Raw genomic sequence first — 57671 nt, 5'->3', positions numbered from 1 at the left:
GGGCACCACCACCGGCCACCTCCTGCGCCACCTCGCCCGCCACCTCCGCCACCGCGTCGCGCGCACCCAGCCGCGCCCGCGGCCACGCCAGCACCACGTCCGCGCCGACGTGCCGCGAGCCCAGCGCGAGCAGCGCCGCCCCGTGGGCGCGGCCGGTGACGACGGTGAGCAGCGGCACCGACGCCTCGGCGTACGCGTACACCAGCTGCGCGGCGGCCGCGGTGGGGGAGCCCGGGTCGTCCTCGCCGGCGGGCACGAACCCGGCGGTGTCCACCAGCGTGAGCACCGGCACCCCGAACGCGTCGCAGAACCGCACGAACCGGGCGGCCTTCGCCGCGGCCGCGGCGTCCAGCGACCCGCCGGCCACGGCCGGGTCGGTGGCGACCACGCCCAGGCTGCGCCCGTCGAGCCGGGTGAACCCCGTGAGCACCCCGCCGGCGTGCCGCGCGTGCAGCTCCAGCGGCGCGTCCTCGTCGTCGGCCAGGTGCGCCAGCACCTCGCGCACGTCGTACGGCGCGGCCGGGTCCACCGGCAGCAGGGCCTCCAGCTCGTCGTCGGGCTCCTCGCCGGCGACGGGCTCGACGGGCAGGCGCGGCGGCGTGGCCAGGTTGCTGCTGGGCAGGTGGCCGAGCAGCTCGCGCACGAACGCCCCCGCCTCGGCGCCGCCGGCGGCGACGTGCGCCGCGCGGCCCGTCGCGCTCGCGTGCAGCTGCGCACCGCCCAGCCCGGCCGCGTCCCGCTCCCGGCCGGTCACGACGGCCGCGGCGGCCGGGTCCGCCAGCGCCGAGCGCGCCCCGGCGGTGGCGACGACCACGTCGGCCAGCGGCAGCAGCAGGGCCCGCTCGGCGTCGGCCGCGCCGGTGACGACCGCCACCTGCGGCACCACCCCGGACAGCGCGACCGCCCCGCGCACCAGCTCCCCGAAGCCCCGGGCCGTCCCCGCCCCGGTGGCGTCGTGCACCGTCACCACGGGCCGGCCGGTGCGGGCGGCCAGCGCCCGCGCGCGCAGCTCCGCGTCCACGGCCGCGGGCTCGGGGACGGCCCCCGGCGCCTGCGCGATCGCGCACACCCCGCGCCCGGCCACGGTGCCGCACCCGGTGAGCACGCCGGGCGGCCCGCCGGCCGCGGGGTCGCTGAGCGGGGCGAAGGAGCCGGGGTCGAACAGCGCGGCGAGGACCGCGACGGCCTCGCCGCCGGGCGGGCCGCCGTTCACGCCCGCACCGCCGGGTGGAAGCGCAGCGACTGACCGGGACGCACCTGCGCGGCCAGGTCGGCGTCCGCGTCGCGCACCACGCCCACCACCGGGTACCCGCCGGTGACCGGGTGGTCCGGGCCGAACAGCACCGGCTCACCGCTGGGCGGCACCTGCAGGGCGCCGAGCACGACCCCCTCGGGCGCCAGCTCCGCCGTCGTCGAGCGCTCCAGCGGCGGCTGCCCGGCGGGCCGGGCCAGGCGCGCGCCGACCCGGTCGCACTGCGCGGTCACCGTCCAGGTCCCGGCGAACAGCGCACCGGGGTCGGTGAACCGGTCCGCGCGCGGTCCGAGCCGCACCCGCAGGTCCACCGTGCCGGCCGCGGGGGCGGCCACCGGGGCGGTGCGCAGCCGGGGCAGCTGCTCCGGTTCCGGTCCCACCGGCAGCACGTCGCCCGCGGCGAGGGGGTCGGGGCCGAGACCGGCGAGGGTGTCGCGGCTGCGCGAGCCCAGCACCGGCGGCACCGCCACGCCCCCGCGCACCGCCACGTACGCGCGCAGGCCCGCGGTGGCCGTCCCCAGCCGCAGCGCGCTCCCGGCGGGCAGCACCAGCGCGCTGGACCACCCCGCCGGCGCCCCGTCCACGCTCACCGGCGTCGCGGCACCGGTGACCGCCAGCACGAGGTCGGTGCGCGCGCGCACCACGAGGCCGCCCAGCAGCACCTCCAGGGCGGCGTGGCCCGCGGGGTTGCCGACGAGGCGGTTGGCCAGGCCGAGGGAGCGCCGGTCGGCGACGCCGGCCGCACCGACGCCCCAGCGGAACGCGCCGGGACGGCCGAGGTCCTGCACCGTGGTCAGCGGCCCCGGCGCCACCACCTCCAGCGTCCCGGCCCCCTGCGCCGCCGCGCCGCTCACCCGGCCACCTGCGCGAACCGCACCCGGGTGCCGGGGCGCAGCAGCGCCGGCGGGTCCGCCGCCGGGTCCCACAGCGTCAGCGCGGTCGTGCCGATCAGCCGCCAGCCGCCGGGGGAGCGGCGCGGGTAGACGGCGCTCCACCCGTCCGCGAGCGCGACCGCCCCGGCGGGCACGGCCGTGCGCGGCTGCGCGCGGCGCGGGACGGCCAGGCGCGCACCGGGGCCGCGCAGGTACCCGAACCCGGGGGCGAAGCCGACGAACGCGCACGTCCACGTCGCGCCGGTGTGCCGGGCGACGACCTCGGCGGGGCCCACGCCCAGCAGTCCGGCCACCTCCTCGAGGTCCTCGCCGTCGTAGCGCACCGGGACCGTCACCACGTCCCCGTCCCCGTCCCCGTCCCCGTCGTCGGTGGTACCGGCGCCGTCACCCGTCGGCAGCGCCTCCCACCGCCGCAGCACCTGCCGGGCCACCTCGTCGCGGTCCGCGCCGGGCCGCAGGGTCACCAGGGCGGTGCGGGCCGCCGGCAGGACGTCCTCGACCCCGGCGGGCGCGTCCTGCTCCAGCTCGCGCGCGAAGGCCGTCAGGGCCGCGGGGTCGGCGGGCTCCAGCAGCCAGGCGCGGTCCCCGGCGGGCAGCAGCCGCGCGGCGCCGCTCACGCCGGTGCGGTCGGCGCGGCACGGACCGGGCCCACGGCGACGGTGCGGGCGGCACGGGCGAGCGCGCAGGCGCCGGTGCTCCGGAGGAGCCGGCGCACCGCCGGTCCGTACGACCTGCCGATGGTTCTGACCACTGACCGACCTCGGTTCCGGGCGCGTGCCGGGACGCGCGACGACGGGCGGACGACCGATGGTAAGCGGGCAGCGCGACGGAACGCAGGAGGTTCATCACCGAACGTCGCGACAGCGCCCCGGAGGAGTGGAATCCCCCTCGGACGGGGGCATCCGGGCGCCGATCCACCGTTCGCCGGGGCACCCGACTGCCCTAGCATCGTCCCGCCGCAGTCGGGGGGCTGGGCGCACCGGTCGCGTTCTCCGGTGCCGGGGGGAGCGCCGGGCCGTGGAGCCCGCGCAGTGAAGGGCTCGCACATGGTCAGCACCACAGCACCCGCGCCGACGGCGGGTGGTCCGTTCCACAGGTTCCCCGACACGGGGCCCGACGTCCTGGTCCGCCGCCGCGCGGCCGACTTCGACCGCCCGGCGCCCGGCAGGTTCACCCAGCCGGCGTGGGCCCGCCCGGTGAACCGCGCGCTGCGGGGCGCCTCGACGGTCCTGTGCGCCGACACCGACGAGCGGGTCGTCGCCCTCACCTACGACGACGGTCCCGACCCGGAGCAGACGCCGGCGCTGCTGGACGTGCTCGCCGAGCGCTCGGTCCGCGCCACGTTCTTCGTGCTGGTCGAGCGCGCCGAGGCCCACCCCGGCATCGTGCGCCGCGCGCTCGACGAGGGGCACGAGGTGGAGCTGCACGGCATCGACCACACCCGCCTGAGCGCGCTGGGCACCCGCGAGGCGGTCGCCCGCGTCCGCGAGGGCAAGGACCGCCTCGAACAGGTCACCGGCCGGCCCGTGCGGTTCTTCCGTCCCCCCTACGGGGCGCAGACGCTGCCGCAGGTCCTGGGTTTCCGCTCCCTCGGCCTGGAGGTCGTCCTGTGGTCCGGCTGGGCGCAGGACTGGGTCCACGACGAGGTGCCGGCCGTGGCCGGCCGCATCGTGCGCCCCTTCAGCCCCGGCGCGGTGATCCTCCTGCACGACACCCGCGGCGACCCGGACGTCGGCGACCCCGCCGAGCTGCCGCGGTTCTCCCGCGCCGAGGCGCTCTCGCACGCGCTGGACCTGCTGCCCGCGGACGTCGCCGCAGCACCCTGGAGCTACGCGACGCTCGGGCAGCTGCTCGCCGGCCGCCCCGCCGTGCGCGCGGTGTGGGCCGAGAAGCCCTCCCGGCGGTGGTCCCGGTGAGCGCGGAGACCGACGCCGTGCCCGTGCGGATCTCCGTCGTCATCGCCACGTACCAGGCGGCGCACACCCTCGTCGAGCAGTTCGCCGCGCTCGCCCGCCAGGAGTCCCGCCTGACCTGGGAGGTGCTGGTCTGCGACAACGGCTCGACGGACGGCACCCGCGAACTGGTCGAGGCCTGGACCGGCCGCCTGCCGCGGCTGCGCTGGGTCGACGCCTCCGCGCGCCGGGGCGCCGGCGCCGCGCGCAACGCCGGCGCACGGCTGGCGCGGGGCGAGTGGCTGGTGTTCTGCGACGCGGACGACGTCGTCGCACCCGGCTGGCTGGACGCCGTGGCGCGCGCCCTGGCGGAGCACTCCTTCGTGGCGGGCCGCTTCGGCACGGACGAGCTGAACGACCCGTGGACGCTCGCCGCGCGCAGCCTGCAGCAGCAGGACGGCCTGCAGAACTCGCCGTTCCCGCCGCACCTGCCGCACGCCGGTGCGGGGAACATGGGGGTGCACCGCTCCGCGTTCCTGGCCGTCGGCGGGTTCGACCCCGGCGCGCTGCACCTGGAGGACACCGACCTCAGCTGGCGGCTGCAGCTCGCCGGCCACCCGCTGGTGTTCGTCCCCGAGGCCGTGGTGCACGTGCGGCTGCGCTCCACGTTCCGGAACCTGTACCGGCAGGGTTTCGACTACGGCGCCGCCGAGGCGTGGCTGGAGCAGCGGTACCGCGACGTCCCGCCGGACCCGGCGGACGTGCCGCCGCCCGGACCAGGTGGTGGGTCCGGGGCGGCGACGATGCTGCGCAAGCTCGCGGCCGTGCGCGACCGCGGCAGCCTGGGGCACTTCCTGTGGCAGATGGGCTGGCACGTCGGGCACCGGCGCAAGCCGCACGTGGCGCCGGCTCCGCTGCGGCCCGTGAGCCCGTCCCTGCCCACGTCCTGAGGGGGACCGTCCGTGGACCTGAACGCCGACGTCGGTGAGAGCTTCGGGCGCTGGACCCTCGGTGACGACGAGGCGCTGCTGGACGTCGTCACCAGCGCCAACGTGGCGTGCGGGTTCCACGCGGGCGATCCCACCGTGCTGCGGCGCACCTGCGAGCTGGCGGCCGCGCGCGGCGTGGCCGTCGGCGCCCAGGTGGGGTACCGGGACCTGGCGGGTTTCGGGCGCCGGTTCGTCGACGTCGCCCCCGCGGAGCTGACGGACGACGTGCTCTACCAGATCGGCGCCCTCCAGGCCCTCGCCCGCGTCGCCGGCACCCGCGTCACGTACCTCAAGCCCCACGGCGCCCTCTACAACGCGCTCGTGCACCACGAGGCGCAGGCCGCCGCCGTCGTCGAGGCCGTGCGCCGCTACGACCCCGCGCTGGCCGTGCTGGGCCTGCCGGGGTCGCGGTTCCTGGACCTGGCGGGTCGGGCGGGGCTGCGGACCGTGGCCGAGGCGTTCGCCGACCGCGCCTACACGCCCGCCGGCACCCTCGTGCCCCGCACCGAGCCCGGCGCCGTCCTGCACGACGCCGACGAGATCGCCCGCCGCTGCGCGCGCTTGGCCACCGAGGGGCGGGTGCGGGCCGTCGACGGCAGCGACGTGGAGGTGGCCGCGGCGTCGATCTGCGTGCACGGCGACACCCCCGGTGCGGTCGGCATCGCCCGGCGGGTGCGCGCGGCGCTGGAGGGGGCCGGCGCGCCGCTCGCGCCGTTCGCCTGAACCGGCTGCTCGCCGCCGCCCGCGCTGGCCGTCACCCGCGGCCGCCGGCCCCCACCGGCCCCGCCGCCGCGACCGCCCCGGCCCGCTCGACGCCCACCGGGGCCGCCGGCACGTTCAGCAGCCGGTCCAGCAGGAAGCCGACCGCGCCGATGAGCACGACGGTGGCGGCCAGGCGCGGGTAGTCGAGCTGGTCGCGCGCGTTGAGGACCGCGTACCCCAGGCCGGAGTCGACGCCCAGCATCTCCGCGGGCACCAGCACCACCCACCCGATCCCCAGGGCCAGGCGCAGCGAGCTCAGCACGTGCGGGCGCAGCGCCGGCAGCACCACCGTGCCCAGGACCTCGGCGCGGGAGGCGCCCAGGGACCGCGCCACCGCGAGCAGGGCGGGGTCCACCGTGCGCACGGCGTGGGCGGTGCCCAGGGCCACCGGCCACAGCGCCGCGACGGCGACGAGGGCCGTGACGGGGGCGTCGCCGACACCCAGGAGCACCACCGCCAGCGGCGCCCACGCCAGCGGGGAGGTCATCCGCAGCACCGCCACCACCGGCGCCGTCGCGTGCTCCAGGCGGCGCCGCGAGCCCAGCAGCAGGCCGAGCAGCACGCCCGCCGCTCCCGCCAGGGCCAGGCCCAGCAGCAGCCGGCGCAGGCTCGCCGCGACGTCCAGCGCCGTGGAGCGCCGCCCGAGCAGCTCCAGGAGCGCGGTGGCCGTCGACCACGGCCCCGTCCGGGACAGCACGGGGTCGCCGGCGGCGAGCACGTCGCACACCAGCCACCACGCGCCGACCGTGGCGGCCAGCGCCGCGGTCCGCGGCCACCACCGGCCCGCGGCGCTCACGGCGCGATCACCTCCGTGCGCTGCGCCGAGGTGCCGAAGCCCGCCAGCCCGGCGCTCCCGCCCAGGGCCCGCAGCACCGGCCCGTCGTCGACCAGGTCGGCGTGCACGGCCGCGGGGTCCAGCCCGGCCAGCCACGCCGTGTCGCCGACCACGTCCGTCGTCCCCATCGCCCGCACCAGCTCGGCGGTGTACGACGGGTGCGGGTACGGCTGGAAGCCGATCCGCTGCTGGTGCCAGTCCGGGTGCTGCACCGCCCCGCTGCGCAGGTGCTCCTCGCCCGGTTCGCCGGAGAAGGTGCGCAGCAGCGCGGGCAGGGGCTGCGGCAGGTACCCGCCCTCCGAGAGCAGCCGCGCACCGCGCGCGCCGTCGGCGCGCAGGCTGCGCTGGGCCGCGACCAGGCCGCGCACCGCGGCGTCGGCGGCCTCGGGCCGCTCGTCCAGCAGCCGCTGGTGCACCACCGTCACGCAGCAGGCGTGGTCCTTCCAGACGTCCCCGGTGAAGCGCAGCACCCGCCCGACGCCCTGCACCTCCACCGCCGCGTTGAAGGGCTCGGCCACGGTGAACCCGGCGACCTCGCCCGCGGCCAGCGCCGGCGGCATGTCCGAGGGGGCCATCAGCACCAGCTTCACGGTGCCCTCCGCCGCGGACGCCTCGCCCCGCAGCACCGGGCGCAGCCCCGCGGCCCGCAGGACCTGCTGCACGACGACGTTGTGGACCGACCACCAGAACGGCACCGCCACCGTGCGCCCGGCCAGGTCCGCGACGTCGCCGACGTCCGGGGCGACCGTCAGCGCCGAGCCGTTGACGTGGTTCCACATCAGCACCCGCACCGGCACCTGCGCGGCGTGGCGCAGCTGCACGGCCAGGGGCATGAGCATGTGGACGACGTCGACGGCGCCCGCCTGCAGGGCCTCCGCCAGGTCCGGCCAGGAGCGGAACATCACCGGCCGCGGGGCCGTCAGGCCCTGGCTGGCCAGCTCGCCGTCGGCGTGGGCGACGAGCAGGGGAGCGGCGTCGGTGATCGGCAGGTACCCGGTGCGCAGCGGCCCGCCGGGGACGGCGGTGGTGCCCGCGGCCACCGCGCGGCCGGGCGCCCTGGTCGCCAGCTCGGCGGCGAACGGCGCGGCGAGCAGCGCCGTGGCCGCACCGGCGCGCAGCAGCTGCCGGCGTCCCGTCGCGCGCGGCGCGGGGGCCGCGGCGGCGCTCGCCCCCGTGGGCGCGGCACCGGTGAGGTCCTGCGCGTCGGCGCGGAGGTGAGCGCCGCCGGGGAAGCGCTCGAGCAGCACCCGCCGGGCGCCGCCGTCGGCCAGGTCGCCCCGCTCGCGCACGCCGCTCGCCACCACCTCCAGGGGGCCGGGGCTGCCGCTGAGCAGCGCCACCCGGTCGCCGAGCAGCAGCGCCTCGTCCAGGTCGTGCGTCACCAGCACGATCGCGGTGCCCAGCCGCGAGCGCACCTCGCCCAGCCAGTCCTGCAGCTCGGCGCGGGTCACCGGGTCCAGGGCGCCGAACGGCTCGTCCAGCAGCAGCAGCGAGGGGCCGGTGACCACGGCGCGGGCGAGCGCGACGCGCTGCGCCTGGCCCCCGGACAGCTGCCCGGGCCGGCGGGCGGCGAGCTCGGTGATGCCCAGTTCCCCCAGCACCCGCGCCACCCGCTCGCCGGTGCCGGGGCGCCCGGCGGGCCAGCGCCCGCCGTTGCGGCGGTACTCCAGCCCCAGCGCCACGTTGCCGGCGACCGTGCGCCAGGGCAGCAGGTGGGCCTGCTGGGCGACGAGCGCGGTGCGGCCCGGGCCGTCGTCCGGGCGCCGGACGGTGCCGGTGTCGGGGGCGCGCAGCCCGGCGAGCACCTGCAGCAGCGTGGACTTGCCCGCGCCCGAGGGGCCGACGACCGCCAGCAGCTCACCGGGGCCGACGTCCAGGTCCACCCCGCGCAGCACCTCCCGCTCGCCGAAGCGGACGCCCACGCCGGACAGGACGGTGCTGCCGGGGGAGGTCACGGCCCGATCATGCGGGAGGGCGGGGCCCCGCGGCCACCCCGGGGCGCCGCCCCGGGGGTGCGGTGCCGGGGGTGCGGTGCCGGGGTGCGGTGCCGGGGTGCGGTGCCGGTCAGCGCCGGCGCCGCCGTCCGCGCGCCGTCCACCCCAGGTACGCCGTCAGCGAGCCGACCGCCGCGGCGCCCAGGGCGGCCACCTTCGTCTCGTGCGGCTTCAGCCGGTCCGGGTCCGTGGAGGCCAGCAGCGCCAGCGCCTCGATGCCCGCGGCCGTCACCAGCGCCACCACCAGCCGGTTGCCGATGCGCTCCACCCGCTCCACCAGCGGGTCCAGCTCGTCGGTGCGCACCGAGACCGACACCCCGTCGCGGTCCAGCACGTCCAGCAGCCGCCCGAGCTGCCCGGGCAGCTCCACGCCCAGCGCCGCCGCGTCCAGGCCCGCCTGGCGCAGCCGCCGCGCGATGGCCACCGGGTCCACGTGCCCCATCACCAGCCGGCGCGCGTAGGGGCCCAGGACGGTGCCGATCTGGAAACCGGGGTCCAGCGTGGAGCCGAGGCCCTCCGTCATCACGATCATCTTCACGACCAGCGCGAGGTTGCGCGGCAGCGCCAGGTGGTGCCGGCGCAGGATCTCCAGCACGTCGCGCACGATGTCGCCGATGCGGACCTTGCCCAGCGGCAGGCCCTCGTAGCGGCTGAGCAGGTACGCGGCGTCCGCGGTGAGCCGGCCGCGGTCCACGCGCTGCTTGGTGATGCCGATGTCGGCGAAGGCCGCCGCGATGCGCGCGGGGTCGCGCCGCTCGAAGGCCGCCAGCAGCGCCGCCAGGTGCCGGCGGGTGCGCTCGTCGACCTCCCCGACCATGCCGTAGTCGAGCAGGCCGATGCGGCCGCCGGGCTCGATGAGGAAGTTGCCCGGGTGCGGGTCGGCGTGGAAGAAGCCGTGCTCGAAGACCATGTCGGCCATCAGCCGGGTGGCCCGCGCCGCCAGCGCGCTGCGGTCGACACCCGCCTCGTCCAGGGACCGCAGGTCGCTGATCTTCGTGCCCCGCAGCCGTTCGAGGGTGATGACGCGCGAGGTGGTGGTGTCCCAGTGCACCTGGGGGACGTGGATGTCGGGGTCCCCGCGGAAGTTGCGGGCGAAGCGCTCGGCGTTCTGCGCCTCCTGCAGGTAGTCCAGCTCCGCGCGCAGGGTGTCGGCGAAGTCGGTCGTCAGGCCCACCAGGTCGTAGTCGGCGGCCGCGGACCAGCGCTGCGCCGCGCGCGCCGCCAGGGCCCGCAGGATCTCCAGGTCCGCCTCCACCTCCTCCACCACGCCCGGCCGACGCACCTTGACGACGACCTCGGTGCCGTCGGTGAGCGTGGCCGCGTGGGCCTGCCCGATGGAGGCGCTGGCCAGCGGGACCGGGTCGAAGCGGCGGAAGACCTTCTCGGGGTCGGCGCCCAGCTCCTCGCGCACCGCGGCCCGCACCACCTCCAGCGGCACCGCCGAGGCGCGGTCCTGCAGCTTCTCCAGCTCCTGCTGGAAGGCGGGGCTCAGCAGGTCCGGGCGGGTGGACAGGATCTGCCCCAGCTTCACCGCCGTGGGGCCCAGCTCCTCCAGCACCAGCCGCACGTGCACGGCGACGCTGTGCGGTTCACCGCTGGGGGCGCGGGCGGCCGCGACGCGCTCGGGGCGCACCCAGCGCTCCAGGCCGAGGGCGTGGACGAAGTAGCCGAGCCCGTGCCGGTACAGGACACGGCTGATCTGCAGGTAGCGGTCCTGGTGGCGCACGGTCCCCATCCTGACCCCTGGGGAGCGAACGCGCGAAGGCCCGCCCCGCTGCGCGAGCGGGACGGGCCTGGCGGGTGCGGCGCCGGGTGGGCGCCGGAATCAGAACTTGCGGGCGATGATCGCCTGCTTGACCTCGGCGATCGCCTTGGTGACCTGGATGCCGCGCGGGCACGCCTCCGAGCAGTTGAAGGTCGTGCGGCAGCGCCACACGCCCTCCTTGTCGTTGAGGATCTCCAGGCGCAGGTCGGAACCGGCGTCGCGGCTGTCGAAGATGAACCGGTGCGCGTTGACGATGGCGGCCGGGCCGAAGTACTGCCCGTCGGTCCAGAACACCGGGCAGCTGGAGGTGCACGCGGCGCACAGGATGCACTTGGTGGTGTCGTCGAAGCGCTCGCGGTCCACCTGCGACTGGATGCGCTCGCGGGTCGGCTCGGCGCCCTTGGTGATGAGGAACGGCATGATCTCGCGGTAGGAGGCGAAGAACGGCTCCATGTCCACGAGGAGGTCCTTCTCCACCGGCAGGCCCTTGATGGGCTCGACGGTGATGGGCTTGTCGAGGTTGAGGTCCTTCAGCAGGACCTTGCACGCGAGCCGGTTCACGCCGTTGATGCGCATCGCGTCCGAGCCGCACACGCCGTGCGCGCACGAGCGGCGGAACGTCAGGGAGCCGTCCACCTCCCACTTCACCTTGTGCAGCGCGTCCAGCACGCGGTCCGTGCCGTACATGGTGAGGCGGTGCTCCTCCCACCGCGGCTCGGAGTCGCGCTCCGGGTCGTAGCGGCGGATCTTCAGCGTCACCTCGAAGCTGGGCACCTCGCCCGTGCCGCCGATGTTGCCGCCCTCGCGGGGCTTCGCGCCGCCGTCGCGCTCGGACGCGGCCTGGGCGGACTTGGCGGAACCGGCCTCGCCGCTGGTCTCGCGCGGAGTGGTCTCGAAGTCGGACATCAGTACTTGCGCTCCATCGGCTGGTAGCGCGTCTGGACGACGGGCTTGAAGTCCAGGCGCATCGTGGGCTGACCGTCGACGCCGGCCTCGCGGTACACCATCGTGTGCCGCATGAAGTTGACGTCGTCGCGGTTGGGGTAGTCCTCGCGGAAGTGACCGCCGCGGGACTCCTTGCGCTCCAGGGCGCCCAGGCACATCACCTCGGCGAGGTCCAGGAGGAAGCCGAGCTCCAGCGCCTCGAGCAGGTCCAGGTTGTAGCGCTTGCCCTTGTCCTGGACCGCGGCGCGCGCGTAGCGCTCCCGGAGCCGCTCGATGTCGGTGAGGGCCTGCTTGAGGGTGGCCTCGGTGCGGAACACCTGGGCGTTGGCGTCCATCGTCTCCTGCAGCTCCGAGCGGATCGCGGCGATCCGCTCGGAGCCGGCGGGGCGGTCGCGCAGCTCGGTCAGCTGCGCCACGACGGCGGCCTCGGGGGCCTCGGGCAGTGCGACCCACTGCGCCTTCGTCGCGTACTCCGCGGCGGCGATGCCGGCGCGGCGGCCGAAGACGTTGATGTCCAGCAGCGAGTTGGTGCCCAGGCGGTTGGAGCCGTGCACGGACACGCACGCCACCTCGCCCGCGGCGTACAGGCCCGGGACGACGTGGGTGTTGTCCGAGAGGACCTCGGACTCGACGTTCGTCGGCACGCCGCCCATCGCGTAGTGCGCGGTCGGGTACACCGGCACCGGCTCGGTGTACGGCTCGACGCCGAGGTAGGTGCGGGCGAACTCGGTGATGTCCGGCAGCTTGGCGTCGATGTGCGCCGGTTCCAGGTGGGTCAGGTCGAGCAGGACGTAGTCCTTGTTCGGCCCGGCGCCGCGGCCCTCGCGCACCTCGTTGGCCATCGAGCGGGCCACGATGTCGCGCGGCGCGAGGTCCTTGATGGTGGGCGCGTAGCGCTCCATGAACCGCTCGCCGTCGGCGTTGCGCAGGATGCCGCCCTCGCCGCGGGCGGCCTCGGACAGCAGGATGCCCAGGCCCGCCAGGCCGGTCGGGTGGAACTGGAAGAACTCCATGTCCTCCAGCGGGATGCCGCGCCGGTAGGCGATGCCCATGCCGTCGCCGGTGAGGGTGTGGGCGTTCGAGGTCGTCTTGTAGACCTTGCCCGCCCCGCCGGTGGCGAGGACGACCGACTTGGCCTGGAAGACGTGGATCTCACCGGTGGCGAGCTCGTACGCCACGACGCCCGCGACGCGCTTGTCGCCGGGCACGCCGATGGACGGCGGCGTCTCGGCCGCCGGCTGCCCGACGGCGCCCTCGATCTCGTCGCCGGTGCGCGCCTGGTCGGCCGGCACCATCAGCAGGTCGAGCACGTAGAACTCGTTGAAGAACTCCACCTCGTGCTTGACGCACTGCTGGTAGAGGGTCTGCAGGATCATGTGGCCGGTGCGGTCCGCGGCGAAGCAGGAGCGCCGCACCGGCGCCTTGCCGTGGTCGCGGGTGTGGCCGCCGAAGCGGCGCTGGTCGATCTTGCCCTCGGGCGTGCGGTTGAACGGCAGGCCCATCTTCTCGAGGTCCAGGACCGCGTCGATGGCCTCCTTGCACATCACCTCGGCCGCGTCCTGGTCGACGAGGTAGTCGCCGCCCTTGACGGTGTCGAAGGTGTGCCACTCCCAGTTGTCCTCCTCGACGTTCGCCAGGGCGGCGCACATGCCGCCCTGGGCCGCACCGGTGTGCGAGCGCGTCGGGTAGAGCTTGGTGAGCACGGCCGTGCGGGCCCGCTGGCCCGCCTCGAGCGCGGCGCGCATCCCCGCGCCGCCGGCGCCGACGATGACCACGTCGAACTGGTGCGTCTGCACAACTGCCTCCCTGAGTGCTGGTGGTGGCCGCTCAGCGGGCCGAGCAGAAGTCGAAGTTCCGCGTGGGGTCCGCGCAGGGGTCGAAGGTGAAGATGACCAGGGTGCCGACGACCAGGACGATCACCGTGGCCAGGTACAGCGCCATCTTCAGCCAGAAGCGCGTCGCGTCGCGTTCGGCGTAGTCGTTGATGACCGTGCGGACGCCGTTGGTGCCGTGCAGCTGCGCCAGCCACAGCATCAGCAGGTCCCAGGTCTGCCAGAACGGGCTGGACCACTTGCCGGCCACGAACGCCCAGTCGACCTGGTGGATGCCGTCGCCCTGGACGAGGTTGATGAACAGGTGGCCGAAGACGAGGACGATCAGCGCCAGGCCGGACATCCGCATGAACAGCCAGCCGTGCAGCTCCCAGTTCGGGCGCGTGGAGCGGCTGCGCTTGTACGGGGAGCGGGGGGTCTCCAGGGCGGGCGCGTAGCTGCCGCCGGGGGTCTGCTCGGGTGCGCTCATCGGGGCCGCCTCAGTGGGTGAAGACGTTGGTCAGGTGGCGGACGAGGAAGGGCACCATCAGCGCGAACCACACGACGACGACGCCCCAGAAGAGCTTGCGCTGGTGCTGCGTGCCCTTGTGCCAGAAGTCGACCAGGATGATCCGCACCCCGTTCAGGGCGTGGAACACCACGGCGCCCACCAGGCCGGCCTCGCCGAGGCCCATGACGGGGTTCTTGTACTGCTCGATCACCGCGTCGTACACCTCCGGGGACACCCGCACCGTGGCGGTGTCCAGGACGTGCACGAACAGGAAGAAGAAGATCAGGACGCCGGAGATGCGGTGCATCACCCAGGACCACATGCCCTCGCGTCCGCGGTACAGCGTGCCCGCGGGCTTGATCCCGCTCTTCTTCCCCTGCGACGGCGGGGTGAGGCTCGTGGCCACCGGCGTCCTCCTCGATTTCGTCCGACGCCGGTTCCTCCCGGGCTCCGGCGCACGGGTGGCGGCGTCCGACGTCCATCGTAGGCGCGCGGGGGTGGCCGATCGCGCTGCGGAGGTCGGTGCGGAGGTTTTGTGACGAAGGACTCACGGGGTGCGGGACCTCTGGCCCGAACAGGTGAGGCTCACCTCATCCTAGCCCGGCCGGTGGTCCCGGCCGGGCCGGATCGCGCCCCCGGCGCCGGGGGCGCCGGTAGGTTCGCCCCGTCGATCCGGACGAGGGGGAGGGGCCAGGCGTGCAGGAGCAGGACGGGACCGGCGGGGGCACGAGCACGACGGGCGGCGCGGGGGCGCCGCTGTGGTCGGTGGACGACCTCGAGGACGCGCAGATCGACCTGTCCGACTTCCACGCGGTCGTGCCCGCGGGCGGGGCCGGCACCCGGCTGTGGCCGCTCTCGCGCAGCCACCGGCCCAAGTTCCTGCTGGACCTCACCGGCCGCGGGCGCACCCTGCTGCAGTCCACCTGGGACCGCCTGCTGCCGCTGACCGAGGCGCAGCGCACGTGGGTGGTGACCGGGCGCGCGCACGCCGACGCCGTCGCCGCCCAGCTGCCGGAGCTGCCGGCGGAGAACATCCTGCGCGAGCCGTGCCAGCGCGACTCCGCCGCCGCGATCGGGCTGGCCGCCGCCGTCCTGGTGCGCCGCGACCCCGACGCCGTGCTCGGCTCCTTCGCCGCCGACCACAACATCTCCGGCCGCGACGACTTCGAGTCCTCCGTCGAGGAGGCCGTGGTCACCGCCCGCCGCGGCTTCGTGGTCACCATCGGCATCGCGCCCTCGCACCCGGCCACCGGCTTCGGCTACATCCGCCTGGGCAAGCGGCTGCGCCTGCAGGGGGCCCCCAACGCCCGCCGCGTCCTGCAGTTCAAGGAGAAGCCGGACGCGCGCACCGCCTCCGCCTACCTCTCCACCGGCGACTACCGCTGGAACGGCGGCATGTTCGTCTCCCGCGCCGACGTGCTGCTGGAGCTGCTGGCCGAGAACGTCCCCGCCCTGCACGCCGGCCTGCAGCGCATCGCCGACGCCTGGGACACCCCCCGCCGCGACGCGGTGCTGGCCGAGCAGTGGCCGGCCCTGCAGTCCATCGCCATCGACCACGCGGTGGCCGAGCCGGCCGCCGAGGCCGGGCGGGTGGCCGTCGTCCCGGCCACCTTCGGCTGGGACGACGTCGGCGACTTCTCCTCGCTGGCGGAGCTGCTGCCCGCCGAGGTCGACGAGCCGCGCGTGCTCGGCGACGCCGCCCTGGTGCTCACCGAGCAGGTCGCCGGCGGGCTCGTCGTGCCCGCCAACGGGCGCGTCGTGGCCCTGCTGGGCGTCGACGACCTCGTCGTGGTCGACACCCCCGACGCCCTGCTGGTCACCACGCGCGCCCGCGCCCAGGAGGTCAAGAAGCTCGTGGCCCGCGCCAAGGAGGCGGGCCTGGACTCCGTCGTGTGAGCGGCGGGCCGCGCGGGCGGGAGTAGCGTGGGCAGCCCATGAGCAGCGACACCGGGAACGACACCGCCACCGCCGCCGCCCGCCCGGCGGCGACCGTCGGAGCGACCCCGCAGCTGACCGCGGCGCTGGCGGCGGCGCACCTGCCCGCCGTGGTGGCGCTGCGCCGCGCCGTGCACGCCCACCCCGAGCTGGCGCGCGCCGAGCGCCGCACCACCACCGCCGTCGCCGAGCTGCTCACCGGTGCCGGCCTCGCGGTGCGCCTGCTGCCGGGCACGGGGCTGGTCGCCGAGGTCGGCCCCGAGGGCGGGCCCGCGGTCGCCGTGCGCGCCGACCTCGACGCGCTGCCGCTGGAGGAGACCACCGGCCTGCCGTACGCCTCCGCCGTGCCCGGCGTCGCGCACGCCTGCGGCCACGACGTGCACACCGCCGCCGTCGCCGGCGCCGGCCTGGTCCTGGCGGACCTGCACCGCGCCGGTGCGCTGGGCCACCGGGTGCGCCTGCTCTTCCAGCCGGCCGAGGAGGTCATGCCCGGCGGTGCGCTGGACCTCGTCGGCGCCGGGGTGCTGGAGGGGGTCGCCGCGCTGTACGGGCTGCACTGCGACCCGAGCCTGGACGTGGGCACCGTCGGGCTGAAGGCCGGCCCGATCACCTCAGCCTCCGACCACGTGACCGTGCGCCTGTCCGGCACCGGCGGGCACACCTCGCGACCGCACCTGGCCGGCGACCTCGTCTTCGCCCTCGGGCAGGTGGTCACCCAGCTGCCGGCGGTGCTGACCCGCCGCGTCGACCCCCGCTCGGGCGTGAACCTCACCTGGGGCGCCGTGCACGCCGGCGACGCCGCCAACGCGGTGCCCGCGGAGGGGTACGCGCAGGGCACGCTGCGGTGCATGGAGACCGAGGCGTGGCAGCACGCCGGGGAGCTCGTCGAGGACGTCGTGGCCGACCTGGTGCGCCCCTACGACGTGCGCGCCGAGGTCGTGCTGGTGCGCGGCGTGCCGCCGGTGGACAACGACGTGCGCGCCACCGCCGTGCTGGAGGAGGCCGCGCGCACGACGCTGGGCGCCGACGCCGTGCTGCCCACCCGGCAGTCGCTGGGCGGGGAGGACTTCGCCTGGTACCTGCACCACGTGCCCGGGGCGATGCTGCGCCTGGGCACCCACCCGCCGGGCGGTGCGCGCCACGACCTGCACCGCGGCGACTACGCCCCGGACGAGGGAGCGCTCGCGGTGGGGGTGCGGGTGCTGGCGGCCGCGGCGTCGGCTCCCCGCGCGCTGCTGCGCTGAGCCCCGCGCGCTGCTCCGTTGAGGGGTGTCCGAGGTCACGATCGGGCACGTTGCGCGCCGAGCGGACCTGAGCGCGGCAGGTTGCGCACTACGATGACCGGGCGCACGTCGATGTGGCTTCGACGTCCCGCGCCCCGACTGCCGGACGCTCGCGCCGGACGACCTGGAGGACCACCGTGAAGACCTTCTCCCGCCTCGCCCCGGCCGTGGCCGTCGGTGCCGCCGCCCTGCTCCTCGCCTCCTGCGGCGAGCGGCCCACCGAGACGGCGGCCGAGGGCGGCACCTCCGGCGGCGAGGCGTACGAGGCCTGCATGGTGCTCGACACCGGCGGCGTGGACGACCGCTCGTTCAACCAGTCGTCCTGGGCCGGAATGGAGGCCGCCGCGGCCGAGAACCCGGACATCGAGATCTCCTACGTGCCCTCGGCCGACGACACGCAGTACGTGCCCAACCTGCAGGCGCAGGTGCAGCAGGGCTGCGACACGATCATCGGCGTCGGCGGCCTGATGTCCGACGCCATGAAGGAGGTCGCCTCCGCCAACCCCGAGCAGTCGTTCGCCGAGATCGACTCCGCCTCCGAGCTGGAGAACGTCTACGGCCTGCAGTACAACACCGCCGAGGCCGCCTTCCTGGGCGGTTACCTCGCCGCCGGCATGACGAAGACGGGTGTCGTCGGCACCTGGGGCGGCCTGCCCATCCCGCCGGTCACCATCTTCATGGACGGCTTCTGGGAGGGCGTGCAGCACTACAACCAGCAGAACGGCACGAACGTGCGCGTCCTCGGCTGGGACGAGAACAACCCCGGCGGCGGCACCTTCGCCAACAGCTTCACCGACCAGGCCGCGGGGCGCTCCATCACGGAGACCCTCGCCGCCCAGGGCGCCGACATCATCATGCCGGTGGCCGGCCAGGCGGGCCTGGGCGCCGGTGCGGCCGCCGAGGCCGCCGGCGGGAACCTCAACCTCATCTGGGTGGACACCGACGGCTGCGAGAGCGCCGCGCAGTACTGCCAGTACTTCGTCTCCTCGGTGACGAAGAACCTCACCGACTCGGTGAAGGAGTACGTGCTGGCGGCCGCCGACGGCGAGGCCCCCACCGGTTCCTACGTCGGCACCCTGGAGAACCAGGGCGTGGGCCTGGCGCCCTTCAACCAGTTCGAGGACGACGTCCCCCAGGAGCTGAAGGACCAGCTGGAGACGGTGCGCCAGGGCATCATCGACGGCAGCATCGAGATCACCTCCCCGAACGCCATCACCGCCGGCTGAGCACCGGCCCGACGACAGCGAGCGGTTCAGCGGCGACGAGAGGGACGACGCGCACGTGGAGCTGGAACTCCGAGGCATCACCAAGCGCTTCGGGTCCCTCGTCGCCAACGACGGGATCGACCTGACGGTGCGCGAGGGCGAGATCCACGCCCTCCTGGGCGAGAACGGTGCCGGCAAGAGCACGTTGATGAACGTGCTGTACGGGCTGTACACGCCCGACGAGGGGCAGATCCTCGTCGACGGGGAACCGGTGGAGTTCTCCTCCCCGGGCGACGCGATGGCGGCGGGCATCGGCATGGTGCACCAGCACTTCATGCTGGTGCCCGGCTTCACCGCCGCGGAGAACATCGTCCTGGGCGCGGAGATGACCCGCGGCGGCGGTCTGCTGGACCGCCGCCGCGCACGGGCGCGCGTGGTGGAGACCTCCGAGCGGTTCGGCCTGGCCGTCCCGCCGGACGCCCCGGTGGGCGACCTCGCCGTGGGCGTGCAGCAGCGCGTGGAGATCCTCAAGGCCCTGCTGCGCGAGGCGAAGGTCCTCGTCCTCGACGAGCCCACGGCCGTGCTCACCCCCGCCGAGACCGACGACCTCATGCGGGTCATGCGCGAGCTGGCGGACGCGGGCACCTCCATCGTCTTCATCACGCACAAGCTGCGGGAGGTGAAGGCGGTCGCCGACCGCATCACCGTCATCCGCCGCGGCCGGGTGGTCGGCTCGGCCGAGCCCACCGCCTCGGCCGAGGAGCTGGCCGCCCTCATGGTCGGGCGCGACGTGCGCCTGGTCGTGGACAAGGCCCCCGCCACCCCCGGCGAGCCGGTGCTGGAGGTGACCGGCCTGCGACTGGCCGACCCCTCCGGCGCGGTCCTGCTCGACGACGTCAGCCTCACGGTGCGCGCGGGCGAGGTGCTGGCCGTCGCCGGCGTCGACGGCAACGGGCAGAGCGAGCTGACCCGCAGCGTCGTCGGCCTGCAGGAGGTGGACTCCGGCGCGGTGCGCCTGGCCGGGGAGGACGTCACCGGCCTGCCGGTGCGGCAGGTGCTGCAGCGCGGGGTCGGGTACGTGCCCGAGGACCGCCTGCACGACGGCCTCGTCGCGTCCTTCAGCATCGCCGAGAACCTCGTGCTCGACCTCGTCGACACCCCCGGGTTCTCCGCCGGCCCGTCCGTGGACCGCGCCGCGGTCGAGCGCAACGCGGCCGAGCGCATCGCGGAGTTCGACATCCGCACCCCCGGCGCGGACGCCGCGGTCTCCACCCTCTCCGGCGGCAACCAGCAGAAGGTCGTGCTGGCCCGGGAGATGTCCCGGCCGCTGAAGCTGCTCGTGGTCGCCCAGCCCACCCGCGGTGTCGACGTCGGCAGCCAGGAGTTCGTCCACCAGCGGATCGTCGCCGAGCGCGACCGCGGTGCCGCCGTCCTGCTCGTGTCCACCGAACTGGACGAGGTGCGCGCCCTCGCGGACCGCATCGTCGTCATGTACCGCGGCCGCATCGCCGGCGAGGTCGGCCCCGACGCCGACTCCGAGCAGCTGGGCCTGCTCATGGCTGGCGCGCAGCCGCAGGGAGGAACCCCGTGAGCACCGACGCCCCCGCGACGCCGGTCCAGCCGCCGGCGGGCACCCCGCGCCGCCGCCGGCCCAGCGCCGGCGGCGAGTGGCTCGTCACCGCCTTCGCCGTCCTCGGCGCCCTGATCGTCGGGGCGGTGCTCATCGCCGTGGGCGACGCGCGCACCCGCGCCGCGGCGGGGTACTTCTTCACCTACCCGTGGGACACGTTCTCCAACGCCTGGTACGCGGTGCGCGACGCCTACGTGGCCCTGCTGGAGGGCGCGGTCTACAGCCCGGCGCTGAGCGGCGCCGGTGCGCTGGGGCCCGTCTCCGAGACGCTGGTCAACGCCACCCCCCTCATCCTCGGCGGTCTCGCCGTGGCCCTGGCGTTCCGGGTGGGCCTGTTCAACATCGGCGCGCAGGGCCAGGTCATCCTGGGTGCGATCGCCGCGGCCTGGCTGGGGTTCACGTTCGACCTGCCCGTGGTGCTGCACCTGCTCGTCGCCCTGGTCGGCGGCGTCCTCGGCGGCGCCCTCTGGGGCGGGATCGTCGGCTGGCTGAAGGCGCGCACCGGCGCCCACGAGGTCATCACCACGATCATGCTCAACTACGTGGCGATCAACCTGCTGATCTTCCTGCTGGGCGTCCCCGGGTTCCAGCGCCCGCCCTACGGGCAGGCCATCTCCGAGCAGGTCGACGCCAGCGCCACCCTGCCGGCGCTGCTGGGCGGGTCGCTGCGCGTGCACGCCGGCCTGCTGCTGGCGCTGCTGGCGGCGCTGGGCGTGCACTGGCTGTTCGAGCGGGCCCGCCTCGGGTTCCGGCTGCGCGCCGTGGGCGCCAACGCCGACGCCGCGCGCACCGCCGGCATGGACGTGGGCCGGCTGCAGGTCGTGGCGATGGGCCTGTCCGGTGCGCTGGCCGGGCTGGCCGGCGCCTCGCAGGTCCTCGGCGTCAGCGGTAGCGTCACCGGCAGCGTCGCCGGCAGCATCGGCTTCGACGCCATCACCGTGGCGCTGCTGGGCCGCAACAACCCGTGGGGCGTCGTCGGCGCCGGTCTGCTCTTCGGCGGCCTGCGCGCCGGCGGTGTGCAGATGCAGTCGGCCACCGGCGTGCCCGTCGACCTGGTGGGGGTCCTGCAGGCCCTCATCGTCCTGTTCATCGCCGCGCCCGCCCTCGTGCGGGCCGTGTTCCGGCTGCGCGCCGGCGGCCGCGGCGTCGGCACCGAGCTGGCCGGGGGGTGGAGCCGGTGAGCGCGCTGACGCGACCGGGGACGGTCGAGGACCGCGAGCGCACCGAGCCGCGCGCCGGCCGGCGCGCGCGGGGCGTGTCCGGCGCGCTGCTGCTGCTCGTCGGCCTGGCGACCGTGGTCGGCTGGGGCCTGGGCTCCGGCCCCGGCGACGCCACGTTCTCCTTCGGCGGGGACACCGTCGTGACGCTGCCCGACCTGACCCTGCCGGGCACCGCCACGCCGGTCGTGCTCGGCGGTGTCGTGGCCCTGCTGGGCCTGTACCAGCTGGCCCGCGGCTTCCGCTCGCGGCGCACCCCGCTCGTGGCGGGGGTGGCGGTCGTCGCGTTCGTCCTGGCGTTCCTGGCGTGGGCCATGAGCGGCGGGGAGGGTTCCTCCATCGACGTGGTGCGGCTGCTGCGCTCGACGGTGTTCCTGGCCACCCCTCTCATCCTCGGCGCGCTGGCCGGGGTGCTCGGCGAGCGCAGCGGCGTCGTCAACGTCGCCATCGAGGGGCAGCTGCTCACCGGCGCGTTCACGGCCGCGCTCGTCGGCTCGCTGGCCGGCAGCCTCGGCGCCGGGGTCGTCGGCGGGGTCCTGTCCGGCGCGGTGGTCGGCTGGCTGCTGGCGGTGTTCGCGATCCGCTACCGCGTCAACCAGGTCATCCTCGGCGTGGTCCTCAACGCCGCCGCCCTGGGGTTCACCGGCTGGGCGTACAAGGCGCTCATGCAGTCCGACACCGCCCGGTTCAACTCGCCCGGCGTCCTGCAGCCGGTGGCGATCCCGGTGCTCTCGGAGATCCCCGTGCTGGGGCCGCTGCTGTTCGAGGCGAACGTCGTCGTCTACCTGATGTACGTGCTCATCGTGGCGCTGCAGGTCGTGCTGTTCCGCACCCGCTGGGGCCTGCGCACCCGCGCCGTGGGCGAGCACCCCAAGGCCGCCGACACCGTCGGCGTGCCGGTGCTGCGCATGCGCTACGTCAACGTGGTCGTGGCCGGCGGCATGGCGGGCCTGGGCGGGGCGTTCCTGTCCGTCGGCACCATCGGCCCGTTCACCGAGAACATGTCCGCGGGCAAGGGGTTCATCGCCCTGGCCGCCGTCATCTTCGGCCGCTGGACCCCCAAGGGCGCCGTGGCGGCCTCCCTGCTGTTCGGGTTCTTCGCCGCCCTGCAGACCCTCGTGGGCGTCCTGCCGTACGGCTCGGCGGTGCCGGCCAGCTTCCTGTCGGCGCTGCCGTACCTGGCGACGATCTTCGCGGTGGCCGGTTTCGTCGGGCGGGTGCGTCCCCCGGCGGCCAGCGGAGAGCCGTACCCGGCGTGAGCGAGGAGACCGTGACCCGTCCCGGACCCGACTTCGAGGCCCTGCGCGCCGCGGCGCGCGCGGCCCTGGCCCACTCGTACTCGCCGTACTCGCGGTTCCCCGTGGGGGCCGCCGCGCTCGTCGACGACGGGCGCGTGGTGTCGGGGGCGAACATCGAGAACGCCTCCTACGGCGTGACGCTGTGCGCCGAGTGCACCCTCGTCGGGCAGCTGCGCATGAGCGGCGGCGGCCGGCTGGTGGCGTTCGCGTGCGTCGACGGCGCCGGGAACGTGCTCATGCCGTGCGGGCGCTGCCGCCAGCTGCTGTTCGAGTTCGGCGGCCCCGCCCTGCTGGTGGACACCCCGCGCGGGGTGCTGCCCATGACCGAGGTGCTGCCCGACGCGTTCGGCCCGCACGACCTGGACGACCCCGCCCGCAGGACCCCCGCCCCCAGCGACCCCACCGAGGAGCCCCGCCCGTGACCCAGCGGTTCGCCGCCGTCGACGTCATCCGCACCAAGCGCGACGGCGGCCGCCTGTCCGACGCCCAGATCGACTGGGTGATCGACGCCTACACCCGCGGCGAGGTCGCCGAGGAGCAGATGTCGGCGCTGGCCATGGCGGTGTTCCTCAACGGCATGTCCCGCGAGGAGATCAGCCGCTGGACCGCCGCGATGATCGCCTCCGGTTCCCGGCTGGACTTCACCGACCTGCCCCGCCCCAGCGTGGACAAGCACTCCACCGGCGGGGTCGGCGACAAGGTCACGCTCCCGCTGGCGCCGCTGGTCGCCGCCTGCGGGGCGGCCGTGCCGCAGCTGTCCGGGCGCGGCCTCGGCCACACCGGCGGCACCCTGGACAAGCTGGAGTCCATCCCCGGCTGGCGCGCCTGCCTGGAGCTGCCCGAGATCCGGCAGCAGCTGATCGACGTCGGCGCCGTGATCTGCGCCGCCACCGGCGACCTCGCCCCGGCGGACAAGAAGCTCTACGCGCTGCGCGACGTCACCGGCACCGTGGAGGCGATCCCGCTGATCGCCAGCTCCATCATGAGCAAGAAGATCGCCGAGGGCACCAGCGCGCTCGTCCTGGACGTCAAGACCGGCTCCGGGGCGTTCATGAAGGAGCTGGCGCAGTCGGTGGCGCTGGCCGAGGCGATGGTGGCGCTGGGCACCGACGCGGGGGTGCGCACCACCGCGCTCGTCACCGACATGTCCACCCCGCTGGGCCGCACCGCCGGCAACGCGCTGGAGGTGCGCGAGTCCGTCGAGGTCCTCGCCGGCGGCGGCCCCGCGGACCTGGTGGAGATCACCCTGGTGCTGGCGCGCGAGATGCTCGCCGCCGTCGGGCTGGACGCCGTCGACCCGGCCGACGCCCTCGCCGACGGGCGCGCCATGGACGCCTGGCGGCGCATGGTCGCCGCGCAGGGCGGCGACCCCGACGCGCCCCTGCCCACCGCCGCGCACACCCACGACGTGCTCGCCCCGGCCGACGGCTTCCTCACCGAGGTCGACGCGATGGCCGTGGGCGTGGCCGCCTGGCGCCTCGGCGCCGGCCGCGCCCGCCGCGAGGAGTCCGTGCAGGCCGGCGCGGGCGTCGAGCTGCACGCCGTGCGCGGGGACGCCGTGCGCGCCGGGCAGCGCATCGCCACCCTGCACACCGACACCCCCGAGCGCTTCGCGTGGGCGCTGGAGGCGCTCGAGCCCGGTCTCGCGGTGGGTGGCGCGGCACCCGCGGCGGTGCCGCTGGTGCACCGCCGCGTCACCGCCTGAGCCCGGCGCTCCCGCGCGCCCCACGTGCCCCGTCCCGCCCGAGCTGACACGATCGGCGCGAGAACGACAGCCGCGACCGCACCGAACGAGGGGACGACATGTCGACGCCGGGCAACGACCAGTACGGCAACCAGTACGGCGGCAACGAGTACGGCAACCAGTACGGCAACCAGTACGGCGGCTACCAGGACCCGGCCTACGGCGGGAAGCCCCGCAACGGCGCGGGCCTGGCGTCGCTGATCCTGGGCATCGTCGGCCTGCTGCTGTGCTGGTTCCTGGGCATCGGGATCGTCCCGGGCATCATCGGGCTGATCCTCGGCATCGTCGGGATGAAGCGCGCCAAGCGGGGTGAGGCGACCAACCGCGGGGTGGCGATCGCCGGCGTGGTCACCAGCGTCCTGGCAGTCCTCGCCTCGGCGGTGTTCCTCGCCATCACCATCGCCCTCGGCAACTTCATCGCCGACAACAGCGCTGACATCACGGCGTGCATGGAGCAGGCCGGCGACGACGTCGCCGCCCAGCAGGCGTGTCAGCAGGAGTTCGCCGACGACCTGGCGGACCAGCTCGGCGGCTGACCCGCACCGCTCGGGGCGGACGACCGCAGCGACCGGGGCGCACCCGGTCGCTGCGGTCGTCGCCGTCCGGGCGTCCCTCAGGCGGCGTCGGTGAGGGCCCGGAACTCCTCGTCGGTCAGTTCGACGCCGGCCGCGGCGCAGTTCTCCTCGAGGTGCTCCACCGAGGAGGTGCCGGGGATCGGCACGATCACGGGGGAGCGGCGCAGCAGCCACGCCAGCGCCAGCTGACCGGTCGTGGTGCCGGGGTGGTTCCCCGCGACCGCGTCCAGCGGGCCGCCCGGGCGCGCGAGGGTCCCGGCGTCCACGGGCGCCCACGGGATGAACGCGATGCCCTGCTCGGTGCAGAAGTCCAGCAGCTCCTCGGCGCGGCGGTCGCCGAGGTTGTAGCGGTTCTGCACCGACGCGACGGGGAGCCCGGCGGCCTGCGCGGCCTTCACGTCGTCGACGTCGACCTCCGACAGGCCCACCTGCTTCGCCAGGCCCTCGTCGAGGAACGACTTGATCTCGCCGAACTGCTCCTCGCGGGGCACCTTCGCGTCGATGCGGTGCAGCTGCCACAGGTCGATCCGCTCCACCCCGAGGCGGCGCAGCGACATGAGGATGCACTGGCGCAGGTACTCCGGTCGGCCCAGCGGCGGCCACACGTCCGGGCCGTGCCGGGTCAGGCCGCCCTTGGTGGCGATGACGACGTCGCCGTAGCCGGAACCGTCGTGCAGGGCCTCCTTGATGAGGTCCTCGGACACGAACGGGCCGTAGGAGTCGGCGGTGTCGATGAACGTCACGCCGAGCTCGACGGACCGGCGCAGGACGCGCACGGCCTCGTCGTGGTCCTCCGGCGGCCCCCAGATGCCGGGGCCGGTGATGCGCATCGCGCCGTAGCCGAGGCGGTGGACGGTCTTGCCGCCCAGCTCGACGGTGCCGCTGTTCGCGACGGACATGGGGTTCCTCTCGCGCGGGGTCGGTGGGGCGGCGCACGCGGCCGCCGCGCCGACGCTACGTCCGCCCCGCGCGCCCCGCCCGGCGAGCGGCGCCAGCGGTGCGGTCCACCCCGCGGGGAGCGGTCACCCCGGAGCGGCCCAGGGATCCACGAGCTCCAGCCCCGGGTGGGTGAAGTCGCCGGTGTTCCGGGTGGCCAGCCGAGCGCGGCGGGAGCGGCTCACGGCGGCGGCGGCGCGCAGCGCGTTGCGCCGACGCCCCTCGGGCAGCCTGGCGGTGCCGCACCTGACCTCGGCCACCGTGGTGGCGGTGGTCAGCGCGGCTCCGCGGGCGGCTCGCCCGCCAGGCCGTCCTCGCCCAGCGTGCGCTGCCACCACGTGACGTCCCGCCACGCGCCGTGCTTGAACCCGACCCTCCGGTAGGTGCCGACGCGCTCGAACCCCATCGCCGCGTGCAGCCCGGCGCTGGCCTCGTTCGGCTCGGCCACCCCCGCGAACAGCGAGCGGTACCCGCGCCGCTCCAGCCGCGCGAACAGCTCCCCGTACAGCAGGCGTCCGACGCCGCTGCGGCGGCGGCCCAGCTCGGCGTACACGCTCACCTCGCACGACCAGCGGTAGGCGGCGCGGCCGGAGAACGGCCCGGCGTACGCGTACGCCACCACGCGCGGGCCCCGCTCGCCGGGTTCCTCGGCGACGACCCAGGCGTGCCGCTCCTGCGCCCGGGCGATGCGCCGGGCCAGCTCCGCCGCGTCCGGCGGCTCCGACTCGAAGGAGATCGCCGTCTCGCGCACGTACGGGGCGTACAGGGCCGCGCAGGCGGCGGCGTCGTCGGCGGTGGCGTCGCGCACGCTCAGCGCGGCCGGGGCGGGGGAGGACACGCCCGCAGGTTAGGAGCGGGCCGGGGCTGTCAGGATCGGGGGGTGAGCACTCTCGACGACATGCGCGCCCTGCCCAAGGTCTCCCTGCACGACCACCTCGACGGCGGCCTGCGGCCGTCCACCATCGTGGAGATCGCCTCGGCCAACGGGCACACCCTGCCCACCACCGACCCCGAGCAGCTCGCGGAGTGGTTCCGCGAGTCCGCCGACTCCGGTTCCCTGGTCCGCTACCTGGAGACGTTCGAGCACACCGTCGCCGTCATGCAGGACGCCGAGTCCCTGGCGCGCGTGGCGACCGAGGCGGTCCTGGACCTCGCCGAGGACGGCGTCGTCTACGGCGAGCTGCGCTACGCCCCCGAGCAGCACCTGCGCGGCGGCCTCACCCTCGACGAGGTCGTCGTCGCGGTGGAGGAGGGGATGCGCCGCGGTGAGCGCCTGGCCGCCGAGGCCGGGCGCACCATCCGCGTCGGCACCCTGCTGACGGGCATGCGGCACGCCGACCGGTCCCTGGAGATCGCCGAGCTGACCCTGCGGCACCGCGACGACCCGGACGGCCGCGTCGTCGGCTACGACATCGCCGGCGCCGAGGACGGGTTCCCGCCCGCCCGCCACCGCGAGGCGTTCGACCTGCTGCACGCCGCCCAGTTCCCCGTCACCATCCACGCCGGGGAGGCCGCCGGGGTGGAGAGCATCGCCGAGGCGCTGTTCCCGTGCCAGGCGCAGCGCATCGGCCACGGCGTGCGGATCGTCGAGGACATCGAGTTCACCGGCGGCACCGACCGGCTCGGCCTGCCGAACGCCCGGCTCGGCCGGGTCGCGAACTGGGTGCGCGACCGCGGTGTGGTGCTGGAGCTGGCCCCGTCGAGCAACGTGCAGACCGGCGCGGCCACCAGCGTCGCCGAGCACCCCGTCACCGTCCTGAAGGACCTGGGCTTCTCGGTGTCGGTGAACACCGACAACCGGCTGGTGTCGGCCACCAGCCTCTCGCGGGAGTTCGCGCTGCTGGCCGACGGGGCCGGCTGGACCCTGGAGGACGTCGAGCGGGTCACCATCACCTCGCTGGCGGCGTCGTTCCTGCCGTTCCCGGACCGCCTGGCGCTGGCCGCCGACGTCATCCGGCCCGCGTACGACGCGGCGCGCGAGGCGGCCCGCGGCGGCGCGCAGGGCTGATCCCGCACAGCTGACCCCGGAGCCCCGGGGGAGGGGTTCAGGGGCGCGGGCGGTGCGCGCGCTGCTGCCGGTGGATCGCCTTCCACCGCTGCGTGCGCTCCGCCCGCAACCGCGCGTCGGTGCGGGCGGCGAGGAACTCCTGCTCGCGCTCCAGCTTGCGGTAGCTGTCCAGCCGGCGCCGGTCGACCACCCCGGCACCGATCGCGGCCAGCACCGCGCACCCGGGTTCCGACGTGTGGGTGCAGTCGCCGAACCGGCAGTCCACCGCGAGGTCCTCCACGTCGGCGAACGTGCGCTGCAGGCTCTCGGCGGCACCGCCCCCGCGCAGGCCGACGGCGCGCAGGCCGGGGGTGTCCACGAGCACCAGCCCACCGGGCAGCGGCAGCAGTTCGCGGTGGACCGTGGTGTGCCGGCCCTTGCCGTCCCCGGCGCGCACGGCGGCGGTGGCGAGGCGGTCCTCGCCGAGCAGCGCGTTGGCGAGGGTGGACTTGCCCGCCCCCGAGGGGCCGAGGAGCACGACGGTCCCGGACAGCTCCCCGCGCAGCTCCTCGATCCCCGCACCGCGCTCGGCGCTCACCGCGTGCACGCCGGCGCCCAGTGCGGCGGACTCCACCTCGGCCAGGGCGGTCGTGAGTTCCCGCCCGGACAGCAGGTCGGTCTTGGTGAGCACCACCAGCGGCCGGGCGCCGGAGTCCCACGCCAGGGTGAGGAACCGCTCGACCCGGCCCAGCGGGGCCCTGCGGGCGGGAGCGACGACCACGACGACGGTGTCGACGTTGGCGGCCAGGACCTGCTCGGTGGAGCGGCCGGAGACCTCCGCCCGGCTCAGCGCGGTGCGCCGGGGCAGCACCGCGAGCAGTTCCGGGTCCGTGCCGGCCAGGCCGAGCACCACCCAGTCGCCGGTGGTGGGTTCCGGCAGCAGAGCGCGCGGTGCGCCGACGCGCTGCGGGCCCAGCGGGGTCTGCACGTCGAGCGCACCGCGGTGGGTGCGCACGACGCGGGCGGGCACGAGCGGGCCGGGGTGGTCGCGGTGGTGCTGCGCCAGCGCGAGTTCCCAGCCCTCGTCCCACCCGTACGGGTCGAGGGGGTGCGCGGTGTCCCTCTCCTGCGCGGAAGTCGTCACGCGACGACGGTAGGAACCTCCCGGCACCGCGGGCGAGGGGTTTTCCGCGGTGCCGGGCCGGGTCAGCGGCGGGTCAGTAGCGGAACCTCGCCACGAGGGCGCTCAGCTCCCGGGAGGTCCGGGCGAGATCGGCGCTGGTCTGCTGCGACTCGGTGACGGCCTGGGCGGTGGAGGAGGCGGCGTCGGCGACGCCGGCGATGTTGGTGGCGATGTCGCCGGACGACGCGGCGGCCGCGGCGACGTTGCGGTTCATCTCCGCCGTCGTGGCGGTCTGCTCCTCCACCGCGGACGAGATCGTCACCTGGAAGTCGTTGATGCGGCCGATGATGGCGGAGATCTCCCCGATCGCCCCCACGGCGCCGGTGGCGTCGGACTGGATGGCCTGCACGCGCCGGGAGATGTCGTCGGTGGCGCGGGCGGTCTGCTGGGCCAGTTCCTTCACCTCGCCGGCGACGACGGCGAACCCCTTGCCCATCTCCCCGGCCCGGGCGGCCTCGATGGTGGCGTTCAGCGCCAGCAGGTTCGTCTGCTCCGCGATGGCGGTGATGGCCTTGACGACCGAGCCGATCTCCTGGGAGGACTCGCCCAGCGCGGCGATCGTGCGGCTGGTGGCCTCCGCGACGTGCACGGCCTCGGAGGCCACGCGGGCGGCCTCGTCGGTGTTGGAGGAGATCTCGCGGATCGAGGCGCCCATCTGCTCCGAGCCGGCCGCGACCGTCTGGACGGTGGAGGAGACCTCCTCGGCGGCGCCGGAGACCACGCCCGCCTGCGCGGAGGTCTCCTCCGCACCGGCGGCGATCTGGGTGGAGATCGCCGACATCTGCTGCGCGGAGGCCGCGACGCCGGCGGAGGCGGTGTCGATGGTGCCGACCAGCTCGCGCAGCTGCGCGGTCGCGGCGTCCAGCGACTGCGCGGTGCGCCCCAGCTCGTCGGCGGAGGTCAGCCCCGCGGTGCGGGTCAGGTCGCCGCCCTTGAGGCCGTCGGCGACGGCCTGCACCCTGCCGAGCCCGGCGGCCAGGGAGCGGGCGACGAGGGCACCGGCGGTCAGCGCCACGGCGATGCCCACCACCAGCAGGACCAGGACGGTGGTGCGGCTGGTCGTGTAGGTCGCCTCGACGTCGGCGGCGAGCTCGTCGACGGCTGCGCTGTCGATCTCGCGCAGCGTCGCGAGGGCCTCGTTCATGGCGGCGGTGTGCTCGCTGAGCTGTTCCTGCACCTCGTTCACCCGCTCCAGGTCGCCGGCACGGCTGGCCGGCAGGCCCTCGGCGTCACGCAGCTCGGTGTAGGCGGCCCAGTTCTCCTCGAAGGCCTGCACGTGCTCCTGACGCCCGGTCTGGTCGGTCAGCTTGTAGGCGGCCAGCGCCTCCTGCACCGCGTCGCGGTCCTCGACGAGCTGCTGCTCCTTGTCGGCCTTGGCCGCCGGGTCGGTGCTGATGACGTGGCTGAGGAAGTCGATGCGGGCCTCGCGGAACTGCACCGCGACGTCGTCGATGGCGCGGATCGCGGTGACCCCCTCCTCGTTCATGGACGTGGCGCTGTCCCTCACCGTGCTCAGGGAGCGCAGCCCCGTCACGCCGACGAGGACGCCTACCAGCGCGGCCAGGCACACGGCGGTGAGGACCTTCACGGCGATGCCGCGGTCGGCCCACCACGAGCCGGCGCTCCTGCGGTCGGGGTCGTTCGTGGTCACCGGTTCCTCCGAGTGGGTGGTGGTCTTCACCGCTCGCATCGGCAACCACCCCTGTCGGCTGGAGGATGCGGTCCCCGGGCACCGGTCTCCCGCGCACCCCGCCGTTCCTCCGACGGGTTCCCCCGGTGATCGAGGAAGTCGTCACCTCCTCGATCACCGGGGGGAGGGGGGGCGGTCAGCCCGCGAGGGAGACGTCGCGGAGCAGGGGCGCCAGGAGCCCGGCGTCGGAGGGCGGTCCCGCGCCGTCCGGCGGCAGCACCCGGGTGCCCGCGGCGGCCGCCGCGCGGCGCACCGCGGCGGTGAACTCCGGCCCCGCCCAGCGCGCGTCCAGGACCTCCACGCCACCGGCCAGCAGCGCGGTGGTGGCCGCATCGCCCGGCAGCGCGGCCGCGGCCCCGTCGCCGAACTCGGTGACCACGGCGTCCGCCAGCCGCTCCAGCGCCCCGCCACCGGTCAGCACGCACGAACCGCCGGCGGCCAGGACGGCCAGCGCGCTGCGCACGGTCGGCAGCAGCCGCCCGCCGCCCAGCACGCCCACCACCGCCGGCGGGACGCTGCCGGGCAGCCGCGGCACGAGCAGGTCGAGCTTGTCGGCCCACCCGGCCCAGCGCACCGCCGTGTCGATGCAGAAGTCGACCGCCGCCAGCGCCTCGGAGAGCCGGCAGCGCTCGGTGCGGCGCACCAGGTCCACCAGGTCGGTCCGCCGCGCCTCCAGGTCCACCGCGACGGACAGCAGGGCGCGCCCGCGCACCAGGGGAGCGGCCGCGCCGGTGGCGGCGGCCGCCACCGGCGCGGCCGCGAGCACCTTGCGCACCACGTCCTCACCCACGCCCACCCCCACGCCCGGCCCCGAACCCGGGTCCGGCTGCGCGCCCGCCGGCCGGTCAGCCACGGCAGGCCCGCAGCAGCAGCCGTGCGTCCAGGCGCGCGTCCGGGCCCGCGGGCGCGTCCAGGCCGAGGCGCTCGCGGTGCGCACCGGCCAGCCAGCCGCGCCGCTCGGGACCGCTCGGCCCCCACACGGTGACGGCGGTGGCCTCCGCCAGCAGCGTGCGCGGGTCGACGCCGTCGCGCACGGTGCGCACGCCCAGGACGGGCCCCGGCGGGGGCGGCAGGGTGCGCCGGCCGGTGGCGACCACGGCGGGCGCCGCCCACCAGCCGCCGCTGGGCAGCCCCGGCGGCAGGGCGGCCGCACCGGCGACGGCGGCGGCCGCGCGCGCCACCTCCGGCGACGGGCACGGGCCGACGCGGGTGGTGCGCTCCAGCGGGTCGCCGACGGGCAGGACCGCCGCGGCGGCGTCCAGCCGCGCCACCACCGCCTCGGCGAGCGGTTCGACGACGAGCACCCGCGAACCGCCGGGGCGGCCGTGGGCGCCGTCGGCCAGGCCGGCCAGCAGGGCGGGCAGCACCGCGTCCAGGTCCGCACCGGCCAGCACCACGTCCACGGCCGTGGTGTCGCGGTCGGCCACCAGGGGGGTGCCGCGGTCGGCGAGGTCGAGGGCGAGCTCGCGCAGCTGCTCCGCGGTGCCGTCGGCGCGCACCGCGAGCAGCCCGTCCGCCTCCCACAGCACGGCGTCGGCGACGGGGTCGCGCCCGGGGGCGCTGGCCACGAGCCCGTCGGGCAGGCCGGCGTCGGCGCAGGCGCGCACGACGCGCTCGGCCACGGGCGCGGACTGCGCGTCGGGACGCAGCAGGACCCCGGCGCCCGCGGCCAGCCCGGCGACCACGGCGGTGAGGACGGCCGCCGGGGCGCTGCGCCAGGTGGTGAGGACGGCGACGGCGCCGCCGGTGGCGGGCCGGGCGTCGAGGGCGTCGAGCTTGTCGGCCCACCCGGCGGTGGAGAAGGCCGCGTCGAGCAGCCGGGGGCCGTCCACGGCCAGGCCGGCGGCCACGGGGCGCCCGGTGGTCAGGGCGCGGGTGACGGCCAGGGGGTGGACGTGCTCGGCGAGGACGTCGGCGAGGGTGAAGAGGTGGCGGGCCCGGTCCTCGCCGCTGAGCCAGGCCCACTCGGCGCGGCTGACGGCGACGACGCGCTCGAGCAACCGGGTGAGGACGTCGTGGGCGGTGTCGGCGACGGCGAGGAGGCGCTCGCCGGTGGCGGGTGCGGTGACGTCGGTGCGCGGGGAGGTGCCGTCCCCGCCGGTGGCGGTCAGCTCGGCGGGCAGCGCGGCGAGCGCGGCGTCCTCGCGCGGGGGGCCCTGTGCGCGCCCCGGCTGCTCGCGGAGGTGCCGGGGCGCCCTCCCCGGTGCCTCCGGTAGTTGCGGCGTCACGGTGCGTGAGTCTACTGAGGTGCGGCTCGATTCCCCGGGCGAACGGCGCACTGGCAGGGTGGGGCCGTGCACTCCCACGGCCCCACCGCCCCGCCCCCGCCCGTCTGGGAGAGCGTCGCCGCCTCCGACGGCGACACCCGGGACTTCGCCTGGTACGCCGGGGACCACCACATCCACACCACGTTCTCCCGCGACGCCATGTACACCGTGGACGACCAGGTGCGGCGCGCGCGCGAGTGCGGGCTGGACTGGATGGTCATCACCGACCACGGCGGCCCCGACCACGCCAAGCAGTCCGTGGCGCTGCAGACCCCCCTCATCGCGCAGGCCCGCCGCGACCACCCCGTGCTCGTGTTCCAGGGCATGGAGTGGAACATCCCCGGCGCCGAGCACGCCACGTTCATCGCCCCCGACCACGAGGGCACCCCGGACCTGCTGGAGCGCTTCGAGCGGATGTTCGACGGCGACGTGGTCGCCGCCGCCTCCAACCCCACCGGTCCCCGGCTCATCGAGCACTCCGTGCAGGGCGGCCCGGAGGCCGAGCGCCTCGGGCTGGACGCGCTCGCCTGGCTCGTGGAGGAGCTGCGCACCGGAGCGGTCGGCGAGGCGCTGGTGCTCTCCAACCACCCGATGCGCACCGGGCGCGTCTCCCCGTCGAAGGTGCGCGGCTGGCGCGACGCCGCCCCGGGCGTGTTCGTCGGCTGGGAGGGCGCTCCCGGCCACCAGGCCGCGGCGCTGCCGGCGCCTCTGGGCCGCGGCCGCGGGCGCGGGCAGTACGACGAGTCGCCGGGCCGGTGGTCGTTCCCCGGGTACGACCTGGACCAGTACCGCACCTGGGGCGGTTTCGACGCCGCCACCGCGCGGGTCGGCGGGTTGTGGGACTCCCTGCTCGCCGAGGGGCTGCCGTGGTGGATCACCGCGAACTCCGACAACCACTTCGACCACGGCGACACCGTGGCCGTCGAGAACCCGGACCGCTCCTACTACGTCGAGCACGGCCACCGCGGCGCACCCGTGGACACCGGTGTCCCCCAGCACGGGTACGTCGACTTCGCGCCGGGGTTCTACTCGCGCACCTGCGTGGGCTCGCCCCGCCGCGACTACCGCTCCGTCATGGGAGCCCTGCGCGCCGGCCGGGTGTTCGTCGTGCACGGCGGGCTGGTGCGGGCGGTGGAGGCCCGGGTGCGCCCGGGAGGTCAGGGCCCCGGCGTCACGTTCGGCGCGCGCACCTCGGTGCGCCGCGGCGGCGACGTCGAGGTGGAACTGCTCGTCGACCCGGCCACCGAACCCAACGGCAGCGGGGAGGTGCCGCGCTCGGCGCGCTGGGACGTCATCGTCGGCACCGTCACCGGCCGCGTCGCCGACGCGGAGCGGGACTTGTGGCAGGCGCCCGGCACCCGTGTCGTCGAGAGCTTCGAGGTGCCCGCGAACGCGCGCGGGCGCCAGCGGTTCTCGTTCACCCTGCGCGGTGTGCAGGACCCGTTCTACGTGCGCTTCCGCGGCGGGGACGGCCGGCACGCCGACACCGACGGCCACCCGCTGGTCGACCGGATCGGCGACTCCGACCCGTGGGACGACCTGTGGTGCTACACGAACCCGGTGTTCGTCGACGTGGAGTGAGCCGGCGCCCCGCTCCGGGTCAGAACGCGGAGCGGGGCACGCCCATCCCCGGGTCGATGCGCGCGGGGCCGCCGGGGGAGGGGCGCACGTCGACGTCGAAGATCGCCGTGGGCAGGTACACGGTGGCGCACGAGTTCGGGATGTCGACCACGCCGGAGAACCGGCCCTCGATCGGGGCGGCACCGAGGACCATGTACGCCTGCTCCGGGGTCCAGCCGAACTTCGTCAGGTAGTCGATGGCGTGCAGGCACGCGCGCTGGTACGCCAGCTGGGAGTCCAGGTAGCGCTGCTCGCCGTCGAGGGTCACCGACGTGCCCGAGAACGCCAGCCACTGGCTGTACTGCGGGGCGGTGTTCCCGGGCAGGAAGACGGCGTTCTCCGTGACCCCGTAGGTCTCCATCCCGCCGCGGATGACGTCGACGTGCAGGTCGATGAAGCCGCTCATCTCGATCGCGCCGCAGAAGGTGATCTCCCCGTCGCCCTGGGAGAAGTGCAGGTCGCCCACCGACAGGTTCGCCCCGTCCACGTAGACGGGGTAGAAGACGCGCGTGCCCTTCGTGAGGTTCTTGATGTCCTGGTTGCCGCCGTTCTCCCGCGGGGGTGCGGTGCGGGCCGCCTCGGCGGCGACGCGGTCGAACTCCGCGCCGGTCAGGTTCCCCAGGATCGCGTCCTGCGGCAGTGGCGGCAGGGCCAGCGGCGGCACGCGCTCGGGGTCGGTGGCGATGAGGGCGCCCTCGCGCTGGTTCCAGCGCGCCAGCAGTTCCGCGGAGGGCGCGGTGCCCATGAGGCCGGGGTGCACGATGCCGGTGAACGACACCCCCGGGACGTGCCGGGAGGTCGCCGTCTGACCCTGGAAGTCCCACACCGCCTTGTAGGCGTCCGGGAACTGGTCGGTGAGGAAGCTGCCGCCGTTCTGCTTCGCGAAGATCCCCGTGTAGCCCCACCCCTGACCGGCCAGCGGCCCGGAGTCCTCCTGCGGGATCGGCCCCACGTCCAGGATGTCGACGACGAGCAGGTCACCGGGCCGGGCGCCCTCCACGGCGATCGGGCCGCTGAGGACGTGGACCCGTGACAGCGGGGCGTCCCTGATGTCGTCGGCGGAGTCGTCGTCGTGGATCGCCCCGTCGAACCACTCGCGGCAGTGCACCCGGAACGAGTCGCCGGGTCTCACGCGCACCTGTGCCGGGATGTCGGGGTGCCACCGGTTGTGCCCGACGATCTGCTGCTCGGTGAAGGGTTTCGCGGAGTCCAGCGGGAAGACCACCTCGGGCACGACGCCTCCTGGGTGTGCGCTGCTCGGTTCGGTGCGGGGCCGCCTCAGGGACGAGGCAGTCCGCGGTGCAGGGGGTTCTGCGAGACGGCGGTGCGCCGGCGCGCGGCCGGGGGCGGTGCGGTGACCACGTCGGGCGCATCGCGCGTGCGTTCTGCGTCGTCCACCGCGCGCACCAGCGCGCGCCGCGCGAACGACAGCATCGGCCCCGTGTACGAACGCGGTGCAGCTCGTCCGCACGTGGGGCACTCGAGCGTCGCGGGCGCCGTCCCGATGGGGCGGCTCACCTCCAGCGGACCGTCCCGGTCGCACCGGTACTCGTACTGCGCCACGACACCTCCCGGAGCTGCGGAACGCCACGCCGTCGTGATCGCATGCTTCTCCGGTGCGTGTGGCGCGTCAAGGGTCGTGCCGCCACGAGTTCGCCGACCCGGTGGGACGGCTTCCGCGCACCCTCGGCACACTGGGCGCCGACCGCGACCCCGCCGGGCTCACCGCCGAGCCCCGCACCTGATGGAGGCCCCGTGACCCGCGACGCCGTCGTCGGCTCCTTCCCGTCCCCCGCGGACGGCCTCGCCCTGACCACGTACCGGTGGGCGGACGTGCCCGGCGAGCCGCTGGGCGTGGTGCAGGTCGCGCACGGCCTGGCCGAGCACGGCCGCCGCTACGCCCGCCTGGCCGCCGCCCTGAACGCCGCCGGGTTCGTCGTCGCGGCGAACGACCACCGCGGCCACGGCTCCTCCACGGCGGCCGGCGTCCCGCTCGGCGGTTTCGGCGAGGTGGGGTTCGCCGGGTTCACGGCCGACATCGCCCGGTACGGCGAGCTGCTGCGCGAGGAGCACGGTGGGCTGCCGGTGTTCCTGCTCGCGCACTCCCTCGGCTCCATGGGAGCGCAGAACGTCCTGCTGGAGCGCTCGGACCTGTACGACGGCGTCGTGCTCAGCGGCTCCACCGCCCTGGACGGGCTGATCGACGTGGTGCGCTCGCTGCCGGCGGACCAGCCCGGTCTGGCGGCGTTCAACGCGCCCTTCGAGGACCGCACCGGGTTCGAGTGGCTCAGCCGCGACCCCGCGGAGGTGGACGCCTACGTGGCCGATCCGCTGTGCGGGTTCGCCACCGACGAGGCGATCCTCGCCGGCGCCCTGGCCACCGCCGCCGCGACCGGCGACCCGGCGCGCCTGGCCGGGATCCGCCCCGACCTGCCCGTGCTCGTCGTCAGCGGCACCGAGGACCCCGTCGGGGGTTCGGGCGGCGAGCTGCTGGTGCGCCTGGTGGAGCGCTACCGCGCCGCCGGGGTGCGCGACGTGACGCTGGAGTTGCTGCCGGGCGCGCGGCACGAGGTGTTCAACGAGACGAACCGCGACGAGGTCACCGCGCTCGTCGCGGCGTGGCTGCTGGAGCGGGCGCGCACCCCCCGGTGACCTCGTGGAGGTGAGCACCCGACCGTGCGAGATCACCGGGGGGTGGGGGAGGGTCAGCCGATCCCGGTGGCGTCCCGCACGTCGCGGCGCACCGCCTCCAGCCGCGCGGTGGCCTGGGCCCGGGCGGCGGCGAGCTCCTCCCCGGCCGCGCCGTCCGGCACCTCCACGACGACCTCGCAGTAGCACTTCAGCTTCGGCTCGGTGCCCGAGGGCCGCACGACGACGCGCGCGCCCTCGGCGGTGCGCCAGCGCAGCCCGTCGGTGGGCGGCAGGCCGTCCACCCCGTCGCGCAGGTCCTCCACGCTCGTCACCGCAGCCCCGCCCAGCTCGGTGGGCGGCTGCTCGCGCAGCCGCGCCATCGCCGTGCCGATGAGGGACAGGTCCTCCACCCGGATCGAGACGGGGCCGGTGACGTGCACGCCGTCGCGGCGCGCGACGTCGTCCAGGACGTCCAGCGGGGTGCGCCCGTCCGCCAGCAGCCGCCGGGCCAGCCGCGCGGTGAGCAGCGAGGCGGAGATCCCGTCCTTGTCGCGCACCACCGCCGGGGCGACGCAGTACCCGATGGCCTCCTCGTAGCCGAAGGAGATCCCCGGCACCCGCGCGATCCACTTGAACCCCGTCAGCGCGGGGGAGAACCGGGCGCCGTGGGCGGCGGCGATGCGCTCCAGGCCCTGGGAGCTGACGACGGAGCAGGCCAGGACGGCGCCGGGGGCGGCGAGGTGCTCGCCGAGCACCCAGCCCAGCTCGTCGCCGGACAGCGCCCGCCACGCGGAGCGGTCGCCGCGCTCGCCGGTGGGGACGGCGACGCAGGCGCGGTCGGCGTCGGGGTCCACGGCCAGCACCAGGTCGGCCTCCACGCGGGCGGCCAGGTCCAGCGCCAGGTCCAGCGCACCGGGCTCCTCCGGGTTGGGGAACGCCACCGTGGGGAACGCCGGGTCCGGGTCCGCCTGCTGCGGCACGGCGTGGACGTCGGTGAACCCGCTGCGCCGCAGCGCCTCGGCGAGCACCTCGCCGCCGACGCCGTGCATCGCGGTGGTGACCACCCGCAGCTCGCGCGCCGCCCCCACCTGCTCCGGCAGTTCCGTGGCGGCCAGGACCGCGTCCAGGTAGTCCGCGAGCACGTCCTCGCCCAGGACCCGCCAACCGCTCGCGGCGCGGGGCAGGTCCGCCAGCGGCCCGACCGCCGCGATGGCCGCGGCGATCTCGCCGTCCACCGGCGGCACGATCTGCACCCCGCGACCGTCATCGCCGCCGGCGCGGCCGCCCAGGTAGACCTTGTAGCCGTTGTCCTGCGGCGGGTTGTGGCTGGCGGTCACCATGACGCCGGCGTCGGCGTCCAGGTGCCGCACCGCGAACGCGAGCACCGGCGTGGGCAGCGGGCGCGGCAGCAGCAGCACCTCGCACCCGGCGGCGGTCAGCACCGCGGCGGAGTCGTCGGCGAACTCCCGCGAGCGGTTGCGCGCGTCCAGGCCGATCACGACGCGGGGACGCTCGAAGCGCTGCACCAGCCACGCGCCCAGCCCGGCCGCCGCGCGCTGCACCACGGCGCGGTTCATCCGGTGCTCACCGGCACCCACCGCACCGCGCAGCCCCGCCGTGCCGAACTCCAGCGCCCCGGAGAACCGGTCCGCCAGGTCGGCTGCCGCGGCCGCGTCCCCGCCCTCGGCCGCGGCCAGCACCGCCCGCAGCTCCGCGCGGTCGCCCTCGTCGGGGTCGTCGGCGACCCAGGCCAGGGCGCGCTCACGCAGGTCGTCGGGCAGGGCGGTCGGCTCGCTCGTGCTCACGACGCCGACCCTACGGCCCGGGGGCTGGCGCGGTGGGCGCCCGGCGCGCCAGGCTGAGGCCGTGAGCGACGACGTGAGCACCCCGCCGGCCACGGCCACCCGGGGCGAGGACGAGCTGCGCGTGCCGTTCTGGATCGTGCTGGCCGGGGTCGGCGCGGGCGCCGTCTGGGCGCTGGCCGGCGTCGCGCTCGGCGCGCGGCTGGCCCGCCGCCGCTGACGGGGCGAACGGGTGCGGGAACAACCCTCGGCGGCGGCGGGTTCGGCGCCGGTGTGAAGGCGATCGTCTACAGCGAGTCCGGTGGCACCGACGTCCTGCGGCTGGTGGAGCGGGAGGTGCCCGAGCCCGGACCCGGCGAGGTGCGCGTCCGGGTGGCCGTCTCCGGGGTGAACCCCACCGACTGGAAGTCGCGCAGCGGCGCCACCGCCGCCGCACCGGACGGTGAGGTGGTGCCGAACCAGGACGGCTCCGGCACCGTCGACGCCGTCGGCGAGGGCGTCACCGGCCTGACCCCGGGGGACCGCGTGTGGGTCTACATGGCCGCGCAGGGCCGGCCCACCGGCACCGCGCAGGAGTTCACCGTGCTGCCCGCCGAGCGGGTCCTGCCGCTGCCCGACGGCGTCGGCTTCGACGCCGGCGCCGCCCTGGGCGTGCCGGCCGTCACCGCGCACCGCGCCCTCACCGTCGCCGAGGACGGCCCGCGCCGCCTGGCCCCCGGCGCCCTGACCGGGCGCACCGTGCTCGTCGCCGGTGGCGCGGGAGCCGTCGGCCACGCCGCGATCCAGCTGGCCCGATGGGCCGGCGCCACCGCGGTCGCCACCGTCAGCGGCCCGCGCAAGGCGGAGCTGGCGCGCGCCGCCGGGGCGCACCACGTCGTGAACTACCGCGACGCCGACGCCGCCGAGCAGGTCCGCCGCGTCGCCCCGGACGGCGTCGACCAGGTCGTGGAGCTGGCGCTGGGCGCGAACCTGCAGCTGGACCTGGCGGTGGTCCGCCCGGGCGCGAGCATCGCCGTGTACGCCAACGACGGCGGCGTGCCCGTGGAGCTGGACGTGCGCCCCAACATGGTGCTCAACACCCGCTTCCAGTTCGTGCTCATGTACACGATGGGGCAGCACAACCTCGACGCCGCCGCCCAGGACGTCACCGCGGCGCTGCGCGACGGCGCGCTGCCGGTCGGCGAGGAGCACGGCCTGCCGCTGACCCGCTTCCCGCTGGAACGCACCGCCGACGCGCACGCGGCCGTGGAGGCCGGCACCGTCGGCAAGGTGCTGATCGACGTGGCGGGGGACGTGGCGGGGGACGTGGCGGGCGCGTGAGCGCGGCGCCCACGTTCGCGGACCTTGTCGCGCGGGCCCTGGCGCTGCCGGGGCAGCGGGTGCTGCTGGGCCTGGCGGGGCCGCCCGGCGCGGGCAAGACCACGCTCGCGCGCGCCCTCGTCGCCGCGGTGCGCGCCGCCGCCGGGGACGAGGCCGCCGCCCAGCACGTGCCGATGGACGGTTTCCACCTGGCCGACGTCGAGCTGGACCGCCTCGGGCGGCGCGCGCGCAAGGGTGCGCCGGACACCTTCGACGCCGCCGGTTACGCCGCGCTGCTGCGCCGGCTGCGCGAGCGGGGCCCGGGGGAGGTCGTCTACGCCCCGGCGTTCGACCGCGACGTCGAGCAGCCGATCGCCGGCAGCGTGCCCGTGCACCCCGGCACCCGGCTCGTCGTCAGCGAGGGCAACTACCTGCTGCTGCCCCAGGGGCCGTGGGCGGGCGTGCGGGAGCTGTTCGACGAGGTGTGGTTCGTCGCCGGCGACGCCGAGCAGCGCACCGCCCGCCTGGTGCGCCGGCACGAGGAGTTCGGCAAGGAGCCGGACGCCGCGCGGGCGTGGGTGGCGTCGGTCGACGCGCCGAACGCGGACCTGGTGGACGCCACCGCCTCCCGCGCCGACCTGGTGCTCGCCGGGGACGTCGACCTGCCCGCCACCTGACACCCGCCGTGCCCCGGGGGAGGATGGGGCGCGTGCAGCGCATCCCCGTCGTCGTCCTCGCCGGCTTCCTCGGAGCCGGCAAGACCACCGTCCTGAACCAGCTGCTGCGCTCGGCCGCCGAGGTGCGCCTCGGCGTCGTCGTCAACGACTTCGGCGCCATCGGCGTGGACGCGCTGCTGGTGGCCGGGCTCGCCGACGACACCGTCTCGCTGGAGAACGGCTGCCTGTGCTGCAGCACGCAGGACGGCAGCGTGGAGGAGCTGCTGACCCGGCTGGCGTCGCCGCGCGGCGGCGAGGTGCTCGACGCGATCGTCATCGAGGCCAGCGGCGTCGCCGAGCCCGCCGCGATGGTGCGCCGGGTGCTGCTCAGCGGCGTGGAGGGCATCGAGTACGGCGGCCTGGTGGTGGTCGTGGACGCCGTGGAGTTCGAGACGACCCGGCTGCGCCACCCGGTCCTGGACGACCACGTCGCCATGGCGGACGTGGTGCTGCTGACCAAGACCGACCTCGTGGACGCCGAGGCCCTGGGCGCGGTCGCCGCCCGCTGCCGGGAGCTGAACCCGTGGGCGCCGGTGGTGCCCGCCGAGCACGGGCGCGTCGACGCCCGCCTGCTGTTCGACGAGCGCCCCGCCGTGCAGCGCCAGCTGTCCCTGGGAGAGGCGGTGGACGACCACGGCGGGCACCTGCACTCCGCCTACGAGGCGGTGGAGTTCACCAGCGACGAACCCCTCGACCCCCGCGCGTTCGTGCGGTTCCTGGAGGAGCGCCCCTCCGGCGTGTTCCGCGTCAAGGGCTTCACCCGGTTCGCCGCCCCCTCGCACCAGCAGCGGTTCGTGCTGCACACCGTCGGTGCGGCCGTGCGGTTCGAGCGCACGCCGTGGCCGCGGGGTTCGGCGCGCCGCACGGAACTGGTGCTCATCGGCGCCGGCATCGACGAGGCGGCGCTGCTGGCGGACCTGCGCGCCTGCGTGGCCGCCGGGCCGGTGGCGGACGAGGAGATGGCGATGATGGGCGTGCTGCGCAACACCGAGGGCGTCGACACCGCCGGGCCCGCGGACACCGGTGAGGGCGGGGTGGGCGAGCCCCACGGGGGCTGAGACGGGCGCGTCAGCACAGCAGGTCCCGGCGCCGGTACCCGACGACGCCGACGAGGACGAGCAGCACCGCCACGACCGTCATCACCGCCGCCGCGGCCGCGTCGGCGGGTTCCAGCGGCACGGGCGCCAGGTGCGCGAACGGCGAGACCTCGCGGACCCACGCCGGGGCGCCGGTGCTGTCGGCCAGCACCAGCAGCAGGAAACCCCCCGCGGCCGGCAGCGACCCGATCGGCGCGGTCGCCGCCGGCAGCCACCCGGCGGCGAGCACCGCCGCACCCAGGCACAGCAGCGCCACCGGCGCCGTGCTCCACGTGCCGCGCAGCGCCTCCGGCAGCGTCAGGCCGCCCCCGGTGGTGGTGACCCCCGCCCACGTGGCGAACCCCGCGACGGTCAGCAGGGCGAGGACCCCGGCGGCCGTCACGGCCACCTCGGCGCCCAGCAGGCGCACGCGCCCCACCGGGCCGGCGGCGAGCAGCGCCAGCCGACGGTCGGGTTCGGCCGCCACGAGCGCCGCGATCCGCACCGCGGCGAACACGCCGACCGGCACCGGCAGGAGCGAGAACACGGTCGCGGTGAAACCGCGCACGCTGTCCAGGGCGGAGAAACCCGCCTGCCCGGCCAGGTCGCGCACGGCCGCGTCCTGCGCCAGGAACTCCGTGACGGCGCTCGCCGTGGTGCCGATGAGCAGGTAGTAGGCACCGACCCCCGCGGACCACCCCACCAGCGGCCGCAGGCAGCGGTGCACCGCGAAACCCTCCACCGAGCCGAGCAGCCCCGTGCGGGCGCGCCGGTGCGCGGAGCGCGCGAGCAGCCCCTCACCCACGTCCCGCCGGCCGGCCAGGGCCAGCGCCGCCGCGGCGAGCGCAGCCGCCGCCGCGAGCAGGAGCAGGACGGGCAGCACCCGGTCCTGCGCGTACGGCCGGCTGAGCTCCAGCAACCCGAACGGCGAGGCCCAGCGCAACGCCTCCCAGCCGGGCACCCCGTCGGCGACGGCCCGGGTCAGCAGGCCCGCGCCGAGGACCGCGACGGCCGCCCCGGCGGCGGCCGAGCGGGTCGCGAGGACCTGCGCGGCCAGTGCGGCGACGGTGGTGGCGAACAGCCCGAGGGCGGCGACCCCGGCGCCGTGGACGGCGGCACCGGCCGCCGGGGTGCCGGTGAGGACGAGCGCGGCGGCCAGGGCCGCGCCCGTGGCGAGCACCACCACCGCGACCGCGAGCAGGTGCCGGCCCACGACCGCGCGCAGGCGCACGGGGCCGGCCAGCAGCAGGTTCCAGCGTCCCGTCTCCTCCTCCCCGCGGGTGGTGCGAGCGGTCGCCAGCGCGGCCCACACGCCCAGGAGGACGGCGACGGGGGTGCCCGAGCGCCACACGGTGAAACCCCCGGCGCTCTCCAGCGCGACCGGTTCGCCGAACAGGGTGCGCACGGCCGGGTTGCGCGCGATGCCCCGCAGGGCGGCGAGGGTCGCGGGGTCGGCGGCCAGGGCGTCGAAGCTCGCCGCGACGGTCGCCGTCAGGGCGACGGCGACGAGCAGGGTCGCCAGGCCGCTGCGCCGCACCTGGCGCAGCGCCAGGCGCCCCACGGCCCGGCCGGCGCTGCCGGGGAGGGCCGGGGCCTGCGCGGGTGCGGGGGAGGTGCGCGTGCTCACCGCACCGCTCCTTCCCCGTAGTGGTCCAGGAAGACCTCCTCCAGGCGGGGTTCTCGCACGCTGAGCGCGGTGACCCGCGCGGCCGCCAGCTCCCGCAGCACGGGTGCGGGCGAGCCGGTGAGCGAGAACCGCAGCCGCCCCCCACCGGCGTCCTCCACCCCCTCCACGCCCGGGAGCCCGGACAGGTGCGGCGCCGCACCGGTGAACGTGACGGTCACCTCGCTGCGGTGCAGGTGCCGCAGCTCCGGCACGCCGGCGACCTGCACGAGCCGTCCGGCGCGCAGGATCCCGACGCGGTCGCACACCGCCTCCACCTCGGCGAGCTGGTGCGAGCACAGGAACACCGTGCGCCCCTGCTCGCGCGCCTCGACGACGGCGCGGCGGAACTCGCGCTCCACCAGCGGGTCCAGCCCGCTGGTCGGCTCGTCCAGCACCAGCAGCGGTGCCCGGCTGGCGAAGGCGGCCACCAGCGCGACCTTCTGCCGGTTCCCGCTGGAGTAGGTGCGGGCGGGCTTCGAGGGGTCCAGGGCGAACCGCTCCACGAGCTCGTCGCGCAGCGCGGTGTCCGTGCCCGGGCCGGTGGCGGCCAGCAGGTGCAGCACCTCGGCCCCGGTCAGCTTCGGCCACAGCGCCACGTCGGCGGGCACGTGCGCGAGGAGGCGGTGCGCGCGGACCACGTCGGCGGTGTCGACGCCGAACACCTCGGCCCGGCCGGCGGTGGGCCGGGCGAAACCGAGCAGGAGGCGGATGGTGGTCGACTTCCCGGCGCCGTTCGGCCCGAGGAACCCGAACACCTCACCCGCGGGGACGTCCAGGGACAGGTCGTCCAGGGCCGTCGTCCGGCCGTAGCGCTTGGTGAGGCCGACGGTGCGCAGCGCTGGTCCGCTCACGGTGGGGAACCCTTCCGGTCGTCGTGGATCTGACCGCCGACCAGGCTTCCCGGCACACCGCGGGGCAGCGTACGCCTGCTGCGCCGCGCGCGACAGGGGGTTCCCTCCCCGGCCGCGCTGCGCTCAGAAGCGGAACGGGATGGGGATCGGCCCGCAGCAGCACACCCCGCGCACGTCGCTCGCCATGAGCAGCGACGCCGCCCGGTAGCAGGCCAGGAAGCGCGTCGCGCTCGGCAGCACCCCGCCGAGCACGCCGCGCCGGCGCACGATCTCCCGCACGGCCCCGGAGCAGGAGTCACCGCCGTGGGCGACGCGGTGCGCGCAGGAGAACCCCTTCCGGGGGGAGACGCGGCGCTGGTAGGCGTCGCAGAGGGCGTCGAACGCGCGGGCGGCCGGGCTCGTCATGCCCCGACGCTAGCCCCGTCCGTCACCTCCGGCTCGTCGGGACCGCGGCCCGGCAGCACGGCGATCCGGCGGGACCGTGGCCCCGCGGAACCGTCGCCCCGGGCACCCGAACTCCCCGGGCACCGGTGCTCGGGGCGGCGATGAGTCCGGCGCCCCGCACCGGTCACCCCCTCGACGGCTGGTGGACGACAAAGGAGCGGCGTGGTGTCGGAGGTCTTCCCTAGGGTTCCGGTCATGGCAACGGCGAGCACGGCGGCCGCGCGGGCGGTGTCCCCGGCGGTCGAAGCACGGGGACTGGTGAAGAGGTACGGCGACGTCACCGCGGTGGCGGGCGTCGATCTGGCGGTGCCGGCCGGCACCGTCCTGGCCCTGCTGGGCCCGAACGGCGCGGGCAAGACGACGACGGTGCGGATGCTCACGACGCTGCTGGTCCCCGACGAGGGGACCGCGAGCGTGGCGGGCGTCGACGTCGTGGCCGACCCGCGCGAGGTGCGCCGGCGCATCGGCCTGTCCGGCCAGTACGCGGCGGTGGACGAGAACCTCACCGGGTTCGAGAACCTCGACATGGTGGGGCGGCTGTACCACCTGGGACGCAAGCGCTCGCGCGAGCGCGCGTGGGAACTGCTGGAGCAGTTCGACCTCACGGACGCGGCCAAGCGGGTCGCCAAGACGTACTCCGGCGGGATGCGCCGCCGCCTGGACCTCGCGGGCGCCCTGGTGGCCGAGCCGCCGGTGCTGGTCCTGGACGAGCCGACCACGGGGCTGGACCCGCGCAGCCGCAACGACATGTGGGAGCTGCTGACGCGGATGGTCGGCGGCGGCACCACGCTGCTGCTGACCACGCAGTACCTGGAGGAGGCCGAGCGCCTCGCCGACGACATCGTCGTCATCGACCACGGCCGCGTCATCGCCCGCGGCACCGCCGACGACCTCAAGACCCAGGTCGGCGGGCAGCGCGTGGAGGTCGTCGTGGCCGCCGACGGCGACGTCGACGCCGCGGTCGCGGTGCTGCACGAGGTGGCCGTCGGCGAGCTGCAGGTGGAGCGCCGCGCCCGGCGCGTCACCGCACCGGTGACCTCGGGCACGCAGGTGCTCGTGCAGGTGCTGCAGCGCCTCGGGGAGGTGGGCATCGTGCCGCTGGACGCGGGCCTGCGCCGCCCCACCATGGACGACGTCTTCCTCACGCTGACGGGCAAGCCGACGGCCGAGGTCGCCGGCGACGACGAGCCGGCGCGGCCGGCGCAGGAGGGGGTGCGGCCGTGAGCGCGGTCGGGACGGTGCTCGCCGACAGCTCGGTGATCGCCAAGCGGAACCTGCTGAAGATCACGAGGATCCCCGACCTGCTGGTCGGCACCCTCATCTCGCCCATCATGTTCATCCTGCTGTTCGGGTACGTCTTCGGCGGTGCCATCCAGGTGGAGAACTACCGGGAGTTCCTGGTCCCGGGCATCTTCGCGCAGACGGTCATCTTCGGCGCCACCGTCACCGGTGCGGGCATCGCGGACGACATGCAGAAGGGCATCATCGAGCGGTTCCGCTCGCTGCCGATGACGCAGTCGTCGGTGCTCGTGGGCCGCACCGCGTCCGACGTCGTCCTCAACGTCATCGTCACGGTCATCATGTCTCTGACCGGTCTGGTGATCGGCTGGCGGATCCGCACCTCGTTCCTCGACGCGGTCGTCGGTTTCGCCCTGCTGCTGCTGTTCGCCTACGCGGTCTCGTGGGTGATGGGGCTGCTCGGCCTGCTCATCCGCACCCCGGAGGCGTTCAACAACCTGACGTTCCTGACGATCTTCCCGCTGACGTTCATCACGAACGCCTTCGTCCCGCTGGAGTCCTTCCCCGGGCCGCTGCAGACCATCGCGCAGTGGAACCCCGTCTCCACCTTGGTCCAGGCGGCGCGGGAGCGCTTCGGCAACGTGCCCCCGGGCACCGAGCTGGGCACCTGGTCGCTGCAGAACTCCGAGCTGTACACGCTGCTGTGGATCGTGGTGATCCTCGCGGTGTTCGTGCCGCTGGCGACCCGGCAGTACCGGCGGGCCGCGGCCCGCTGACACGCGGCGCGCTGGAGCCGCGCGCGCGACGGCCCCCGTCCCCGTGGTGCGGGGACGGGGGCCGTCGTCGCGCTGCCCGTCGCGTCAGATGCCCAGGCCGGCGGTGCGCTCCGGGGGCGGGCCCACCAGCACCAGGTCCAGCTCGTCCTGCAGCTTCTGCAGCACCGCCACCGGCGGGGGGCCGACGAGGTCGGTGCTCTCGCTGCTCATCGTCCCCGGCTCCGGGTAGGAGCGGTCCTGCGTCGGCGAGCCCAGGACGCTGAAGAAGGGCTCGAACACGTCCGGGGTGAGGATCCCCAGCATCTCCGTGCGGTGCGCGTCGAACGCGAACGTGTGGATCGTCCCGGCGGGGGCGTGCACGAAGTCGCCGGGGGTGAGCAGCACCTCCGTGCCGTTGACCCACAACCACACCCGCCCGGACAGGCACAGGAAGTTCTCGGTGTGCTCGCGGTGGAAGTGCCGGCCGAAGTAGCGGCCCGGTGCGCCGACCGTGTGGATGGCGAAGTACCGGTGGTCGGTGTTCCGGCCGCGCGAGAGGTACGTGTACAGGGCGTCCGGGGTGCGCAGCCGGTCGCCCTCCCCGCCGCGCAGGAAGTACGGCTCGACACCGCCGGGCAGGTCGGCGTCCCACTCCTGGCTCGCCTGCACCTCCGCGAGGGACGGGAACGTCACCCCCAGCGGCTCGCCGGCCTCCCGGCGCCGCTCCGGCGACGGCGGTCCCGACGGGCGGTCGCGGTGGGCGTGCACGTCCACGGGCGTGCCCAGCGCCTCGACGAGGGCGAGCGCCCCGCCGGGCGCGGCCCACGTCAGCAGCCGCGTGCCGTGGGCCAGGAACCGCCAGGCCAGCGGCGTCCCCGCGGGGACGTTGAACGAGTCGCCGGGCACCAGCACCCGGCTGGCGCCGCCCAGCCAGACCTGCGCGCTGCCGCGGACCAGGACGAAGGAACGCTGCTGGTCGCGGTGGACGTGGTGGGCGGTGAACGCGCCGCGGGGGCCGTCGACCCACGCGGCGTCGAACAACCCGCCCGTGTCGGCGGCCCGGGCGAACACCGTCCACAGCTGCCCGTCCAGCTCGTAGCGGTGCCCCTCGCCGTGGGCGACGTAGTACGGCACGGGCTCGCCCGGCAGCGCGTTGCGCACCGGTGCCAGCCCGTGCACGGTCTCCAGGTCGACGCTCACGCGGTCTCCTCTCCCATCAGGTGGCGGGCGAGGAAGTCGCCCACCTCGTCGAACGAGAACGTGGCCGGGCCGCTGCGCTCGCCCCGCCCCGGCAGGAACTCCCGGACGGTGGAGGGGGCGCGCCCCTCCCGCTCCAGCCGCCCGTCGTCGAAGACCCGCGGCCCGGGCACCTCCACGGCACCGGCGGGGTTGAGGAACCCGTGCCGGTACCCGTCGAGCAGGTGCAGGGTGCTCTCCACGCCGGCGGCGACCAGTGCCTCGTGCAGCGCCACGCTCTGGTCGGGGCGCACCAGGACGTCCGCGGTGCCGTGCGCGACGTGGAACGGCGGTGCGGCGGCGCTGACGTGCGTCAGGGGCGAGGCCGCCCGCGCCAGCTCACGCCGCTCGGCCGGCGGACCGCCCAGCAGGCGGGCCTCGGGCGCGTTCGCCCCGCTCATCGCCGCCGGTGCCGAGGCGGGCGCGTCGGCCACCACGCGCTCCAGATCGACGGGCCCGTAGCCCTCGGCGACGGCCTGCACGGCGGCGTGCGGCTCGCCGTCACCGACGTCCTCACCGGGCAGCACCGCGACGTGGCCGGTGACGCCGGCCAGCGCGGCCAGGTGACCACCGGCGGACGAGCCCCACAGCCCGATCCGGTCGCCGTCCACGCCCAGCGCGCCGGCCTCGCGGCGCAGGAACCGCACGGCGGCGCGCACGTCGTGCAGCTGCGCGGGGAAGAGCGCCCGGCCGCTGAGGCGGTACTCGATGCTCGCCATCGCCAGGCCGCGGGCGGCGAAGAAGCGCGCCAGGTCCGGGGCGAGGTGGCGGTCGCCGGTGAACCAGCCGCCGCCGTGCAGCCAGACCACGACGGGGGCGGGCCCGGCAGCGCCCGGCGGGAGCACCAGGTCGGCCAGCAGCGGGCCGCCGTCCCGCTCGGCGAACTCCAGGGTCGTGCGGGTCGGGGCCTCGTCGCTCACCGCGGCATCCTCGGCGACCGCGGGCCGGAGCACCAGGACGCGGATCGCAACGACCGTGAGGAGGAACCTCACGGTGCGCGGTCCACGGCGCCGGTGCACGCACGACCGGGGCCGCTCGGGCGGGGGATCAGAGCGGGGGAGCGGCGCCGAACCGGGTGGCCTGCCCGCGGGCCACCCGCAGCGCGACCCGCTCCAGCGCCGCGAGCGCACGGCCGGGGTCCCCGGCCCGCTGCACCAGCGCCACGGTGACGTCCGGCACGTCGCGCACCGGCACGAACCGCAGGTCCGGGCGCGCGTAGCCGCGCGCGACGGTGGCCCCCGCGATGTTCACCGCCATGCCGGCGGCGCACAGGTCCAGCACCTCCTCCAGCGTGCCGGCCGCCGGCTCCACCCGGGGGCGGCGCCCGTCCGGGCGGGGGCTGACGAACCACTCGTCCAGGGTGGCGTCGTCGTCGGCGACCCCGACGAACCGCTCACCCGTGGTCTCGTCGATGCCGACCTCGCTGCGGCCGGCCAGCCGGTGGCCGGTGGGGACGACGAGCACCCGGCCCTCGCGCCACAGCGGCACCGCCCGCAGGTCCGCGGCGGCCGGCAGGGTCACCGCCGGCACCAGCGCGGCGTCCACCCGCTCCGAGCGCAGCGCCCGCAGGGAGTCCGCGAAACCCAGCCGGCGCAGCTCCCAGCCCACCCCGGGCATCGCCCGCGCCGCCGCCGACAGCACCGCCGAGCACAGCGGGCCGCCGGCGACGAGACCGACCACGACGCGCTCCCCGGCCTCGCGCCGCCGCCGCGCCCACTCCTGCACCTCCTGCACCGACCCCACGGCACGGCGCGCCAGCGGCAGCAGCTCCGCCCCCGCGGCGGTCAGCTCCACCCGCCGGGACGTGCGGTGGAACAGCTGCACCTGCAGGCGCTTCTCCAGGGCCGCCACCTGCTGGCTCAGCGACGGGGGAGCGACGTGCAGGCGCTGCGCCGCCCGCGTGAAGTGCAGCTCCTCGGCCACGGCCAGGAAGCACCGCAGCTGCTGGACGGTCAGCTCCACCCGTTCCTCCCGCGGCCGCCGGTGCGCACCCGTGCACCGGCCGCCCACGGTACTCACGGCCCGGCGCCTCGACGGCGCCCGCACCCCGGGCCGGTGCACCCCGACCCGCGCTGCACCCCGTGCGCAGCTCCCCCGGACGGGTGAACCGCGCCGCGCCCCGCCCGCCCTCGCGGCGCCGCAGCGCTCAAGGCCCCCCGTCCGGCACCCGATCCCCTCCTCGGAACGCCCCGCGAACCACCGGGGCCCGTCGCCGAACCGGAGGTGCAGGGACGTGAGGACGCGACGCGCAGCAGGACGGGCACCGGTGCGCCGGCTGCTGAGCTGCCTGCTGGCCGCCGGTGCGCTGGTGGGGACCGCCGCGGGCACGGCCGGCGCCGCGCCCACCGCCGTCCCCGCCGCCGCACCCGCCGCCGTCACCCTGAGCTCGGCGCTCGCCGCGCCCGACACGGACCTCGCCACGCAGAAGCGCCAGGTCGTCGACGGCATCAACGCCGAGCGCGCCGCGCACGGCCTGGGCCCCCTCAGGGAGCTCGGCGACGTCTCCGCCGTCTCCCAGCGCTGGGCCGAGGCGCAGGCGGCCAGCGGCTCCTACCGGCACAACCCCGACTTCGCCGCGCAGCTGAACGGGTACGCGGGCAAGGGCGAGATCATCCACCTCAGCTACCAGACCCGCAACGACGGGAACTGGGCCGTGCGCGGCTGGATCGGCTCCGCACCGCACCACGCCGTCATGCTCGGCGACTTCACGGGCATGGGCGTCGGGATCGCCGTCGGCCCGGCGCGCGTCCCGAACGCGCAGACCGAGGTCTACTACGTGGTGAACACCGTCAAGGGGACCCGGCCCAGCACCGCCTCCGCCCCGGCCACCGGGACCTTCACCAACCGCGGCGTCACCCACCGCCTGCAGGGTTCCATCCTGGCGCGCTACCAGGCGGCCGGTGGCCCCGGCAGCGTCCTGGGCCTGCCCACCACCTCGGAACTCACCACTCCCGACGGGATCGGCCGCTACACCCACTTCGACGGCGGTTCGGTGTACTGGACGCCGGCCACCGGGGCGCAGGTCGTGCGCGGCGCGATCCGCGGCACCTGGTCCGGCCTCGGGTGGGAGAACTCCCCGGTGGGGTACCCGACGGAGGAGGAGTTCGCGGTCCGCGACGGCGGCCGCGTGCAGCGGTTCGCCCGCGGACTCGTCTACTGGACGCCGAAGCTGGGTGCGCACGAGGTCCACGGGGCGTTCGGCGCCACCTACGCCGCGCAGGGCTGGGAGAGGGGTTCCCTGGGGTACCCCCGCACCGGTGAGTACGCCGTGGGGGGTGGTGTGCGCCAGGAGTTCCAGGGCGGCACCCTCACCTGGGACCGCGCCACCGGCCGCGTCACCCGCTCCTGACGGGATCCGCGGGCCGGCGACGCGCACCTCACAGCAGCGGCACGACCCCCGCCAGCAGCGCGGCGCAGCGCGGAGCCGCCGCACGGCCGGCCTCGAGGACCTCCTCGTGCGAGAGCGGGTGCTCCTGCACGCCCGCGGCGAGGTTCGTCACCAGCGAGAACCCCAGCACCTCCAGGCCGGCGTGCCGGGCCGCGACCGCCTCCAGCGCGGTGGACATGCCCACCAGCGTCGCCCCCAGCACCCCCGCCATGCGGACCTCGGCGGGCGTCTCGTACTGGGGTCCGTGGAACTGCGCGTACACGCCCTCGGGCAGGTCCGGGTCCACGGTGCGGGCCAGGTCGCGCAGCCGCGAGGAGTACAGGTCCGTCATGTCGACGAACGTGGCGCCCTCCAGCGGGGTGGCGCCGGTGAGGTTCAGGTGGTCGGCGATGAGCACCGGCGAGCCGGGGGCGATCGCCGGGTCCAGCCCGCCGCACCCGTTCGTCAGCACCACCGTGCGGCAGCCCGCCGCTGCGGCGGTGCGCACCCCGTGCGCGACCGCCCGCACGCCGCGGCCCTCGTAGAAGTGGGTGCGCGGCAGCACCAGCGCGTGCAGCGGCCCGTCGTCCTCGCGCTCCACGCGGATCGAGCGGATCGTGCCGGCGTGGCCGACCACGGCCGGCGGGGTGAACCCGGGCACCTCGGTGCCGGGCACCTCCGCGACGACCTCGCCGAGGTGGTCCGCCGCGGCCGCCCAGCCCGAGCCCAGGCACAGCGCCACGTCGTGGTGCGCGACGCCCGTCAGCTCCGCCACGCGCTCGGCGGCGCGGGCGGCGAGGTCGAACGGGTCGTCGGCGTGGCCGGTGGAGTGGCGAGCGGGGGGAGCGGCTTTCGTCACGCGCTCCAGCCTAGGTCGTCACCGCGCCCCGTCACCGCCCGGGCGCGTCGCCCGCGGGCCCGTCCGGGTGGCCCGTCCCACCCGTCCGCGCACCGTCCGCGTCGCCGTCCGCGTCACCGTCGACGGCCCGCGCCAGGTCGTCGTGCACGAGCCCGTCGCGCGGCACCGCCCCGGAGCGGTGACCGGCGCGCGCCAGCACGTGCGCGGACACCGGCGCGGTGACCACCTGGAAGAGCCCCACCAGCACCAGGGCGGCGATCGTCCCGGGGTGGTGCGTGAACCGCAGCGCGCAACCGGCCAGCACCAGCAGCAGACCCGCCACCTGCGGCTTCGTGCCGGCGTGCATCCGCAGCCACAGGTCGCCGAAGCGCACCAGCCCCACCCCGGCGGTCACGGCCAGCAGGGCGCCGAGCACCACCAGCACCCCCGAGACCACGTCCAGGACGGCGCTCACCGGTCGTCCCGCCCCACGAAGCGGGCCACCGCCACCGACCCGGCGAACCCCAGCAGCGACAGCACCAGCAGCACCGGCACGAGCACGATCGAGCCCTGCGCGGCGGCGGCGACCGCCACCCCGCACAGCACCACCGCCACGAACACGTCCACGGCCGCGGCCCGGTCCAGCGTGGTCGGCCCGCGCACCAGCCGGACCAGGACGAGCACGGCCGCCACCGACAGCAGCGCCAGCGCGACCCAGACGAACAGCGGCGTCACCGCGTCCCCCCCTCCGGCGCTGCGCGCCGCTCCCCGGCGTCGGTGGCGGGCAGCGCCCGCCGCACCCGCGCCTCCAGCCGCAGGACGTCCTCGCGCACGCGCTGCGGCAACCCCTCGGTCGAGCCGGTGACCGGCACGTGCACGTACAGGGTGGCCGCCGGCACGTCCACGTCCACCGTCAGCGTCCCCGGCACCAGGGTCAGCAGCTGCGCCGTCGTCACCAGCACCGCGTCCGAGCCGTCGCGCAGCGGCACCGCGACGATCGCCCCCCTGGGGGGCGGTCCCGGCCGCACCGACAGCCACGCGATCTGGACGCTGGAGCGCACCAGGTCCAGCGCGACGTGGCCGACGAGCAGCGCCACCCCCACCGGTGACGGCCGCCGGCTGGCGCGCACCGCCGGCAGCGGGAACACCACCGCCAGCACCACCACGAGCAGCGCGCCGCCGAGGACGTTCAGCGCGGTCACCCGCCCCCACAGCGCCACCCACACCAGCAGCATCACCGCGCCCACCGCGACGCGAGACCACCTCACGGCTCGGCCCCCGCATCGTCCACGCCGCCCACCACGCGCAGGTACCGCTGGGCGTCGAGGGTGTCGCGCGCGGCGCCCTCGGCGATCGACAGCAGCGGCCCGCCGGCCAGCGACAGGGCGGTCACGGCCACCACGACCCCGGTGGTCGCCGCCACCATGGTGCGCCGCGGGGGTTCCCCGTCGGTGGGCCCGTGCACGGGTTCGCGGGGCTCGTCCGGCCCGTCGGCGAACCCCAGCCGCCCGGACCAGAACACCGCCGACCAGGCGCGGGCGATCGCGTACAGGGTCAGCAGGCTCGTCACCACGGCGGCGACCACCAGCACCCACGCGTCCCAGCGGCCGTCGGCGATCCCGGCGCGCAGCAGCGCCAGCTTGCCCAGGAAGCCGGAGAACGGCGGGATCCCGGCCAGGTTCAGCGCCGGCAGCAGGAACAGCACCGCCGTGCCCGGGGTCAGCGCCGCCAGCCCGCCGAGGCGCCGCAGCGACGTCGTGCCCGTGCGGTGCTCCACCAGCCCCACCACGAGGAACAGCGCCGTCTGCACGAGGATGTGGTGCACGGCGTAGAACACCGCGGCCGCGACACCGGCCGCACCGCCCAGCGCGATGCCGAAGAGCATGTAGCCGATGTGGCTGACGAGCGTGAAGGACACCATGCGGCGCAGGTCGTGCTGGGCGATCGCCCCCAGGATGCCCACCACGAGCGTCGCCAGCGCCACCGCCATCAGCAGCAGCCGCAGGGTCTGCGGGTCGAACAGCAGGTCGTGCACGCGCACGATCGCGTACACGCCCACCTTCGTCAGCAGACCCGCGAACACCGCCGCCACCGGCGCGGCCGCCGCCGGGTAGCTGTCCGGCAGCCACCCCGACAGCGGGAACGCGGCCGCCTTGATGCCGAACGCCACCAGCAGCACCAGCTGCAGCGCCGTCGCCACCGCCGGCGGCAGCGCCCCGATCCGCCCCGCCAGGTCCGCCATCGCCACCGTGCCGGTGGCCGCGTACACCAGGCCCACCCCGGTGAGGAACACCAGCGACGACGCCAGCGAGACCACGACGTAGGTGGCGCCCGCGCGGATGCGGGCCCCCGTCCCGCCCAGGGTGAGCAGCACGTAGCTGGAGGTCAGCAGCACCTCGAAACCCACGTACAGGTTGAACAGGTCCGCCGCCAGGAACGCGATGCACACGCCGGCGGTCAGGGCCAGGTAGGTGGGGTGGTAGATCGACACCGGGCTGGAGCCGGTGTCGCCGGTGCGGCCCTGCCCGACGGAGAACACCATCACCGCCAGCGTCACCAGCGAGGACGTCAGCAGCACCAGCGCCGAGAGGCGGTCGGCGACCAGGCCGATGCCCACCCCCGCGGGCCAGCCGCCCACCGTCACGTGCTGCGGGCCCTCGGTCACCGCCAGCGCCAGGAGCACCGCGGACGCTGCCACGACGCCCGTCAGCACCGTCAGGCTCACCGCCCGCTGCGCGCGGGGGCGCTGCCCCAGCACCAGCGTGACCGCGCACCCGAGCAGGCACAGCAGCACGGGCAGCGGCACGAGGACACTCACCGCGACCCGCCCCGCTCGCGCTGGGCGCCGCGCGCCGTCGCCCCGCCGTCCTCGGGCGCGGCGGCGCCGGCCGCCTCGCCGCGGGTGCGCCGGTGCGGGCCCGCGTCGTGCACCACGTCGTCGTCCTCCAGGCGGCCCAGCCGGTACGACAGGGCCAGCCCGAACGCCGTCACCGCGAACGTGATGACGATGGCGGTGAGCACGAACGCCTGCGGCAGCGGGTCCGCCGCCGACGCGAGGTCCTCCTCGTCGACCGCCCCGCCCGGCCCCACGATCGCCGCCGGCCCGGCCGGGCCGGCGGCCGCGATCAGCAGCAGGTTCACCCCGTTGCTCATCACCACCACCCCCAGCACGACCCGGCTCAGGTGCCGGGAGGTCAGCAGGTACACCCCCACGGCGACCAGTCCGGCCACCGCGGCGGTCAGCACCACGGTCGGGCTCACGACACCTCCTCCGCCTCGTGCTCGAGGTCGCGTTCGCGCCGGGCGTCCACGCCGGCGCCCAGGCTGCGCAGCACGTCCAGCACCGTGGCCACCACGACGAGGTAGACACCGACGTCGAAGGCCAGCGACGAGACCAGGTGCACGTCCCCCAGCACCGGCAGGTGCAGGTCCACCGACGCGCTCTCGAGCACCTGCCCGCCCAGCAGCAGCGGGACGACCGCGGTGACCCCCGCGATCAGCAGCCCCAGCCCCAGCAGGACCCCCGCGTCCACCCGGGCGGCCTCGCCCAGCTCGTAGCGGCCGCCGGCCGCGTAGCGCAGGTACAGGGCGATCCCGGCCACCAGGCCACCGGCGAAACCACCGCCCGGCTGGTCGTGCCCCACCAGCAGCAGGTGCACCGACAGGACCATCACCACGCCGAACACCAGCCGGACGGCCGCCTCCAGCACCGCCGAGCGCCGCCCCTGCGGCAGCGTGCCCGCAGCCGTCAGCCACGGCCGCTGCGGTGCGCTGTCCGGCCCCGGGTGCAGGTCCTCCTCCCGGCGCCAGCTGGACGCCAGGCGCGCCTCGTCCTCGCCGGCGGCCTCGGCCAGCCCCGGCGCCCGGCCGGCGCGGCCGCTGAGGAACACCAGGCTCGCCACGCCCGTCGCCGCCGCCGTCAGCACCGTGATCTCGCCGTAGGTGTCCCAGGCGCGCACGTCGACGAGGATGACGTTGACGACGTTCTCCCCGCCGCCGCGCTCCACGGCCAGCCGCGAGACCAGGTCCGCGATCGACTCGGCGCTGCGCGAGGCCAGCGCCACCGCCGACAGCAGCGCCGCCACCGTCCCCGCGCCCGCGGCCACGAGCACCCGCAGCGCGCGCGAGGGGCCCCGCCGCCCCGGCACCGGCTCGAAGCGCGCCGGCAGCCGGCGCAGCACCAGCAGCGCGACCGCCAGCGTCACCGTCTCCACCAGCGCCTGCGTCAGGGCCAGGTCCGGCGCCCCCGCCACCACGAACAGCCCGGCCAGCGCGTACCCGGACACGCCGACGACGAGGAACGCCGAGCGGCGGTTGCGCAGCGCCGCCGCGGCGAGCGCCGCGGCCAGGCACAGCGCCGCCAGCAGCGGCTGCGCCGGCGCGTCCCACGCCCGCCACGTCGTGGGCCAGGCGCCCGCCGCCACGGCCAGCACCAGCCCCGTGCCCGGCCCGGCGACCAGCACCGCCGCCACGACCAGCACGTACTGCGGCAGCGACCCGCGCTGGTGCGTGCGGGTGGTGCGCACCGCCACCGCGTCCAGCGCGCGCAGCGCGCCGTCCTGCACCCGCCCGGCGGGCAGCGCCCGCAGCGCCGGCACCGCCAGGCGCTGCTGGACGCGCAGCACCGGGCCGCGCGCGGCCACGAGCAGCGCGGCACCGCCCAGGGCCACGGCCGAGGCCGCCAGGGCCGGCGTCAGGCCGTGCCACAGCGCCAGGTGGTACGGCTCGCCGCCCTCGGTGGGGCGGTCCGCCACCACCGCCGAGACCAGCGCGTCCACCGGTGCGTGGAACAGGCCCAGCACCAGGCTGCCCAGCGCCCCGGCGGCCGCCGGCAGCACCAGCGCCGCGCCGGGCCGGTGCCACGGCGTCGGTTCCGCGCCGTCGCGGTCGCCGAAGGCCCCCAGCACGAACCGGGCGCTGTAGGCGGCGGTGAGGACCGAGCCGGCCACCAGCACCACCAGCACCACGTGGTCGGCGGTGCCCGCGTGCGCCGCGAACGCCTCGAAGCCGGCCTCGTGGGCGATGAACCCCAGCGTCGGCGGCACCCCCGCCATCGACGCGGCCGCCGCCACCGAGATCCACAGCAGCGGGCGGGCGGTGCGGTGCAGCCCGGACAGCTCCCGCACGTCGCGGGTGCCCGCGGAGTGGTCGATGGCACCGGCCACCATGAACAGCGCCGACTTGAACATCGCGTGCGCCAGCAGCAGCGCCGCCCCCGCCAGGGCGGCCGTGCGGCCGCCGGCGGCCAGCAGCACCACCATGAACCCCAGCTCGCTGACGGTGCCGTGCGCCAGCAGCAGCTTCAGGTCGTGCTGGCGCAGCGCCCGCCACGCGCCCACGACCATCGTCGTCGCCCCCACCGCGATCGCCGCGGTGCGCCACAGCGGCACCTGCTCGAACACGGGGGTGAACCGCGCCACGAGGTAGACGCCGGCCTTCACCATCGCGGCGGCGTGCAGGTACGCGCTGACCGGGGTGGGGGCCACCATCGCCCCCGGCAGCCACGCGGTCACCGGCAGCAGCGCCGACTTC

At 76.1% G+C, this 57671-nt stretch carries 55 protein-coding genes (2 of these 55 cut by a window edge); 22 read left to right on the top strand and 33 right to left on the bottom strand.

Features of this window, described 5'->3' with window-relative positions:
• The 3 genes in view from V9U69_RS04755 to V9U69_RS04745 are tightly spaced (each overlapping or abutting the next) and all read right to left on the bottom strand, a layout consistent with a single transcriptional unit that may run on beyond the window.
• Positions 1–1213 carry the 5' portion of a carboxyl transferase domain-containing protein gene (locus tag V9U69_RS04755; protein ID WP_337060156.1) on the bottom strand. 200 nt of this gene lie to the left of the window's left edge, so only the first 1213 of its 1413 coding nucleotides appear in the window; it begins with the start codon at positions 1211–1213; the stop codon falls past the left edge of the window.
• Positions 1210–2106 carry a biotin-dependent carboxyltransferase family protein gene (locus V9U69_RS04750; protein WP_337060155.1) on the bottom strand — a complete coding sequence of 299 codons (897 nt, stop codon included), beginning with the start codon at positions 2104–2106 and terminating at the stop codon, positions 1210–1212. The genes V9U69_RS04755 and V9U69_RS04750 overlap by 4 nt, the downstream gene beginning before the upstream one ends.
• Positions 2103–2762 carry a 5-oxoprolinase subunit B family protein gene (locus V9U69_RS04745; RefSeq protein WP_337060154.1) on the bottom strand — a complete coding sequence of 220 codons (660 nt, stop codon included), beginning with the start codon at positions 2760–2762 and terminating at the stop codon, positions 2103–2105. Before V9U69_RS04745 ends, V9U69_RS04750 begins: the two co-directional genes overlap by 4 nt.
• A gap of 429 nt (positions 2763–3191) precedes the next feature.
• Here V9U69_RS04745 and V9U69_RS04740 point away from each other — a divergent pair, with 429 nt between their 5' ends.
• From V9U69_RS04740 to V9U69_RS04730, 3 genes are read left to right on the top strand one after another with little or no spacing between them, the layout of a single operon-like run.
• On the top strand, positions 3192–4061 hold the full coding sequence (locus tag V9U69_RS04740) for a polysaccharide deacetylase family protein (protein ID WP_337060153.1): 870 nt from the start codon (positions 3192–3194) through the stop codon (positions 4059–4061).
• A complete protein-coding gene (locus V9U69_RS04735) occupies positions 4058–4987 on the top strand; it encodes a glycosyltransferase family 2 protein (RefSeq protein ID WP_337060152.1) in 930 nt (309 codons plus the stop codon). The genes V9U69_RS04740 and V9U69_RS04735 overlap by 4 nt, the downstream gene beginning before the upstream one ends.
• A gap of 12 nt (positions 4988–4999) precedes the next feature.
• Positions 5000–5749, top strand: coding sequence for a LamB/YcsF family protein (locus tag V9U69_RS04730; protein WP_337060151.1), 750 nt, complete (start codon positions 5000–5002; stop codon positions 5747–5749).
• Positions 5750–5780: 31 nt separating this feature from the next.
• Here the strand turns inward: V9U69_RS04730 and V9U69_RS04725 are convergent, their stop codons facing one another.
• From V9U69_RS04725 to sdhC, 7 genes are all read right to left on the bottom strand, one after another.
• Positions 5781–6584, bottom strand: a complete 804-nt coding sequence (locus V9U69_RS04725) for an ABC transporter permease (RefSeq protein ID WP_337060150.1) — start codon at positions 6582–6584, stop codon at positions 5781–5783.
• A complete protein-coding gene (locus V9U69_RS04720; RefSeq protein WP_337060149.1) occupies positions 6581–8578 on the bottom strand; it encodes an ABC transporter substrate-binding protein in 1998 nt (665 codons plus the stop codon). The genes V9U69_RS04725 and V9U69_RS04720 overlap by 4 nt, the downstream gene beginning before the upstream one ends.
• 109 nt (positions 8579–8687) lie before the next feature.
• Positions 8688–10343 carry an ABC1 kinase family protein gene (locus V9U69_RS04715; protein WP_337060148.1) on the bottom strand — a complete coding sequence of 552 codons (1656 nt, stop codon included), beginning with the start codon at positions 10341–10343 and terminating at the stop codon, positions 8688–8690.
• 99 nt (positions 10344–10442) lie between these two features.
• Positions 10443–11288: a succinate dehydrogenase iron-sulfur subunit gene (locus tag V9U69_RS04710; protein WP_337060147.1), complete on the bottom strand. Its 846-nt coding sequence runs from the start codon at positions 11286–11288 to the stop codon at positions 10443–10445.
• The gene (locus V9U69_RS04705) at positions 11288–13123 is read right to left on the bottom strand and encodes an FAD-binding protein (RefSeq protein ID WP_337060146.1); all 1836 of its coding nucleotides are present in this window, start codon (positions 13121–13123) and stop codon (positions 11288–11290) included. The genes V9U69_RS04710 and V9U69_RS04705 overlap by 1 nt, the downstream gene beginning before the upstream one ends.
• A 31-nt stretch (positions 13124–13154) precedes the next feature.
• The gene (locus V9U69_RS04700) at positions 13155–13628 is read right to left on the bottom strand and encodes a succinate dehydrogenase hydrophobic membrane anchor subunit (RefSeq protein WP_337060145.1); all 474 of its coding nucleotides are present in this window, start codon (positions 13626–13628) and stop codon (positions 13155–13157) included.
• 10 nt (positions 13629–13638) lie between these two features.
• Positions 13639–14055 carry a succinate dehydrogenase, cytochrome b556 subunit gene (gene sdhC / locus V9U69_RS04695; protein ID WP_442907585.1) on the bottom strand — a complete coding sequence of 139 codons (417 nt, stop codon included), beginning with the start codon at positions 14053–14055 and terminating at the stop codon, positions 13639–13641.
• A 359-nt stretch (positions 14056–14414) separates the two neighbouring features.
• On the opposite strand from sdhC, the gene V9U69_RS04690 reads away from it, so the two are divergent.
• The 9 genes from V9U69_RS04690 (at position 14415) to V9U69_RS04650 (ending at position 24497) form a co-directional block, all read left to right on the top strand.
• Entirely contained in the window at positions 14415–15545 is a 1131-nt protein-coding gene (locus V9U69_RS04690) for a mannose-1-phosphate guanylyltransferase (protein WP_442907592.1), read from the top strand.
• Positions 15546–15583: 38 nt separating this feature from the next.
• On the top strand, positions 15584–16828 hold the full coding sequence (locus V9U69_RS04685) for an amidohydrolase (protein ID WP_337060143.1): 1245 nt from the start codon (positions 15584–15586) through the stop codon (positions 16826–16828).
• Positions 16829–17004: 176 nt separating this feature from the next.
• Positions 17005–18093, top strand: a complete 1089-nt coding sequence (locus V9U69_RS04680) for a BMP family lipoprotein (RefSeq protein ID WP_337060142.1) — start codon at positions 17005–17007, stop codon at positions 18091–18093.
• A gap of 55 nt (positions 18094–18148) precedes the next feature.
• Complete coding sequence (locus V9U69_RS04675; RefSeq protein WP_337060141.1) at positions 18149–19663, top strand: ABC transporter ATP-binding protein; 1515 nt, start codon at positions 18149–18151, stop codon at positions 19661–19663.
• Positions 19660–20883 carry an ABC transporter permease gene (locus V9U69_RS04670; RefSeq protein ID WP_337060140.1) on the top strand — a complete coding sequence of 408 codons (1224 nt, stop codon included), beginning with the start codon at positions 19660–19662 and terminating at the stop codon, positions 20881–20883. The genes V9U69_RS04675 and V9U69_RS04670 overlap by 4 nt, the downstream gene beginning before the upstream one ends.
• Positions 20880–22178: an ABC transporter permease gene (locus tag V9U69_RS04665; protein WP_337060139.1), complete on the top strand. Its 1299-nt coding sequence runs from the start codon at positions 20880–20882 to the stop codon at positions 22176–22178. The genes V9U69_RS04670 and V9U69_RS04665 overlap by 4 nt, the downstream gene beginning before the upstream one ends.
• Positions 22175–22639, top strand: a complete 465-nt coding sequence (locus V9U69_RS04660; protein ID WP_442907584.1) for a cytidine deaminase — start codon at positions 22175–22177, stop codon at positions 22637–22639. Before V9U69_RS04665 ends, V9U69_RS04660 begins: the two co-directional genes overlap by 4 nt.
• A complete protein-coding gene (locus tag V9U69_RS04655; protein WP_337060138.1) occupies positions 22636–23922 on the top strand; it encodes a thymidine phosphorylase in 1287 nt (428 codons plus the stop codon). The genes V9U69_RS04660 and V9U69_RS04655 overlap by 4 nt, the downstream gene beginning before the upstream one ends.
• A 98-nt stretch (positions 23923–24020) precedes the next feature.
• Positions 24021–24497: a DUF4190 domain-containing protein gene (locus V9U69_RS04650; RefSeq protein ID WP_337060137.1), complete on the top strand. Its 477-nt coding sequence runs from the start codon at positions 24021–24023 to the stop codon at positions 24495–24497.
• Positions 24498–24574: 77 nt separating this feature from the next.
• On the opposite strand, the gene V9U69_RS04645 is transcribed toward V9U69_RS04650, so the two are convergent.
• From V9U69_RS04645 to V9U69_RS04635, 3 genes are all read right to left on the bottom strand, one after another.
• The gene (locus V9U69_RS04645; RefSeq protein ID WP_337060136.1) at positions 24575–25435 is read right to left on the bottom strand and encodes an aldo/keto reductase; all 861 of its coding nucleotides are present in this window, start codon (positions 25433–25435) and stop codon (positions 24575–24577) included.
• A gap of 123 nt (positions 25436–25558) precedes the next feature.
• Positions 25559–25732 (bottom strand): hypothetical protein, encoded by a 174-nt coding sequence (locus V9U69_RS04640; RefSeq protein WP_337060135.1) that lies wholly within the window; start codon positions 25730–25732, stop codon positions 25559–25561.
• A 14-nt stretch (positions 25733–25746) separates the two neighbouring features.
• Positions 25747–26310 (bottom strand): GNAT family N-acetyltransferase, encoded by a 564-nt coding sequence (locus tag V9U69_RS04635; protein ID WP_337060134.1) that lies wholly within the window; start codon positions 26308–26310, stop codon positions 25747–25749.
• A gap of 60 nt (positions 26311–26370) precedes the next feature.
• Here V9U69_RS04635 and V9U69_RS04630 point away from each other — a divergent pair, with 60 nt between their 5' ends.
• Positions 26371–27480, top strand: a complete 1110-nt coding sequence (locus V9U69_RS04630) for an adenosine deaminase (RefSeq protein WP_442907591.1) — start codon at positions 26371–26373, stop codon at positions 27478–27480.
• A gap of 37 nt (positions 27481–27517) precedes the next feature.
• Here V9U69_RS04630 and rsgA read toward each other — a convergent pair whose 3' ends face one another.
• The 4 genes from rsgA to V9U69_RS04610 form a co-directional block, all read right to left on the bottom strand.
• Positions 27518–28603: a ribosome small subunit-dependent GTPase A gene (gene rsgA / locus V9U69_RS04625; RefSeq protein WP_337060132.1), complete on the bottom strand. Its 1086-nt coding sequence runs from the start codon at positions 28601–28603 to the stop codon at positions 27518–27520.
• A 73-nt stretch (positions 28604–28676) separates the two neighbouring features.
• Positions 28677–30323, bottom strand: a complete 1647-nt coding sequence (locus tag V9U69_RS04620; RefSeq protein WP_337060131.1) for a methyl-accepting chemotaxis protein — start codon at positions 30321–30323, stop codon at positions 28677–28679.
• Positions 30324–30468: 145 nt separating this feature from the next.
• On the bottom strand, positions 30469–31122 hold the full coding sequence (locus tag V9U69_RS04615; RefSeq protein ID WP_337060130.1) for a hypothetical protein: 654 nt from the start codon (positions 31120–31122) through the stop codon (positions 30469–30471).
• Positions 31123–31177: 55 nt separating this feature from the next.
• Positions 31178–32560: an aldehyde dehydrogenase family protein gene (locus V9U69_RS04610; RefSeq protein WP_337060129.1), complete on the bottom strand. Its 1383-nt coding sequence runs from the start codon at positions 32558–32560 to the stop codon at positions 31178–31180.
• Between the two features lie 66 nt (positions 32561–32626).
• Here V9U69_RS04610 and V9U69_RS04605 point away from each other — a divergent pair, with 66 nt between their 5' ends.
• Positions 32627–34180, top strand: a complete 1554-nt coding sequence (locus tag V9U69_RS04605; protein ID WP_337060128.1) for a PHP domain-containing protein — start codon at positions 32627–32629, stop codon at positions 34178–34180.
• A 19-nt stretch (positions 34181–34199) separates the two neighbouring features.
• Here V9U69_RS04605 and fmdA read toward each other — a convergent pair whose 3' ends face one another.
• Both fmdA and V9U69_RS04595 read right to left on the bottom strand, forming a co-directional pair.
• Entirely contained in the window at positions 34200–35453 is a 1254-nt protein-coding gene (fmdA, locus tag V9U69_RS04600; protein WP_337060127.1) for a formamidase, read from the bottom strand.
• A gap of 44 nt (positions 35454–35497) precedes the next feature.
• Positions 35498–35653: a hypothetical protein gene (locus tag V9U69_RS04595; RefSeq protein ID WP_337060126.1), complete on the bottom strand. Its 156-nt coding sequence runs from the start codon at positions 35651–35653 to the stop codon at positions 35498–35500.
• A 321-nt stretch (positions 35654–35974) separates the two neighbouring features.
• On the opposite strand from V9U69_RS04595, the gene V9U69_RS04590 reads away from it, so the two are divergent.
• Positions 35975–36871, top strand: a complete 897-nt coding sequence (locus V9U69_RS04590) for an alpha/beta hydrolase (RefSeq protein ID WP_337060125.1) — start codon at positions 35975–35977, stop codon at positions 36869–36871.
• Between the two features lie 53 nt (positions 36872–36924).
• Here V9U69_RS04590 and V9U69_RS04585 read toward each other — a convergent pair whose 3' ends face one another.
• Positions 36925–38655: a phospho-sugar mutase gene (locus V9U69_RS04585; protein WP_337060124.1), complete on the bottom strand. Its 1731-nt coding sequence runs from the start codon at positions 38653–38655 to the stop codon at positions 36925–36927.
• 61 nt (positions 38656–38716) lie between these two features.
• Between V9U69_RS04585 and V9U69_RS04580 the strand changes: the two genes are divergently transcribed.
• From V9U69_RS04580 to V9U69_RS04565, 4 genes are read left to right on the top strand one after another with little or no spacing between them, the layout of a single operon-like run.
• Positions 38717–38872 carry a hypothetical protein gene (locus V9U69_RS04580; protein WP_337060123.1) on the top strand — a complete coding sequence of 52 codons (156 nt, stop codon included), beginning with the start codon at positions 38717–38719 and terminating at the stop codon, positions 38870–38872.
• 53 nt (positions 38873–38925) lie between these two features.
• A complete protein-coding gene (locus V9U69_RS04575) occupies positions 38926–39972 on the top strand; it encodes an NADPH:quinone reductase (protein WP_337060122.1) in 1047 nt (348 codons plus the stop codon).
• On the top strand, positions 39969–40628 hold the full coding sequence (locus tag V9U69_RS04570; RefSeq protein WP_337060121.1) for a nucleoside/nucleotide kinase family protein: 660 nt from the start codon (positions 39969–39971) through the stop codon (positions 40626–40628). Before V9U69_RS04575 ends, V9U69_RS04570 begins: the two co-directional genes overlap by 4 nt.
• Before the next feature lie 23 nt (positions 40629–40651).
• Positions 40652–41725, top strand: coding sequence for a CobW family GTP-binding protein (locus tag V9U69_RS04565; RefSeq protein WP_442907583.1), 1074 nt, complete (start codon positions 40652–40654; stop codon positions 41723–41725).
• A 10-nt stretch (positions 41726–41735) separates the two neighbouring features.
• On the opposite strand, the gene V9U69_RS04560 is transcribed toward V9U69_RS04565, so the two are convergent.
• The 3 genes from V9U69_RS04560 to yidD all read right to left on the bottom strand — a co-directional run bounded on the left by V9U69_RS04560 (position 41736) and on the right by yidD (position 44665).
• Entirely contained in the window at positions 41736–43370 is a 1635-nt protein-coding gene (locus tag V9U69_RS04560; protein WP_337060119.1) for a hypothetical protein, read from the bottom strand.
• Complete coding sequence (locus tag V9U69_RS04555) at positions 43367–44260, bottom strand: ABC transporter ATP-binding protein (RefSeq protein WP_337060118.1); 894 nt, start codon at positions 44258–44260, stop codon at positions 43367–43369. Before V9U69_RS04555 ends, V9U69_RS04560 begins: the two co-directional genes overlap by 4 nt.
• Positions 44261–44383: 123 nt before the next feature.
• Complete coding sequence (gene yidD, locus V9U69_RS04550) at positions 44384–44665, bottom strand: membrane protein insertion efficiency factor YidD (RefSeq protein WP_337060117.1); 282 nt, start codon at positions 44663–44665, stop codon at positions 44384–44386.
• Between the two features lie 234 nt (positions 44666–44899).
• On the opposite strand from yidD, the gene V9U69_RS04545 reads away from it, so the two are divergent.
• Both V9U69_RS04545 and V9U69_RS04540 read left to right on the top strand, forming a co-directional pair.
• Entirely contained in the window at positions 44900–45928 is a 1029-nt protein-coding gene (locus V9U69_RS04545; RefSeq protein WP_337060116.1) for an ATP-binding cassette domain-containing protein, read from the top strand.
• Entirely contained in the window at positions 45925–46719 is a 795-nt protein-coding gene (locus V9U69_RS04540) for an ABC transporter permease (RefSeq protein ID WP_337060115.1), read from the top strand. Before V9U69_RS04545 ends, V9U69_RS04540 begins: the two co-directional genes overlap by 4 nt.
• A gap of 84 nt (positions 46720–46803) precedes the next feature.
• On the opposite strand, the gene V9U69_RS04535 is transcribed toward V9U69_RS04540, so the two are convergent.
• The 3 genes from V9U69_RS04535 to V9U69_RS04525 form a co-directional block, all read right to left on the bottom strand.
• Positions 46804–47898 (bottom strand): quercetin 2,3-dioxygenase, encoded by a 1095-nt coding sequence (locus V9U69_RS04535; RefSeq protein WP_337060114.1) that lies wholly within the window; start codon positions 47896–47898, stop codon positions 46804–46806.
• A complete protein-coding gene (locus V9U69_RS04530; protein WP_337060113.1) occupies positions 47895–48854 on the bottom strand; it encodes an alpha/beta hydrolase in 960 nt (319 codons plus the stop codon). The genes V9U69_RS04535 and V9U69_RS04530 overlap by 4 nt, the downstream gene beginning before the upstream one ends.
• Positions 48855–48981: 127 nt before the next feature.
• Positions 48982–49896 (bottom strand): LysR family transcriptional regulator, encoded by a 915-nt coding sequence (locus V9U69_RS04525; protein WP_337060112.1) that lies wholly within the window; start codon positions 49894–49896, stop codon positions 48982–48984.
• Positions 49897–50167: 271 nt separating this feature from the next.
• Here V9U69_RS04525 and V9U69_RS04520 point away from each other — a divergent pair, with 271 nt between their 5' ends.
• Positions 50168–51283, top strand: a complete 1116-nt coding sequence (locus tag V9U69_RS04520; RefSeq protein WP_337060111.1) for a CAP domain-containing protein — start codon at positions 50168–50170, stop codon at positions 51281–51283.
• Positions 51284–51311: 28 nt separating this feature from the next.
• Here V9U69_RS04520 and V9U69_RS04515 read toward each other — a convergent pair whose 3' ends face one another.
• The 7 genes in view from V9U69_RS04515 to V9U69_RS04485 are tightly spaced (at most 22 nt apart) and all read right to left on the bottom strand, a layout consistent with a single transcriptional unit that may run on beyond the window.
• The gene (locus tag V9U69_RS04515; protein WP_442907590.1) at positions 51312–52169 is read right to left on the bottom strand and encodes a purine-nucleoside phosphorylase; all 858 of its coding nucleotides are present in this window, start codon (positions 52167–52169) and stop codon (positions 51312–51314) included.
• 22 nt (positions 52170–52191) lie between these two features.
• The gene (gene mnhG, locus V9U69_RS04510) at positions 52192–52614 is read right to left on the bottom strand and encodes a monovalent cation/H(+) antiporter subunit G (protein WP_337060109.1); all 423 of its coding nucleotides are present in this window, start codon (positions 52612–52614) and stop codon (positions 52192–52194) included.
• Positions 52611–52874: a monovalent cation/H+ antiporter complex subunit F gene (locus V9U69_RS04505; RefSeq protein ID WP_337060108.1), complete on the bottom strand. Its 264-nt coding sequence runs from the start codon at positions 52872–52874 to the stop codon at positions 52611–52613. Before V9U69_RS04505 ends, mnhG begins: the two co-directional genes overlap by 4 nt.
• A complete protein-coding gene (locus tag V9U69_RS04500; protein ID WP_337060107.1) occupies positions 52871–53407 on the bottom strand; it encodes a Na+/H+ antiporter subunit E in 537 nt (178 codons plus the stop codon). Before V9U69_RS04500 ends, V9U69_RS04505 begins: the two co-directional genes overlap by 4 nt.
• Positions 53404–54957: a Na+/H+ antiporter subunit D gene (locus tag V9U69_RS04495; protein WP_337060106.1), complete on the bottom strand. Its 1554-nt coding sequence runs from the start codon at positions 54955–54957 to the stop codon at positions 53404–53406. The genes V9U69_RS04500 and V9U69_RS04495 overlap by 4 nt, the downstream gene beginning before the upstream one ends.
• Positions 54954–55400, bottom strand: a complete 447-nt coding sequence (locus tag V9U69_RS04490; RefSeq protein ID WP_337060105.1) for a sodium:proton antiporter — start codon at positions 55398–55400, stop codon at positions 54954–54956. Before V9U69_RS04490 ends, V9U69_RS04495 begins: the two co-directional genes overlap by 4 nt.
• Positions 55397–57671 carry the 3' portion of a Na+/H+ antiporter subunit A gene (locus tag V9U69_RS04485; protein WP_337060104.1) on the bottom strand. 653 nt of this gene lie beyond the right edge of the window, so 2275 of the gene's 2928 nt are visible here — the last part of the coding sequence; the start codon falls outside the window, past its right edge; its stop codon occupies positions 55397–55399. Before V9U69_RS04485 ends, V9U69_RS04490 begins: the two co-directional genes overlap by 4 nt.

This window comes from Kineococcus sp. G2 (assembly GCF_037154035.1).
Taxonomy (GTDB): domain Bacteria; phylum Actinomycetota; class Actinomycetes; order Actinomycetales; family Kineococcaceae; genus Kineococcus.
This window is presented reverse-complemented; position numbering and strand designations above follow the sequence as displayed.

Bases quoted from the DNA above. Each gene is read 5' to 3' on its own strand.
- V9U69_RS04595 (WP_337060126.1), bottom strand. From the start codon at position 35,653: ATGCTGTCGTTCGCGCGGCGCGCGCTGGTGCGCGCGGTGGACGACGCA.
- V9U69_RS04740 (WP_337060153.1), top strand. From the start codon at position 3,192: ATGGTCAGCACCACAGCACCCGCGCCGACGGCGGGTGGTCCGTTCCAC.
- yidD (WP_337060117.1), bottom strand. From the start codon at position 44,665: ATGACGAGCCCGGCCGCCCGCGCGTTCGACGCCCTCTGCGACGCCTAC.
- V9U69_RS04700 (WP_337060145.1), bottom strand. From the start codon at position 13,628: ATGAGCGCACCCGAGCAGACCCCCGGCGGCAGCTACGCGCCCGCCCTG.
- V9U69_RS04685 (WP_337060143.1), top strand. From the start codon at position 15,584: ATGAGCAGCGACACCGGGAACGACACCGCCACCGCCGCCGCCCGCCCG.
- V9U69_RS04650 (WP_337060137.1), top strand. From the start codon at position 24,021: ATGTCGACGCCGGGCAACGACCAGTACGGCAACCAGTACGGCGGCAAC.
- V9U69_RS04645 (WP_337060136.1), bottom strand. From the start codon at position 25,435: ATGTCCGTCGCGAACAGCGGCACCGTCGAGCTGGGCGGCAAGACCGTC.
- V9U69_RS04565 (WP_442907583.1), top strand. From the start codon at position 40,652: ATGGGGCGCGTGCAGCGCATCCCCGTCGTCGTCCTCGCCGGCTTCCTC.
- V9U69_RS04630 (WP_442907591.1), top strand. From the start codon at position 26,371: ATGCGCGCCCTGCCCAAGGTCTCCCTGCACGACCACCTCGACGGCGGC.
- V9U69_RS04545 (WP_337060116.1), top strand. From the start codon at position 44,900: ATGGCAACGGCGAGCACGGCGGCCGCGCGGGCGGTGTCCCCGGCGGTC.
- V9U69_RS04710 (WP_337060147.1), bottom strand. From the start codon at position 11,288: ATGTCCGACTTCGAGACCACTCCGCGCGAGACCAGCGGCGAGGCCGGT.